This is a genomic window from Actinacidiphila yanglinensis (assembly GCF_900107965.1).
Classification (GTDB): Bacteria; Actinomycetota; Actinomycetes; order Streptomycetales; family Streptomycetaceae; genus Actinacidiphila; species Actinacidiphila yanglinensis.
Genome location: NZ_FNVU01000019.1, coordinates 1 through 55,572, shown reverse-complemented (window position 1 = coordinate 55,572; position 55,572 = coordinate 1). Strand labels below are relative to the sequence as shown.

At 73.1% G+C, this 55,572-nt stretch carries 53 protein-coding genes (1 of these 53 only partly in view); 30 read left to right on the top strand and 23 right to left on the bottom strand.

Annotated features, from left to right (window positions below; all coding sequences use genetic code 11):
* The 6 genes from C4U44_RS31630 to C4U44_RS31605 form a co-directional block, all read right to left on the bottom strand.
* On the bottom strand, nt 1-29 hold the beginning of the coding sequence (locus tag C4U44_RS31630; RefSeq protein WP_103889501.1) for an SRPBCC family protein. The gene continues 544 nt to the left of window position 1, outside the view; 29 of the gene's 573 nt are visible here — the first part of the coding sequence; its start codon is at nt 27-29; its stop codon lies off the left edge, out of view.
* A gap of 65 nt (nt 30-94) precedes the next feature.
* On the bottom strand, nt 95-430 hold the full coding sequence (locus tag C4U44_RS31625) for an ArsR/SmtB family transcription factor (protein WP_103889500.1): 336 nt from the start codon (nt 428-430) through the stop codon (nt 95-97).
* A gap of 69 nt (nt 431-499) precedes the next feature.
* Nucleotides 500-2,068: a hypothetical protein gene (locus C4U44_RS31620; protein WP_103889499.1), complete on the bottom strand. Its 1,569-nt coding sequence runs from the start codon at nt 2,066-2,068 to the stop codon at nt 500-502.
* 586 nt (nt 2,069-2,654) lie between these two features.
* Entirely contained in the window at nt 2,655-3,683 is a 1,029-nt protein-coding gene (locus C4U44_RS31615; protein WP_103889498.1) for a helix-turn-helix transcriptional regulator, read from the bottom strand.
* A 17-nt stretch (nt 3,684-3,700) separates the two neighbouring features.
* The gene (locus C4U44_RS31610; protein ID WP_103889497.1) at nt 3,701-4,156 is read right to left on the bottom strand and encodes a tellurite resistance TerB family protein; all 456 of its coding nucleotides are present in this window, start codon (nt 4,154-4,156) and stop codon (nt 3,701-3,703) included.
* A 264-nt stretch (nt 4,157-4,420) separates the two neighbouring features.
* The gene (locus C4U44_RS31605) at nt 4,421-4,996 is read right to left on the bottom strand and encodes a TerD family protein (RefSeq protein ID WP_103889496.1); all 576 of its coding nucleotides are present in this window, start codon (nt 4,994-4,996) and stop codon (nt 4,421-4,423) included.
* 140 nt (nt 4,997-5,136) lie between these two features.
* On the opposite strand from C4U44_RS31605, the gene arfB reads away from it, so the two are divergent.
* A complete protein-coding gene (arfB, locus tag C4U44_RS31600) occupies nt 5,137-5,562 on the top strand; it encodes an alternative ribosome rescue aminoacyl-tRNA hydrolase ArfB (RefSeq protein WP_103889495.1) in 426 nt (141 codons plus the stop codon).
* Between the two features lie 30 nt (nt 5,563-5,592).
* On the opposite strand, the gene C4U44_RS31595 is transcribed toward arfB, so the two are convergent.
* Nucleotides 5,593-6,105 carry a flavin reductase family protein gene (locus C4U44_RS31595; protein WP_103889494.1) on the bottom strand — a complete coding sequence of 171 codons (513 nt, stop codon included), beginning with the start codon at nt 6,103-6,105 and terminating at the stop codon, nt 5,593-5,595.
* 338 nt (nt 6,106-6,443) lie between these two features.
* Here C4U44_RS31595 and cdgB point away from each other — a divergent pair, with 338 nt between their 5' ends.
* From cdgB to C4U44_RS31575, 4 genes are all read left to right on the top strand, one after another.
* A complete protein-coding gene (gene cdgB / locus C4U44_RS31590; protein WP_103889612.1) occupies nt 6,444-8,102 on the top strand; it encodes a diguanylate cyclase CdgB in 1,659 nt (552 codons plus the stop codon).
* A 692-nt stretch (nt 8,103-8,794) separates the two neighbouring features.
* Complete coding sequence (locus C4U44_RS31585; protein ID WP_103889493.1) at nt 8,795-9,997, top strand: sensor histidine kinase; 1,203 nt, start codon at nt 8,795-8,797, stop codon at nt 9,995-9,997.
* 88 nt (nt 9,998-10,085) lie between these two features.
* A complete protein-coding gene (locus C4U44_RS31580) occupies nt 10,086-10,820 on the top strand; it encodes a response regulator (protein ID WP_103889492.1) in 735 nt (244 codons plus the stop codon).
* Nucleotides 10,821-10,986: 166 nt separating this feature from the next.
* A complete protein-coding gene (locus C4U44_RS31575; RefSeq protein ID WP_103889491.1) occupies nt 10,987-11,964 on the top strand; it encodes a quinone oxidoreductase family protein in 978 nt (325 codons plus the stop codon).
* Nucleotides 11,965-12,025: 61 nt separating this feature from the next.
* On the opposite strand, the gene C4U44_RS31570 is transcribed toward C4U44_RS31575, so the two are convergent.
* Nucleotides 12,026-13,168: a threonine aldolase family protein gene (locus C4U44_RS31570; RefSeq protein WP_103889490.1), complete on the bottom strand. Its 1,143-nt coding sequence runs from the start codon at nt 13,166-13,168 to the stop codon at nt 12,026-12,028.
* Nucleotides 13,169-13,392: 224 nt separating this feature from the next.
* Here C4U44_RS31570 and C4U44_RS31565 point away from each other — a divergent pair, with 224 nt between their 5' ends.
* The 10 genes from C4U44_RS31565 to C4U44_RS31520 all read left to right on the top strand — a co-directional run bounded on the left by C4U44_RS31565 (nt 13,393) and on the right by C4U44_RS31520 (nt 21,482).
* Nucleotides 13,393-14,280 (top strand): Rossmann-like and DUF2520 domain-containing protein, encoded by an 888-nt coding sequence (locus C4U44_RS31565; protein WP_235032489.1) that lies wholly within the window; start codon nt 13,393-13,395, stop codon nt 14,278-14,280.
* A complete protein-coding gene (panC, locus tag C4U44_RS31560; protein WP_103889488.1) occupies nt 14,277-15,146 on the top strand; it encodes a pantoate--beta-alanine ligase in 870 nt (289 codons plus the stop codon). Before C4U44_RS31565 ends, panC begins: the two co-directional genes overlap by 4 nt.
* Complete coding sequence (locus tag C4U44_RS31555) at nt 15,143-17,047, top strand: L-aspartate oxidase (RefSeq protein WP_103889487.1); 1,905 nt, start codon at nt 15,143-15,145, stop codon at nt 17,045-17,047. The genes panC and C4U44_RS31555 overlap by 4 nt, the downstream gene beginning before the upstream one ends.
* 62 nt (nt 17,048-17,109) lie before the next feature.
* Nucleotides 17,110-18,162 (top strand): carboxylating nicotinate-nucleotide diphosphorylase, encoded by a 1,053-nt coding sequence (nadC, locus tag C4U44_RS31550; RefSeq protein ID WP_103889486.1) that lies wholly within the window; start codon nt 17,110-17,112, stop codon nt 18,160-18,162.
* Between the two features lie 6 nt (nt 18,163-18,168).
* Nucleotides 18,169-18,966: a type III pantothenate kinase gene (locus C4U44_RS31545; protein WP_103889485.1), complete on the top strand. Its 798-nt coding sequence runs from the start codon at nt 18,169-18,171 to the stop codon at nt 18,964-18,966.
* A 96-nt stretch (nt 18,967-19,062) separates the two neighbouring features.
* Entirely contained in the window at nt 19,063-19,722 is a 660-nt protein-coding gene (locus tag C4U44_RS31540) for a hypothetical protein (RefSeq protein ID WP_235032488.1), read from the top strand.
* Nucleotides 19,723-19,751: 29 nt separating this feature from the next.
* Nucleotides 19,752-19,937, top strand: a complete 186-nt coding sequence (locus C4U44_RS31535; protein WP_103889483.1) for a hypothetical protein — start codon at nt 19,752-19,754, stop codon at nt 19,935-19,937.
* 162 nt (nt 19,938-20,099) lie between these two features.
* Nucleotides 20,100-20,495 carry a BlaI/MecI/CopY family transcriptional regulator gene (locus C4U44_RS31530; protein ID WP_103889482.1) on the top strand — a complete coding sequence of 132 codons (396 nt, stop codon included), beginning with the start codon at nt 20,100-20,102 and terminating at the stop codon, nt 20,493-20,495.
* A gap of 9 nt (nt 20,496-20,504) precedes the next feature.
* Entirely contained in the window at nt 20,505-21,023 is a 519-nt protein-coding gene (locus tag C4U44_RS31525) for an amino-acid N-acetyltransferase (RefSeq protein WP_103889481.1), read from the top strand.
* A gap of 120 nt (nt 21,024-21,143) precedes the next feature.
* Entirely contained in the window at nt 21,144-21,482 is a 339-nt protein-coding gene (locus tag C4U44_RS31520) for a histone-like nucleoid-structuring protein Lsr2 (protein WP_103889480.1), read from the top strand.
* On the opposite strand, the gene C4U44_RS31515 is transcribed toward C4U44_RS31520, so the two are convergent.
* On the bottom strand, nt 21,413-21,997 hold the full coding sequence (locus C4U44_RS31515; protein ID WP_103889479.1) for an SCO3374 family protein: 585 nt from the start codon (nt 21,995-21,997) through the stop codon (nt 21,413-21,415). The genes C4U44_RS31520 and C4U44_RS31515 overlap by 70 nt on opposite strands.
* Before the next feature lie 452 nt (nt 21,998-22,449).
* Between C4U44_RS31515 and C4U44_RS31505 the strand changes: the two genes are divergently transcribed.
* Nucleotides 22,450-24,969, top strand: coding sequence for an ATP-dependent Clp protease ATP-binding subunit (locus C4U44_RS31505; protein WP_103889478.1), 2,520 nt, complete (start codon nt 22,450-22,452; stop codon nt 24,967-24,969).
* A 326-nt stretch (nt 24,970-25,295) separates the two neighbouring features.
* Here C4U44_RS31505 and C4U44_RS31500 read toward each other — a convergent pair whose 3' ends face one another.
* Entirely contained in the window at nt 25,296-25,643 is a 348-nt protein-coding gene (locus tag C4U44_RS31500) for a trypco2 family protein (RefSeq protein WP_235032487.1), read from the bottom strand.
* A gap of 308 nt (nt 25,644-25,951) precedes the next feature.
* On the opposite strand from C4U44_RS31500, the gene C4U44_RS31495 reads away from it, so the two are divergent.
* Nucleotides 25,952-26,707, top strand: coding sequence for a M23 family metallopeptidase (locus C4U44_RS31495; protein WP_103889477.1), 756 nt, complete (start codon nt 25,952-25,954; stop codon nt 26,705-26,707).
* A 59-nt stretch (nt 26,708-26,766) separates the two neighbouring features.
* Here the strand turns inward: C4U44_RS31495 and C4U44_RS31490 are convergent, their stop codons facing one another.
* Nucleotides 26,767-27,351, bottom strand: coding sequence for a TetR/AcrR family transcriptional regulator (locus tag C4U44_RS31490; protein ID WP_103889476.1), 585 nt, complete (start codon nt 27,349-27,351; stop codon nt 26,767-26,769).
* A 209-nt stretch (nt 27,352-27,560) separates the two neighbouring features.
* Here C4U44_RS31490 and C4U44_RS31485 point away from each other — a divergent pair, with 209 nt between their 5' ends.
* The gene (locus C4U44_RS31485; RefSeq protein ID WP_200823471.1) at nt 27,561-29,138 is read left to right on the top strand and encodes an MDR family MFS transporter; all 1,578 of its coding nucleotides are present in this window, start codon (nt 27,561-27,563) and stop codon (nt 29,136-29,138) included.
* Between the two features lie 73 nt (nt 29,139-29,211).
* On the opposite strand, the gene C4U44_RS31480 is transcribed toward C4U44_RS31485, so the two are convergent.
* The 5 genes from C4U44_RS31480 to C4U44_RS31460 all read right to left on the bottom strand — a co-directional run bounded on the left by C4U44_RS31480 (nt 29,212) and on the right by C4U44_RS31460 (nt 34,178).
* Nucleotides 29,212-30,459: a sensor histidine kinase gene (locus C4U44_RS31480; RefSeq protein WP_103889609.1), complete on the bottom strand. Its 1,248-nt coding sequence runs from the start codon at nt 30,457-30,459 to the stop codon at nt 29,212-29,214.
* Between the two features lie 181 nt (nt 30,460-30,640).
* Complete coding sequence (cseB, locus tag C4U44_RS31475) at nt 30,641-31,324, bottom strand: two-component system response regulator CseB (RefSeq protein WP_103889475.1); 684 nt, start codon at nt 31,322-31,324, stop codon at nt 30,641-30,643.
* A 4-nt stretch (nt 31,325-31,328) separates the two neighbouring features.
* A complete protein-coding gene (locus tag C4U44_RS31470; RefSeq protein WP_103889474.1) occupies nt 31,329-32,138 on the bottom strand; it encodes a hypothetical protein in 810 nt (269 codons plus the stop codon).
* Nucleotides 32,126-32,656, bottom strand: a complete 531-nt coding sequence (locus C4U44_RS31465) for a SigE family RNA polymerase sigma factor (RefSeq protein WP_103889473.1) — start codon at nt 32,654-32,656, stop codon at nt 32,126-32,128. Before C4U44_RS31465 ends, C4U44_RS31470 begins: the two co-directional genes overlap by 13 nt.
* Nucleotides 32,657-33,173: 517 nt before the next feature.
* Nucleotides 33,174-34,178: an HhH-GPD family protein gene (locus C4U44_RS31460; RefSeq protein ID WP_103889472.1), complete on the bottom strand. Its 1,005-nt coding sequence runs from the start codon at nt 34,176-34,178 to the stop codon at nt 33,174-33,176.
* 305 nt (nt 34,179-34,483) lie between these two features.
* On the opposite strand from C4U44_RS31460, the gene C4U44_RS31455 reads away from it, so the two are divergent.
* Entirely contained in the window at nt 34,484-35,254 is a 771-nt protein-coding gene (locus C4U44_RS31455; protein WP_322973709.1) for a hypothetical protein, read from the top strand.
* Nucleotides 35,255-35,289: 35 nt separating this feature from the next.
* Here the strand turns inward: C4U44_RS31455 and disA are convergent, their stop codons facing one another.
* A complete protein-coding gene (gene disA / locus C4U44_RS31450) occupies nt 35,290-36,450 on the bottom strand; it encodes a DNA integrity scanning diadenylate cyclase DisA (RefSeq protein WP_407642918.1) in 1,161 nt (386 codons plus the stop codon).
* A gap of 224 nt (nt 36,451-36,674) precedes the next feature.
* On the bottom strand, nt 36,675-38,051 hold the full coding sequence (gene radA / locus C4U44_RS31445) for a DNA repair protein RadA (RefSeq protein ID WP_103889470.1): 1,377 nt from the start codon (nt 38,049-38,051) through the stop codon (nt 36,675-36,677).
* A gap of 317 nt (nt 38,052-38,368) precedes the next feature.
* Between radA and C4U44_RS31440 the strand changes: the two genes are divergently transcribed.
* A complete protein-coding gene (locus C4U44_RS31440; protein ID WP_235032486.1) occupies nt 38,369-39,898 on the top strand; it encodes a BACON domain-containing protein in 1,530 nt (509 codons plus the stop codon).
* A 68-nt stretch (nt 39,899-39,966) separates the two neighbouring features.
* Here C4U44_RS31440 and C4U44_RS31435 read toward each other — a convergent pair whose 3' ends face one another.
* A complete protein-coding gene (locus C4U44_RS31435; RefSeq protein WP_235032503.1) occupies nt 39,967-40,794 on the bottom strand; it encodes a hypothetical protein in 828 nt (275 codons plus the stop codon).
* A gap of 254 nt (nt 40,795-41,048) precedes the next feature.
* Here C4U44_RS31435 and C4U44_RS31430 point away from each other — a divergent pair, with 254 nt between their 5' ends.
* The 5 genes from C4U44_RS31430 to C4U44_RS31410 all read left to right on the top strand — a co-directional run bounded on the left by C4U44_RS31430 (nt 41,049) and on the right by C4U44_RS31410 (nt 47,227).
* Nucleotides 41,049-42,104, top strand: a complete 1,056-nt coding sequence (locus C4U44_RS31430) for a Ppx/GppA phosphatase family protein (RefSeq protein ID WP_103889468.1) — start codon at nt 41,049-41,051, stop codon at nt 42,102-42,104.
* Nucleotides 42,105-42,359: 255 nt separating this feature from the next.
* Nucleotides 42,360-43,187, top strand: a complete 828-nt coding sequence (locus C4U44_RS31425) for a sugar phosphate isomerase/epimerase family protein (protein ID WP_103889467.1) — start codon at nt 42,360-42,362, stop codon at nt 43,185-43,187.
* Nucleotides 43,184-43,819: a TetR/AcrR family transcriptional regulator gene (locus C4U44_RS31420; RefSeq protein ID WP_103889466.1), complete on the top strand. Its 636-nt coding sequence runs from the start codon at nt 43,184-43,186 to the stop codon at nt 43,817-43,819. Before C4U44_RS31425 ends, C4U44_RS31420 begins: the two co-directional genes overlap by 4 nt.
* Nucleotides 43,820-44,169: 350 nt before the next feature.
* Nucleotides 44,170-46,023: a dihydroxy-acid dehydratase gene (gene ilvD, locus C4U44_RS31415; protein WP_103889465.1), complete on the top strand. Its 1,854-nt coding sequence runs from the start codon at nt 44,170-44,172 to the stop codon at nt 46,021-46,023.
* Between the two features lie 124 nt (nt 46,024-46,147).
* A complete protein-coding gene (locus tag C4U44_RS31410; RefSeq protein WP_103889464.1) occupies nt 46,148-47,227 on the top strand; it encodes a hypothetical protein in 1,080 nt (359 codons plus the stop codon).
* Nucleotides 47,228-47,267: 40 nt separating this feature from the next.
* Here the strand turns inward: C4U44_RS31410 and C4U44_RS31405 are convergent, their stop codons facing one another.
* Entirely contained in the window at nt 47,268-48,143 is an 876-nt protein-coding gene (locus tag C4U44_RS31405; RefSeq protein ID WP_103889463.1) for a glycosyltransferase family 2 protein, read from the bottom strand.
* Between the two features lie 172 nt (nt 48,144-48,315).
* Between C4U44_RS31405 and C4U44_RS31400 the strand changes: the two genes are divergently transcribed.
* Nucleotides 48,316-48,867, top strand: a complete 552-nt coding sequence (locus C4U44_RS31400) for a hypothetical protein (RefSeq protein ID WP_103889462.1) — start codon at nt 48,316-48,318, stop codon at nt 48,865-48,867.
* A 97-nt stretch (nt 48,868-48,964) separates the two neighbouring features.
* Here the strand turns inward: C4U44_RS31400 and C4U44_RS31395 are convergent, their stop codons facing one another.
* A complete protein-coding gene (locus C4U44_RS31395; RefSeq protein WP_103889461.1) occupies nt 48,965-49,651 on the bottom strand; it encodes an SDR family oxidoreductase in 687 nt (228 codons plus the stop codon).
* 81 nt (nt 49,652-49,732) lie between these two features.
* Here C4U44_RS31395 and C4U44_RS31390 point away from each other — a divergent pair, with 81 nt between their 5' ends.
* Entirely contained in the window at nt 49,733-50,305 is a 573-nt protein-coding gene (locus C4U44_RS31390; RefSeq protein WP_235032485.1) for a TetR/AcrR family transcriptional regulator, read from the top strand.
* A 51-nt stretch (nt 50,306-50,356) separates the two neighbouring features.
* On the opposite strand, the gene C4U44_RS31385 is transcribed toward C4U44_RS31390, so the two are convergent.
* Nucleotides 50,357-50,773, bottom strand: coding sequence for a hypothetical protein (locus C4U44_RS31385; RefSeq protein WP_103889460.1), 417 nt, complete (start codon nt 50,771-50,773; stop codon nt 50,357-50,359).
* Between the two features lie 299 nt (nt 50,774-51,072).
* On the opposite strand from C4U44_RS31385, the gene C4U44_RS31380 reads away from it, so the two are divergent.
* From C4U44_RS31380 to proC, 3 genes are all read left to right on the top strand, one after another.
* Complete coding sequence (locus C4U44_RS31380) at nt 51,073-51,876, top strand: ABC transporter ATP-binding protein (protein ID WP_103889459.1); 804 nt, start codon at nt 51,073-51,075, stop codon at nt 51,874-51,876.
* Entirely contained in the window at nt 51,873-52,610 is a 738-nt protein-coding gene (locus C4U44_RS31375) for an ABC transporter permease (protein WP_103889458.1), read from the top strand. Before C4U44_RS31380 ends, C4U44_RS31375 begins: the two co-directional genes overlap by 4 nt.
* A 200-nt stretch (nt 52,611-52,810) precedes the next feature.
* Nucleotides 52,811-53,644, top strand: coding sequence for a pyrroline-5-carboxylate reductase (gene proC, locus C4U44_RS31370; RefSeq protein ID WP_103889457.1), 834 nt, complete (start codon nt 52,811-52,813; stop codon nt 53,642-53,644).
* Nucleotides 53,645-53,716: 72 nt separating this feature from the next.
* Here the strand turns inward: proC and trpS are convergent, their stop codons facing one another.
* Nucleotides 53,717-54,811, bottom strand: a complete 1,095-nt coding sequence (trpS, locus tag C4U44_RS31365) for a tryptophan--tRNA ligase (RefSeq protein WP_103889456.1) — start codon at nt 54,809-54,811, stop codon at nt 53,717-53,719.
* Nucleotides 54,812-55,572: the final 761 nt, after the last annotated feature.

The following is a 55,572-nucleotide window of genomic DNA, read 5'->3' as shown; positions in this document are numbered from 1 at the left end:
AGGTAGCTGCCCGGGTCGATGACGGTCATGTCCGCTCCCTGCCTCTCGGTCGTGGCGGCCGGCCGGGCTTCCCGCGCTCCGGGCCGGCGGGCTCCTAGGGATCCGCCGGGCCGGTACGGGCGGCGGCGGTCTCGTCCAAGCGGCGGCCCAGGGCGTCCAGGCCGCGGTTCCACAGCCGCCGGTACGGAGCCAGCCACGCGTCCAGGTCGGCCATCGGCGCGGGCTCCAGGGCGTACAACCGGCGCTGCGCGTCGGCCTGCACGCGGACCAGCCCGGCCTCGCGCAGCACCCGCAGGTGTTTGGACATGCTGGGCTGGCTCAACCCGCACCGCTCGGCCAGCTCGCCGACGGGCTGCGGGCCGGTCAGCAGCGTGCCGAGTATCGTCCGCCGGTTCTCGTCGGCGAGCGCGCTCCATACGGCGGTGTCCATGGCGTCCAGTATGCGCAGGCGGGAATATAACCGTCAAGGCATACACGCGCGCACCGCCTCGCCGCGGCGCTACGGCGCCGTGCAGTACCCGGTGTCGGTGTGGCCGTTCTTGCCCGGGGTGACCGCCGTGGCGGTCAGCACCCTGCCCTTCCGCGGGAGCCCGCTGCCGGCGACCCGGAGCACGTGGCCGGGCCCGGACCAGTGACGGCCGCTGACCGGGTCCAGCAGGGTGACGGAGGTCGCGGTGGTGGGGCCGACCACGGTCAGCCCGCCCCCGCCCGTGACGCAGCCGACGGTGACCTGGCGGCCGCCGCCACTGGTGTCGCCGAGGTCGCTGTCCGGGCCCAGTTCGGTGTAGGAGTCCTTGTCGACGCCGGCCTCGACCAGCTGGCCCTGCCCGTCCTCCGGACCGTAGATCCCGCCCAGGGGGTAGTCGACGTCCTGCCGGATCACGGCCACCTCGCCGCCGCCGGGGGAGGGGGCGCCACGCCACTCCTGCGTCCAGACCACCCTGGAGGCGGCCGGGCTGAAGTCGTCCGTGCCGGACTCCCCGCACAGCAGCGCTCCGGCCATCCGCCGGATGTACGCCTGGTCGAAGGGCGCGGGCCGGTAGCCGCCGGACTGCTGGGCGTCAGAGGGCGCGTAGTCGACGGCCACGGCGTACGGCCAGCCCGGACGGTAGACGAAGGTGGCCTTGCGGTGCTCGCCACCGGAGTTGTCGTCGGCCTGGATCAGCGCCCCCACGCCGCAGTCGCCCTGCGCGTCGACGATGTTCAGGTCGTCCAGAGCGGTCGAGCGGTACGCGAACTCCGGGACGGGCGCGCTGAGCCCGTCGGTGACCTTGAGCGGCCGCCACCCGACGTCCTTCCCGTCGATGCCCTCGACCTGGACGTTCGTCAGCCACGGCGGGATGGCCAGCGGGAACGGCCTGTCCGACCGCCTGTCCCAGTTGAGCGCGATCGGCGGGCCGGTGATCGGGGCGTCGTCCCAGGGGGCGGGTGCGCGGTACACGGTCTTCCCCGACCCGGCGCCCGGCCCGTCGGCGTACTGCAGCACCTCACCGCCGGTCGACACCAGGGTGACCCGGGACAGGCCCGGCACCGTGCCGGAGAACATGATCTCCCCGGTCGGGGTGTGGTCGTCGTAGTACGGGACGCTGTCGGACCGGGGGACCGTGTTGACGGGGACCACCCAGGACCCGGGGCCGTAGCCGCCGGAGAGCATGATCTCCATGGCCGCGTGGCCCGCACCCCGGTCGCCCGCGCGGTTGCCGAGCGTCGGCCAGCCGGTGCGGGCCGTGCTGTGCGCCTGTTCGGCGCTCACCGTGATCGGCTGCGAGGCGGGCACCTGCGGGGTGTACGTGTGGTCCGGGGGCGCCGCGAACCATCCGCCGGTGAAGCCGGCGGCCAGCACCGCGGCCACCGCCACCGCGCCGCTCCACCGCGGGTGCCGCCGCCACCACGCGGAACCGGGCGTCCGCGTACCGGAGTTCGCCGCATCGGGGTTCGCCGTACCGGAGGCCGCGGAACCGGAGGGTGCCGGTCCCGCCGCGTCCGCCGCCTGTCCCGCGCCGTCCGCCGTGACCGGCGCGTTCGCCCCGGTCGCCGGGTCCGGTGCCTGGTCCGCCGACTCGCTCATCCGCTTCCCCTCCCCCTGGGGCCGCGATGTCGCCGCGGTCTCCAGCGATGAGTGACGACGTCGCCGGGCCCGGTGGTTCCCATTCGCCGCCCGAGCGCGCGCCGGCGGCCGTCGCGTACCGCCGCCGCGGCTTTGGCTGTCCATATTGGTACGTGTCGCTTTTTGGACAAGGGCCGCCGCGGAAGGGCGAATTCCCAGGTGGGCGGCGGGTACAGGACGCACCTCGCGGCGGGTGGCGGGAGAAAGGCGCTAGGCACCGCGCGCGGTGGTCGGATATCTATTTCTCACGGCACTTCGTGGCGTGACTCCCCGTCAATCGGAGTCGCCGAGGCACCCTGCGGGTGCCGCCGGCCCCAGCATCCCCGTATTGCTGTGGCCGGGTGCCGCCGAGGGCACAACCGGTCTGCTCGCCCGGTTGCCCGGGGGGGAATCCTCGGCGGACGCATCGGGGGGCCGACCGGCCCAACGGTCCCCCGCCGCCCGTTCCCGCGCGTCGACCGCGCGGGGACGGGCGGTTGCCGTGACGGGTGCCGGCTTCCGCGGGACACGTACCGGAGTCCGGGCGGCCCGGAGTCCGCGCCGCAGGTCAGTTCGCGGGCACCGCCGGACGGTTGCGGCTCGGCGGCAGCACCCGTGCCAGGTCGCGGTCCTGCGCGAGCTTGAGGCCCGCCTCGAACCGGCTGCTCGCGTGCAGCCGGTCCATCAGCTTGGCGATCGCGCGCTGCACGGTGCGGCGGTGCACGCCCATCTTGCGCGCGATCTGGTCGTCGCTCAGGCCGGTGGCCATCAGCCGGATGATCACCCGCTCCTGCGGGGTGAGTTCGGCCTCGTGGTCCGATGAGGAGACCGCGTCCTCCAGCGGGGTGGCGCGCAGCCAGTAGTCGTCGAAGATCGCCGAGAGCGTCCAGACCAGCTCGATGCTCCGGATCAGCAGCATCGGTTTGCTGGCCGGCTGCACCGGGTCGAGCGGCAGGCAGGCGAGCTCCTCGTCCTGCAGCACGATGTCGCAGGGCGCGTGGTCGATCAGCCGGACGCGCACCCCCAGGTCGGACAGCTCCTGGAGATAGCGGAGGTACTTGGTGGTCTGCAGCGCGGACTCCGGATAGATCGCGCGCACCCGCACCCCCCGCTTGACCATCTGGGCGTCCAGCGCCAACGAGCCCTCCAGCACCTCCATCGCCGGCATCGGTCCCGGGTGGAGCGAGTCGGCGCTGTGCTGGGCGGTGGTGTTCAGCGCGGCGAGCGTCCGGCGCTTGGACGCCGCGCCGCGTACGTACTCCACCTGGACCTTGGAGGCCACCCGCCCCACCGCGGGCCGGTAGACGTAGAGCAGGGCCTGGGTGTTCCGGTGCAGCGCCTCGGCGCGCAGCGCCTGGTCCTTGGTCGCCCCGTGGTAGGCGTCCATGGTGCGCACCAGCGCGGTGTCCGGCTCGACCGGCTCCGTCTGCCCGCCGGAACCGATCTGGACCAGGCCGATCTCGGTCAGCCGCCGCAGCGCCGCCTCGGTCTGCGCCTGGTCGAGGCCGGCGGCACCGCCCACCTCGCGCTGGTCCGCCCCGCCGAGCCGGCGCAGCGCCTGGTACACCGCCAGCGCGTGGTCCTCGCGATCCGACATCTGCCGGCTCCCCTCCGTCAGAGATCGAACTCCGCGGGGTTGAGGCCCACCGCGAAGCACGCTTCGCGCACCACGCCCTGCTCGGACTTGTCGAACACGCCGTCGGCACCGCCGATGACGATACCGATCTGGATGACCGCACGCGCCTCGGTGGGCTTCTTCTGCACCTTGGCGATCTCCTGCAGGACGGCGACCTTGCCGAAGTCGAAGTCCGCCGTCAGCCGGTCGAGGTAGCCGTCGAAACGGGTCTGGAGGTCGGCGGCCGGGAAGTTCTGCAGCACGTCGTTGGTCCCGATCAGGGACGCCACCCGGCGGCGCTCCTCGGGCGCGACGCTGCCGTCGGCCGCGGCCACCAGCGCGCACATCGCCATGCTGGCGTCGCGGAAGGCGCCGCTCTTCAGGTCGTTCTTCTTCGCGGTGAGCTGGGTCTGCATGCCCTGGGCGGATTCCTTGAAGCGGTCCCACAGTGCCATGGCGGTCTCTCCTGAGCGTGTTCGGTACGGGGCCGCGGCGCGGTCGTACGGCTAACCGGTGTTCCGTGCTGAGAACTCACCGGGAGCGTAAAGGAGTTCCCAAGCCGGTGCGCCGATCGGGCGATTGTCCGGCCGGAAGATCCGGGACATACCGGGCTGTTCGCTGCGAGCGAACAGGCGAGAGGCGAACATGCGGACGGCTCCCACCGCACCGGCCGTGCCGGGCAGGGGAGCCGTCCGGGTCCGCCGAGCCGTCCGGCTCGGTCAGAGGTTGACCCCGAAGTCGCTGGCGATGCCGGCCAGGCCGGAGGCGTACCCCTGGCCGACCGCGCGGAACTTCCACTCCGCGCCGTTGCGGTACAGCTCGCCGAAGACCATGGCGGTCTCGGTGGCGGCGTCCTCGCTCAGGTCGTAGCGCGCGATCTCGGCGCCGCCGGCCTGGTTGATGATGCGGATGTACGCGTTGCGGACCTGGCCGAAGTTCTGGCTGCGGGCCTCGGCGTCGTAGATCGAGACCGGGAAGACGACCTTGTCGACGTCGGCCGGCAGGGCCGCGAGGTTCACGTTGATCTGCTCGTCGTCGCCCTCGCCCTGGCCGGTGACGTTGTCACCGGTGTGCACGATGGTCTGGTCCGGGCTCTGCTTGTTGTTGAAGAAGACGAAGTGCCCGTCCGAGTAGACCTTGCCGGTCGGGTTCACGGCGATGGCACTCGCGTCGAGGTCGAAGTCCGTACCGGTGGTGGTGCGGACGTCCCAGCCGAGGCCTACGGTGACGGCCGTCAGACCGGGCGCCTCCTTCGTCAACGAGACGTTGCCGCCCTTGGTCAGGCTTACCGCCATGGGAAGTCCCCTTTGTGTGGTCGTAGGTGTTCCGGACGAAACTACCGTCATCCCTCTGAACGCGAGGAGGGGTTCGTACGGTTCCGTCCCCCGCGGGAAATCCCCGTGACGCCGAGGGGGCGGCGCGAGACCATGGAGTCATGTCAGGGCCACTGCTCATCCGCGGCTCGGTCTCCGTGCCGGAGGCCGAGCTGATGTGGCGTTTCTCGCGGTCGTCAGGGCCCGGCGGCCAGCACGTGAACACCAGCGACAGCCAGGTGGAGTTGCGGTTCGACCTCGCGGCCACCGAGGTGCTGCCGCCGGTGTGGAAGCAGCGGGCGCTGGAGCGGCTGTCGGGGCGCCTGGTGGGCGGGGTGCTGACCGTCCGCGCGTCCGAGCACCGCTCGCAGTGGCGCAACCGCGAGACGGCTTCGGCCCGGCTCGCCGCGCTCCTCGCCGAGGCGACCGCCCCGCCGCCCAAGGCGCGCCGCCCCACCCGCATCCCCCGGGGGATCAACGAGAAGCGGCTGCGCGAGAAGAAGCAGCGCTCGCAGACGAAGAAGGGCCGCGGCGGCGGCTGGGACTGAGCCGAACCGCGCCGCGGCGGCCCGGTCCCGCTATCCCAGGTACCGGTAGCGGCCTCGGAAGTACGTGAGCGGACCGCCCTCGGCGCTCGGGGTGCGGGCGGTGAGGACGCGGCCGACGACCAGGACGTGGTCGCCCGCCAGGACGTGCTGGTCGGTCTCGCACTCGAGTATCGCCAGGGCGCCGCCGAGGATCGGGGCGCCGGAGGCCTCGCCCCGGTAGTAGGACACGTCCTCGAAGAGCAGCCGGTCGCTGATCCGCCCGCGCATCGCGAACCGCCCGGCGATGTGCCGCTGGCTCTCGCTGAGCACCGACACCGCCCACCGCGGCTGCCGGTCGAGCAGGTCCTCCATCCGCGACCCGACCCGCACGCTGGCGAGCACCAGCGGCGGCTCCAGGGACACGGACATGAACGCGGTCGCGGTCATGCCCACGTCCTCGCCGCGCGGCCCGTCCTCGGGGTCGTGCGCGGTGATGAGGACGACGCCGGCGGACAGGCGTGTCATGGCGGCGCGGAAGTCGTCGGTGTTGACGGTCTGACCCATGGTGGTCCCAGGATGCCGTCCAGGCGGAGTCTCAAGCACGTTTCCTTACGTTACGGGCCGGTAGGAACCGCTGGCATCGGGCTTCCGTCCCATCCCCGACGGGCAGTGGGTCCTAGGACCCGGCTTATACGTTCCGTGTTCAACTGCTTACCTGTAGATGTGACTTGAGTCACAAGAGGCGGGAATTGTTGACCCTGTGTACCGACTGCACAGCTCGCTGTGATTCAGTTGCGTTGTAATTGGAAGACTGTGAATTACGACGCGGTCGCTACGGCGGCCGGGGCATGGGAAACCACGCTGGAGTGACCACCGGGATCCGTGGGGAGGGCACCAAGGGCATGGACACCGAGTCGGAGCCGTACGTCCGCCTCGCGACCCTGCGTCAGCTCCACCAGGTGGTCGCGGACCTCAACACCGCCCGGAGTCTCGCCGACGCGCTCCAGACCGTCGCCGACGGCGTGGTCCGCGGCCTGGGGTACGAACTCGCCGCCGTGAACCTGGTCCGGCCCGACGGCGACCTCGTCGTCGCCGCGTTCGCCGGCAGCGCGGCGGGGGAGGCGCTGCTGTCCGGGCGGATCGGCTCGCGCAGCTCCTGGGACCGCCGGCTGGCGATGGGCGAGCAGTGGGGCACCCTGCGCTTCATCCCGCACACCGAGGGCTGGGTCCTCATCGACGACGACGTGCCGCAGTGGCACACCGAGGGCCCGCTGCCGCGCTTCCCGGACGAGTGGCACCCCGGCGACCGGCTCTACGCCCCCATGTACGCCTCCCAGACGGTCGGCAGCGAGCTGATCGGGGTGATATCCGTCGACCGGCCCACCAGCGGCCGCCACCCCGGTCCCTGGGGCTGTGAGGCCCTCCAGATGTACGCCTTCCAGTCCGGCATCGCGATCAGCAACGCGCGGCTGCGTGCGAACATGCAGCGCGCCCTGGTCCGCCTGGAGCGCGACCAGCAGGCGCTGCGGGCCAGCGAGGAGAGCTTCCGGCAGGCCTTCGAGTACGCGCCCAGCGGCATGGCCATCGCCGAGATGGGCGGCGACCAGCACGGCAAGCTGCTGCGGGCCAACGACGCGCTGTGCCGGCTGCTGGGGCGCCAGGCGTCCGTGATGCGGCGCTACTCCTTCTCCGACCTGGTGCACCCCGAGGACGTCGGCCTGCTGCTGCGCACGTCGGCGGAAGGCGGCCGGGCCGAACTCCGTCTCGCCCGCCGTGACGGCAGCTACGTGTGGGTGAGCCTGCGCAACTCCGTCGTCGCCGACACCGCCGACGGGCCGCGCTTCCTGCTCACCCACGTCGAGGACATCGAGGAACGCAAGAGCCGCGAGCTCCAGCTCGCGCACCGCGCCAGCCACGACTCGCTGACCGGCCTGCCCAACAGCGCGGAGCTGCGGTCCCGGCTGTCCGCGCGCCTGTGCTCGCACCCGCAGGAGCGGGATCCGGCCGACACCTCCGGGCTGTCCGCCGAGCCCGAGGGCGCCGACGGCTTCGCCTTCAGCTACGGGTACGGGCCCGACGAGCTGGCCGCGCCCCTCGGCTTCGACTCCCACGTCCACACGGTCGCGCCCGACGAGGGGGACGAGGAGGGGGCCGGCAAGGGGCTCGCGGTGCTCTTCTGCGACCTCGACGGGTTCAAGTCCATCAACGACAGGTTCGGGCACCACACCGGGGATGCCGTTCTCATCGAGGTGGCGCGGCGCCTGACCGGGGCGGTGCGGGACGGGGACACCGTCGCAAGGCTCGGCGGTGACGAGTTCGTCGTCCTCGCGGACGGGCTGGCGCCGGCGGACGCGGCCGATCTCACGGTGCGGCTGCGCAACGCGATCATTCCGCCGATCCGCGTGGACGGGCGCGCGGTGCGGGTCGGCGCGTCCTTCGGTATCGGCTGGGCCGGGTGCGGCATGACCGCGGAGGAGGTTCTTCATTCCGCGGATCAGCGGATGTACGTGGAGAAGCGCTCCCGCTCGACGTCACGCCCCAACCACCGCCGAGCGGGCTGACCCGAGGGCACCCCCGCCCCGGCTCGCCCTGCGTCCCTGGGGTGCCCTACTTCCCCGTGCCGGGGGTGCCCTTGCGGGCTGAGGGTGCTTTGCAGGGGCACGGGGAACTGCGCGGCCAGCCACGGTGGCGTGGTCGGGGGCCTGGGGGCCCAGCCCCTGCGGCGATGTCACCGGACCACCGGCCGGTGGTGGGTTGCCCGCGCCGTTCTCCCCCAGCCTGGCGGCTGGGAGGTGCCCCCACGCGCCCCCTTGGCGGTTGCCGCTTCCCGCAGGGATGCCCCTGCCCCCGTCCGGGGGTGGACGTTTCCCCGTCAGGGTTCCCCTTCCCCCGGGGCCGGGGTGCCCTTGCGGGCTGAGGGTGCTTTGAAGGGGCGCGGGGAACTGCGCGGCCAGCCGCGGTGGCGTGGTCGGGGGCCCGCGGGCCCAGCCCCTGCGGCGATGTCACCGGACCACCGGCCGGTGGTGGGTTGCTCGCGCCGTTCTCCCCCAGCCTGGCGGCTGGGAGCTGCCCCCACGCGCCCGTTGGTGGGTGCCGCTTCCCGCAGGGGTGCCCCTTCCCCCGGGGCCGGGGTGCCCTGCGGGCGGAGGGCACCCGGGGGCGGGGTACCGGACCGGAGGTCCACCTTGGGGAGTAGCGGGGATCGCTCTGGCGGGTGACCCCGTGACGGGATGCCGTGCCTACGCTGGGTTATGTGCAGCGCGTCTACGACTTCTTCCGCCGACACCCGACGTGGGTCGACAGCTTCTGGGCTGTCGTCCTCCTGGTCGCGTGCGCGCTGTGGATCGCCGTGGACGGCAGCGTCTCGACGATGGAGCGCCTCGCCGCGATCCCGCTCTCCATCGCCCTCGCCTTCGTCGTCGCGCTGCGCCGCAGAGCCCCGGAGCGGCTGCTCCTGGTCGCCCTGGCCGTCGGCCTGCTCCAACTCGCGGCGGGCGTCAGGACCAACCCGGGCGACGCCGCCTTCCTGGTGATCATCTACACCTGCGCGTCGAACGGAAAGCGCTGGTCCTCCCGGCTCGCCCTGACCGCCGGCCTGGCCGCCGCCCCGCTGTCGATGCTCCGCTGGCCGCCGCACAGCGAGTATTCGACGATCTGGACCACCCTGCTCCAGACCTTCTTCCTCACCGTGATCTTCGCGCTGTCCTGGGTGGTCGGCGACCGCCTCCGCACCCGGCGGGCGTACTACGCCGAGCTGGAGGAGCGGGCCGCGCGGTTGCACCGGGAGCGGGAGGCCCAGTCGAAGGCCGCGGTGGCCGCCGAGCGGGCCCGTATCGCCCGGGAGCTGCACGACGTGGTGGCGCACAACGTCTCGGTCATGGTCGTCCAGGCCGACGGCGCCGCCTACGTCCTGGACGCCGCGCCCGACCAGGCCAAACAGGCGCTGACCACGATCTCGACCACCGGGCGGCAGGCGCTCGCGGAGATGCGGCGGCTGCTCGGGCTGCTGCGCGCCGGGGACGACGCGGGCGGCGAGTACGTCCCGCAGCCCGGCGTCGACCAGCTCGCCGACCTGATCGACCAGGTGCGCGGGGCCGGCCTGCCGGTGCGCTTCGAGGTGGCGGGGCAGGCCCGGCCGCTGTCCAGCGGAGTGGAGCTGACCGCGTACCGCATCGTGCAGGAGGCGCTGACCAACGTCCGCAAGCACGGCGGCGACGGGGCCAGCGCCAGCGTGCTGCTCGGCTTCGGCGACGCCAAGCTCGACCTGCTCATCGAGGACGACGGGCGCGGAGCGCGGCGCGAGCTGTACGCGCAGGGCGGCCCGGACGGCCTCGGCCACGGGCTGATCGGCATGCGCGAACGCATCGGCATGGTCGGCGGCACCCTGGACGCGGGACCGCGCCCCGGCGGCGGTTTCCGGATCAGCGCGGTGCTGCCGTTGCGCGGCGCCGGTTGACCGTGCCGGACCGCCGCGCCTCTCAGCCCGACCCACCCGTCACACTCGCCCCACACAACGACCCGAACCCCCGAAGGGACCCCGACCGATGGCCATCCGCGTCATGCTCGTCGACGACCAGGTGCTGCTGCGCACCGGCTTCCGGATGGTGCTCGCCGCCCAGCCGGACATGGAGGTCGTGGCCGAGGCGGGCGACGGCGCCGAGGCGATGGAGGTGCTCCGGCACACCCGGGTCGACGTGGTGCTGATGGACGTGCGCATGCCCCGCATGGACGGCGTGGAGGCCACCCGCCGGATCTGCGGCGGCGACCGCCGGGCCGACCGCGGCGCGGCGCGGGACGTCTCCCACGGCGGGCAGGAGGGGCACGACGGCCCCCGCGTGCTGATCCTGACCACCTTCGACCTCGACGAGTACGCCTTCACCGCGCTCAAGGCCGGCGCGAGCGGCTTCATGCTCAAGGACGTGCCGCCGGACGAACTGCTCACCGCGATCCGGGCGGTGCACAGCGGGGACGCGGTGGTCGCCCCGAGCACCACCCGCCGCCTGCTGGACCGTTTCACCCCGATGCTGCCCAGCTCGGCGGAGACCGAGGAGCACACCGGGATCGAGCGGCTCACCGAGCGCGAGCGCGAGGTGCTGCTGCTGGTCGCCCAGGGCCTGTCCAACGGCGAGATCGCCACGAAGCTGGTGCTGTCCGAGGCGACGGTCAAGACACATGTCGGCCGGATTCTCACCAAGCTCGAACTGCGCGACCGGGTACAGGCGGTGGTGCTCGCCTACGAGTCGGGCCTGGTCCGGGCGGGGGGCCGGCCCGCTCAGTGATCTTTCCGGTGAAAGTCGGGAACAACCCGGCTGTGCACGGGAGTTTCCAGGGAAGAATGCAGAGCGGTCAACAGGCACAGCAGCAACACCCGAACCAGGTAAGGACCGACCGCCGGCCGCCCGAAGGACCTCCGCGCGGTGGCCGAGCAGCTAGGGGGAGCACCACATGCGCGCCATCGTCATCAAGGAGTTCGGCGGACCCGAGGCACTGACCCTCGACGAACTCCCCGCCCCACGACCGGGTCCCGGCCAGGTCACCATCGACGTCGCCTACGCCGGCGTCAACTTCGCGGACATCCTGGCCCGTTCCCAGGGCTACCGGGTGGGTGAGCTTCCCTTCCAGCCGGGCCTGGAGGTCTCCGGCCTGATCCGCGAAGTCGGCGAGGACGCAGGGGACTTCACCCCGGGCCAGGAGGTCGCCGCCTTCCTCGACGGCGGTGGGTACGCCGATGTCGTGCTCGCCTCGGCCGCCAGGGTCTTCCCGGTCCCCGGCGGTGTCGACCTGCGCACCGCCGCGACGCTGCCGAGCGTCCTGCCGACCGCGTACGGCCTGCTGTACGAAGTGGCCAGGCTGCGCGAGGGCGACACCGTCCTGGTGCAGGGTGCGGCCGGCGGGGTCGGCACCGTGGCGGGCCAGCTCGCCCGGGCCGGCGGCGCCAGCGCGGTCTTCGGGGTCGTCTCCAGCCTGGACAAGGCGGAGCACGCCCTCAAGTCCGGTTACGACCAGGTCTTCGTCACCGACACCTTCGACCAGGAGGTGCTGGAAGCGACCGGCGGGCGGGGCGTGGACATCGCCCTGGACTCGGTCGGCGGCGAGACGTTCCGCCGCACGAAGGCGGTGGTCGCGCGCTTCGGGCGGCTGATCTCCTTCGGCAACGCGGGCGGCGGCGAGCCGTGGCAGGTCGGCCCCGCGGACGTGTCGCCGACGGCCCTGACGGTGGGCGGCTTCTCCATCCTCGGCCTGGCCGCCGCCGACCCGGCACTGCTGCGCGTGATAGCCGACCGCGCGTTCCACACCGTCACCGAGGGCGGCGTCGAACTCCCGGTCAGCGCGGAGTTCAGCCTGGAGGACGCGGCGCAGGCGCACATCCTGGTCGAGTCGCGGACCAGCACCGGCAAGTTGCTGATCCGCGTGGCCGGGTGATCCGCGGGGGCACCGCGCCGGACCGTACGGACATGGGGGTCGTACGGCCCGGGCGCCGGGCTCAGCCCAGGTAGCCGGCGAACGCGGCCGCGGCCGCCCGGATGTCGGACTCCGTCCATGCGAGGGCGGGCTCGTCCACGGTGACCTCGATCATCGACAGCCCGGGCGGCCCCGGTTCGACGAAGCGGCGCAGGCCGAAGAGGCTGACCCGGTCCTCCTCGGCCAGCCGCAGCCCCGCGGCGTCCAACTCCTCAGCGGGGTACGGCAGCCACAGCTGGAACTGGTGGGTGGACGGCTCCGCCGGGTGCACGCGCGGCACCGCGCCGCCCGCCTCCGCCAGGCCCTCGCGCAGGGCCCGCGCCACCGTCTTGGCGTGCGCGACGTACGCGGGCAACCGGGGCAGTACCTTGTCCAGACCGGCCAGCGCGGACAGCGCCGCCGGGAACTGGCGGAAGACCAGGCCGCCGTAGCGGTGCCGCCACGCTTTGCTCTCCGCCACGAAGTCCGCGGTGCCGGCCAGCGCGGCGCCCGACATCCCGCCGAGCGACTTGTAGAAGCTCACGTAGACGCTGTCGGCGAGTCCCGCGATCTCCGCGAGCGAGCGGCCGAAGTGGGGTGTGCACTCCCAGAGTCGGGCGCCGTCGAAGTGCACCACCGCGTCGCGGTCGCGGGCGGCGGCCACGGTCGCCGTCAGCTCCTCCCAGGACGGCAGCACGAACCCGGCGTCGCGCAGCGGGAGTTCGAGCATCAGGGTGCCGAACGGCTCGTCGAAGTCACGTATCTCGGCCGCGTCCGGCAGCCGTGGGGCCCGGGTCGGGTGCACCGTGCGCAGCCCGCTCACCGTGTGCAGCGCGTCCCGCTCGTGGACCTCCGGGTGGGCGAGCGGGTGCAGGGCGACCGTGGGGTTGCCGGTCCGGCCCGCCCACGCCCGCAGGGCGACCTGCTGGGCCATCGTGCCGGTCGGGAAGAAGGCGGCCGCCTCCGTCCCGAGCAGTTCGGCCACCTTCGACTCGAGCTGTTCCACCACCCCGTTCCCGTACATGTCCGCGGGGGCGTCCAGGTCCACGAGGGTCGCGTCCGCGGTGGCTTCGGCGGTGAGGTGCGTGAGCCAGTCGCGCAGGGTCCGGTCCGAGCCGCTCGTCAGTACCCGGGTGCAGTTGCCTACGGCGGTTTTTCGGCGTGCCCGTGCTTGTTCCTGATCCATTCCCCGATTCTGCGGCAACCCGGCCCCCTGGGGGTGGGTGGGTCGGTGGGTTGTGGGACCACCCGCCGGTGGGTGGCAAGCCACGGCGGACCGCATGGTCCCGTGACGGCAGGCGCACCCACCCCCGGAGGGACGTGCGCGGGGTCACTACGCATCGCGGGGTCGAGCGAAGCGAGTTCGCGTAGGATTGACGAGAAGGGGGTCCCTAGGTTGGGAGGCGTGTGGTGGAGGAGAAGCCGGCGAGGCTTTCCGTGGGCGTCGTGGGCGCCGGGCGGGTCGGCCCGGTGCTGGCCGCCGCGCTGAAGCTGGCCGGGCACCACCCGGTGGCCGTGAGCGCCGTCTCGGACGTGTCCCGCCGCCGCGCGGAGTCGCTGCTGCCCGGTGTCCCGCTGATGGAGCCCGCCGCGGTGCTGGCCCACGCGGACCTGGTGCTGCTGACCGTGCCCGACGACGCCCTGCCCGGGCTCGTCAGCGGCCTGGCCGAGACCGGCGCCGTACGCCCCGGTCAGCTCCTGGTGCACGCGTCGGGGCGGTACGGCACCTCCGTGCTGGATCCCGCGCTGCGGGCCGGGGCGCTGCCGCTGGCGCTGCACCCCGCGATGACCTTCAGCGGCGCCCCCGTCGACGTGCAGCGCCTGGCCGGCTGCTGCTTCGGCGTCACCGCGCCGGGCGAGCTGCGGACGGCCGCGGAGGCGCTGGTCATCGAGATGGGCGGCGAGCCCGAGTGGATCGAGGAGGCCGCCCGCCCGCTCTACCACGCGGCCCTCGCGATCGGCGCCAACCACATGGTCACGCTGGTCGCGCAGGCCATGGACCTGCTGCGGCAGGCGGGCGTGCAGGAACCGGGCCGCATGCTCGGCCCGCTGCTGGGCGCCGCCCTCGACAACGCGCTGCGCTCCGGCGACGCCGCCCTCACCGGCCCGGTGGCCCGGGGTGACGCGGGCACCGTCGCCGCCCACCTGGCCGAACTGCGCAGCCACGCCCCGGACACCGTCGCCTCGTACGTGGCGATGGCCCGCGCGACAGCGGACCGCGCGCTGGCCAACGGAATGCTCAAGGCCGAATACGCGGAGGCGCTGCTCGGCGCCCTCGCCGACGGGGGGACCCGATGACCGCACTCGTCCACCATGCCCGTGACCTGGCCCCCGCCGCGGGTGTGGTCATGACCATGGGAGCGCTCCACGAGGGGCACGCCGCCCTGATCCGCGCCGCCCGCGCGCACGCCGGCAGCGGGTCCGTCACCGTCACCGTCTTCGTCAACCCCCTCCAGTTCGGGCCGACCGAGGATCTGGACCGCTACCCGCGCACCCTGGGCGCCGATGTGAAGCTCGCCGAGGCCGCGGGCGCCGACGTCGTCTTCGCCCCGGACGCCGACGAGGTCTACCCGGGCGGCGCGCCGCAGGTGCGGATCGCGGCCGGCCCGATGGGGGAGCGGTTCGAGGGCGCGTCCCGGCCCGGCCACTTCGACGGGATGCTCACCGTCGTCGCCAAGCTGCTCCACCTCACCGTCGGGCAGGGCCTCGCGCCGGGCAGCCGCACGGCGGCGTTCTTCGGGCAGAAGGACGCCCAGCAACTCGCGCTGGTCCGCCGGATGGTGACCGACCTGAACTTCCCGGTCGACATCGTCGCCGTGCCCACCGTCCGGGAGGACGACGGCGTCGCGCTGTCCAGCCGCAACCGCTACCTGTCCGAGCCCGAGCGGGTCTCGGCGCGGGCGCTGTCGCAGGCGCTGTTCGCCGGCCGCGCGGCAGCCCCGCGCGGCCCGCGGGCCGTGGTGGGCGCCGCCCGCGCGATCCTCGACGCCGCCGCGACGGCCGAACCGCCGGTCGGCCTGGACTACCTCGCGCTGATCGACCCCGCCACCTTCACCGAGGCCGCGCCGGACCACACCGGCCCCGCGGTGCTGGCCGTCGCCGCCAAGCTCGGCAGCACCCGCCTGATCGACAATCTCCCCCTGGAGTTCGGAGCCCCCGAATGACCACCACCCCTGCCGGTTCACCCGGATCCGGCGCCGCCACCGGCATACGCCTGCACGCCCCTGCCCCCGGCTGGGCGATCGACTCCGACGTGGTCGTGGTCGGCTCCGGCGTGGCCGGGCTGACCGTGGCGCTGCGCTGCGCCGCGGCCGGTGCGAAGGTCATCGTGGTGACCAAGGCGCACCTGGACGACGGCTCCACCCGCTGGGCGCAGGGCGGCATCGCGGCCGCCCTCGGCGACGGCGACACCCCGGCCCAGCACCTGGAGGACACACTCGTCGCGGGCGCCGGGCTGTGCGACGAGGACGCGGTCCGTGCCCTGGTGACCGAGGGCCCGGACGCGGTCCGCCGGCTGATCGCGACCGGCGCCCACTTCGACACCGACGCGGCCGGCGCCATCCTGCTCACCCGCGAGGGCGGCCACCACCGCCGCCGGATCGCCCACGCGGGCGGCGACGCGACCGGTGCCGAGGTCTCCCGCGCCCTGATCGCGGCGGTGGTCAGCGCGGCCCCCGCGCACGACGACCAGGGTTCCGCCGCGACCGATGCCCGGGAAGCCGCCGCCCTTCCCCACCCCGAGGGCGAGGGGACCATCGACTTCGTCGAGAACGCCCTCGCGCTCGACCTGCTCACCGACGCCGAGGGCCGCACGGCCGGGGTGACCCTGCACGTGATGGGCGCCGGCGCCCGCGACGGCGTGGGCGCGGTGCGGGCCCGCGCGGTCGTGCTCGCCACCGGCGGGATGGGCCAGGTCTTCTCCGCGACCACCAACCCCGGGGTGTCCACCGGCGACGGCGTGGCGCTGGCGCTGCGGGCCGGGGCCGAGGTCAGCGACCTGGAGTTCGTGCAGTTCCACCCGACCGTGCTCTGGCTGGGCCCGGACGCCGAGGGCCAGCAGCCGCTGGTGTCCGAGGCGGTCCGCGGCGAGGGCGCGCACCTGGTCGACGCCGACGGCGTGCGCTTCATGGTCGGGCAGCACGAACTGGCCGAGCTGGCGCCACGCGACATCGTCGCCAAGGGCATCATGCGCCGCATGCAGGAGACCGGCGCCGCGCACATGTACCTGGACGCCCGCCACTTCGGCGCCCGGATGTGGGCCGAGCGCTTCCCGACCATTCTGGCCGCGTGCCGCGCGCACGGCATCGACCCGGTCACCGAGCCGATCCCGGTCGCGCCCGCCGCGCACTACGCCTCCGGCGGGGTGCGCACCGACCTGCGGGGCCGGACCACCGTGCCGGGCCTGTACGCCTGCGGCGAGGTGGCCTGCACCGGCGTGCACGGCGCGAACCGGCTCGCCTCCAACTCCCTGCTCGAAGGGCTGGTCTTCGCCGAGCGGATCGCCGCGGACGTGACGGCGGGCCGGGAGCCCGCTCCCGGCGAGCCGGTGCCGCCCGCCCCCGCGGGCCGGCCGCTGCTGGCCTCCGAGGCGCGCTACGAGGTGCAGCGGATCATGAGCGCGGGCGCCGGCGTGCTGCGCAGCGCGGAGAGCCTGACGACGGCCGCGGGCGCGCTGGAGCGGCTGCACACCGCGGCCGTGGAGGCGTACGACCGGGACGGCAAGACCGCCGAGCCGTGCGTGGAGACGTGGGAGGCGACCAACCTGGGCCTGGTGGCGCGGGTGCTGGTGGCCGCCGCCCGGCGCCGCGAGGAGACCCGCGGCTGCCACTGGCGCGAGGACCGGCCGGACCGCGACGACCACGCGTGGCAGCGCCACCTGGTGGTCCGGCTCACTCCGCACGGCACCCTGGACGTGCGGACCACCGAGGGACCGGCCCTGCCCGCCACCCGCCCGCAGGCACCGCCGTACGCGGTCACCGCGGGCGCCGGGATCGGGGATGATGGGGCCGTCGCATCGCGGTACTCACCCGCGGAGCCGGTCGCCCAGCGGCACACCACGCCGTAAGAAGCGGCAGTGGACGAGGCAAGCCCAGCACCAGGCAAGCAGCAGCACACGAAGGAGTTTCCGTGACACCCCCCGCCGGACCCGTCGGCCCCGACCGGCCCCAGCCCGTCACCCTCCCGCTGCCGACCTTCGGCCCGCCCGTCGAGTCCGCGGCCGGCACCGGCGGCTGCGGTGACGGCTGCGGCTGCGGCGACGCCCACGACGCGTACGAACTCGACCCGCTGGAGTGCGGTCTCGACCCGGACCTCGCCGCGCTGATCCTCGACGCCGGGCTGGACCCGGTCCAGGTCGAGGACATCGCGCACATGGCGATCGAGGAGGACCTCGACCAGGGCGTGGACGTCACGACGCTGGCGACCGTGCCGGAGGAGGCGTTCTCCACCGGGGACTTCACCGCCCGCGAGGCCGGCACCGTGGCGGGGCTGCGGGTGGCCGAGGCGGTGCTCTCGGTGGTGTGCACCGACGAGTTCGAGGTGGAGCGGCACGTCGAGGACGGCGACCGGGTCGCCGCCGGGCAGAAGCTGCTGACGGTCCGCACCCGCACCCGCGACCTGCTCACCGCCGAGCGCAGCGCGCTGAACCTGCTGTGCCGGCTGTCCGGCATCGCGACCGCCACCCGCGCCTGGGCCGACGCCCTGGAGGGCACCCGGACCCAGGTGCGCGACACCCGCAAGACCACGCCGGGCCTGCGCGCGCTGGAGAAGTACGCGGTGCGCTGCGGCGGGGGCACCAACCACCGGATGTCGCTGTCGGACGCGGCCCTGGTCAAGGACAACCACGTGGTCGCCGCGGGCGGCGTGGCGGCGGCCTTCAACCGGGTGCGCGAGGAGTTCCCCGACGTGCCCATCGAGGTCGAGGTGGACACCCTGCACCAGGTGCGCGAGGTGATCGAGGCCGGCGCGGACCTGATCCTGCTGGACAACTTCACGCCCGCCGAGACCGCCGAGGCGGTCGCCGTCGTCGGCGGCCGGGCGCTGCTGGAGTCCTCCGGCCGACTCACGGTGGGCAACGCGCGCGCGTACGCCGACACGGGGGTCAACTTCCTGGCGGTCGGGGCGCTCACCCACTCCTCCCCGATCCTCGACATCGGCCTCGACCTGCGAGCGGAAGCGTAGAGCCGGATGCTGCTCACCATCGACGTCGGCAACACCCACACCGTGCTCGGGCTCTTCGACGGCGAGGAGATCGTCGAGCACTGGCGGATCTCCACCGATCCGCGGCGCACTGCCGACGAGCTGGCGGTCCTGCTCCAGGGCCTGATGGGCATGCATCCGCTGCTCGGCGACCTCGGTGACGGCATCGACGGCATCGCGATCTGCTCCACGGTGCCGTCGGTCCTGCACGAGCTGCGCGAGGTGACCCGTCGGTACTACGGCGACGTGCCCGCGATCCTCGTGGAGCCCGGCGTCAAGACCGGCGTGCCGATCCTGGTCGACCACCCCAAGGAGGTCGGCTCCGACCGGATCATCAACTCGCTCGCCGCCGTCCACCTCTACGGCGGCCCGTGCATCGTGGTGGACTTCGGCACCGCCACCACCTTCGACGCCGTCTCCGCGCGCGGCGAGTACGTGGGCGGCGCGATCGCTCCCGGCATCGAGATCTCCGTCGACGCGCTCGGCATGCGCGGCGCGCAGCTGCGCAAGATCGAGCTGGCCCGGCCGCGCAGCGTCATCGGCAAGAACACCATCGAGGCCATGCAGTCCGGCATCCTCTACGGCTTCGCGGGGCAGGCCGACGGGATCGCCGAGCGGATGGCCCGCGAACTGGCCGACGACCCCGACGACGTGACCGTGATCGCCACCGGCGGCCTCGCCCCCCTCGTCCTGGGCGAGGCGTCCCTCATCGACGCCCACGAGCCGTGGCTCACCCTCATCGGGCTGCGCCTGGTCTACGCACGCAACGCCCCGTCGACCGCCTGACGCCGCTTCCCCGCGAGTCGCGCGGCGATACGTGAGGTTTGTCCGTTTAACGATTAATGTCCATGCATGCCAACGCCACATGGAAACCGAGGGGGAATGGCGTTCAGCGCGGACGAGGTGCGCGTGCTGCGGCGCGCGCTCACGGAGGTGCTGGGCCCGCACAGGAAGGCCGGGGTGCCCACCTTGGTGGTCGCACCACGCCCCGCGGAGTACGTACAGGACTGCCTGCGGCTCGCGAACGGCCTGGAGGACGCGGTACAGGAGGCGGGCCGGATGCGCTCCTTCCTGCTGGCCGAGCTGTACCGCTACCGCGAGGCGCTGCCCGGCGCGGCGACCGGATATCTGGACCGCCTCACCGCCGCGCTCGCCGGCGGCTACCTGCCCGGTCCCGACGACCTCGCCGCCCTGCGCCGGCTGCGCGCCCTGCCCAGCGGAACCCCGGAGCACCACCGCCGCACCGCCCTGCTGCGCCGCTGCGAAACCCTCGCGGAGAACGACGTACGCCAGCGTCTGGAGGCCCACATGCCCGCCCCGCGCCGCCTGCTGACCCTGCCCCTGCCGGCCACCGCCCTCGCGGTCGCGGCCGGCGACGCCGACAAGCCGAAGCCCCGGCCGGTGCCGGCCGCCAAGCCCAAGCCGGGTACTCCGCCGCCGCCCGCGGAGCCCCGCGACCCGGGCCGCCGCACCCCCACTCCCGCCGAGATCTGGCCGCCGAACCGCCGGGACCGCAAACCGGACGAGGCCCGCTCCGCCTAGCCGGAAAGGGGGTGGCTACGCTGGGCGGCATGGACTACATCTCGGCCATCGTGCCGCCGCTGGTGATGGCGGTGCTCTTCACGTTCCTGATCGTCACCATCGTCAAGAACCAGGGCGGCGCCAACAAGGCCAAGGAGGACGCGGCCGTGGACGCCGCCTTCGCCGCGGCCGAGGCCGCCCGGGCCGCCCGGGCCGCCACCCCCGAAGAGCACTGACCGGTCGGGTGCGCCGCGGCCCGGCGCACCCGGCCCCCTGCTCGCTTTCCCCCGCTCTTCCCCCACCGCTCCGCCGCCCCCGCCGCCGTGCGGACGTCGCGAGGAGTCCGCGAAGAGTGGTAATTACGACATTCGTCGCGTTCCGCCCGTATTATTTCCGGTGTGCCCCGACCACTCGGAGATCTCGAAGACGCCGTGATGACCCGGGTGTGGGAGTGGAACCGCGCGGTCACGGTTCGTGAGGTTCTGGAGGACCTCTCACGGGACCGTTCCATCGCCTACACGACGGTGATGACCGTAATGGACAACCTTCGCCAGAAGGGCTGGCTGCGCCGCGAGGCGGAAGGCCGCGCATATCGCTATGAGGCGGTATCGACGCGGGCCGCATACTCGGCCGCACTGATGAACGAAGCCTGGGCGGCGAGCGACAACCCCGCCGAGGCGCTCGTCCACTTCTTCGGCATGATGTCCCCGGAACAGCGCGAAGCCGTACGGGACGCATTGCGCATCATCCAGTCCGTCGACCCCTCCGGTCCGACGGATCACGAAGGACGATAGCGTCCGGGCATGCCCCTGATGTCGAATGACGTGACCATCCGCCGCGCCCGTACCGGCGATGTCCCCGCTCTGCGGCTCCTGCTGGACTCCTATGCCAGGGACGGCATCCTCCTGGACAAGGCCACCGTGACCCTTTATGAGGACATCCAGGAGTTCTGGGTCGCCGAACGCGACGAGGACGCGGATGTGGTCGCCTGCGGCGCGCTGCACGTCATGTGGGAGGACCTGGCCGAGGTCAGGACGCTCGCCGTGCACCGTTCACTGCGCGGGGCCGGCGTCGGGCACCAGTTGCTGGCGAAGTTGCTGCACACCGCGGGCTGGCTCGGCGTCAGGCGTATTTTCTGCCTCACCTTCGAAGTCGACTTCTTCGCCCGGCACGGGTTCGTGGAGATCGGCGAGACCCCGGTGGACGGCGATGTCTTCGGCGAGCTGCTGCGTTCCAATGACGAGGGCGTCGCCGAGTTCCTCGACCTGGAGCGCGTGAAACCCAACACCTTGGGTAACAGTCGGATGCTGCTGCAACTTTGAGGACCGGTATGTCCGGATCGCGCGGGCATCGGGGGTGCCACTTCGCGCAAGGGGTTTGTGTTTTCCGGTGAAAGGCGCTTTGCTTTTACCGTTAATCCGTTTTCGATGAAAGGGAAGCCGGTGGCACAGAAGGTTCAGGTCCTTCTTGTGGACGACCTCGACGGTGGCGAGGCCGACGAGACCGTGACGTTCGCACTCGACGGAGTGACGTACGAGATCGACCTCACGACGGAGAATGCCGACAAGCTGCGCGGGCTGCTCAACCCGTACACGGACAGTGGCCGCCGCACCGGTGGTCGTGCCGGACGCGGGCGCACCAAGGCCGTGCGGGCTGCCGGCGGCTCCGGTCAGGACACCGCCAAGATCCGCGCGTGGGCCAAGGAGAAGGGCTACGAGGTCAACGACCGCGGCCGTGTCCCCGCGACCATCCGCGAGGCGTACGAGAAGGCCCACGGCTGATCGGGGCAGCGCGCCCGCAGCGTGACGCGGTGGCAGGCGGTCGCCAGTGCCGCCACCAGCGTGGTGAGGCCCACGGTGCCCTGGGGCCCGTCGGTCTCCGGCGTGATGCGCAGCGCGGGCACGGTCGACTCCACGTCGATCCCCGGCCGAGGGGGCCGCAGCCACACCGGTGCGGATCGGTCGTACGCGGCCTCCCTGCGGCCCCACTCGGGGTGCGCGGGGGCCCGCAGGCTCTGCCCGGTGCCCAGCGCGGCGAGGTCCAGCCCGATCCCGTCCCACTCCAGCCACTCCAGCAGCCCGGGCAGCTCCTCCGCCGTCCCGGCGGCGACCAGCAGCCGGACGCGGTGACCGTCCAGCGCGACCGGCCCGAGCTGCCCCGGGCGGCAGAAGCGGCTCAGCATCGCGAAGCCCGCCTCCGCCGGCACATCGAGCGCGTCGAACCGCACCCCCGTGACCAGTGCCGGGGGCGGACCGCCGGCCAGCGGCCACTCCAGCTCGTGCTCGTACCAGCCCATGCCGTGTCAACGCCGGCGCCGTATCGTGGTTACGTGCCGTCCGGTGGCACGTACGCGCGGTGATCAGGGCGGGGGCGGTTCCGGACCGGCCGGCGGGGCGGAAGCGCCGGGACGACGCGCGCGGGTGTTCGCCCGTAGCGCACAGCCGGGTGCCCGCATCGGGTGGATTAACGGCCACCGAGGGTAAGAAGTACCTAGTGAGAAGGGCTGGTGTTCGAGCAGGCGGGGCGGGCGTTCGCCACGGGCGTACTGATTAAGGGGGCATTCGCCTGGCCTGCGGGAACATCGTCTCGCACCATCGAGGTTGTGGGAGTGACGTCAGCCGGTTGCGCGGCTTTCCTCGCGAGAGCGGGGGTGATTCGTGAGCGGCGCCGCTGTGCGGGACTAGCATGCGGAAGGACAGGGAGGGGACCGACCCCTCACTGCCCGACCGCTCTGAGGAGCGATTAACGATGTTCGAGAGGTTCACCGACCGCGCGCGGCGGGTTGTCGTCCTGGCTCAGGAAGAAGCCCGGATGCTCAACCACAACTACATCGGCACCGAGCACATCCTCCTGGGCCTGATCCACGAGGGTGAGGGTGTCGCCGCTAAGGCCCTGGAGAGCCTCGGGATTTCTCTTGAGGCGGTCCGCCAGCAGGTGGAGGAGATCATCGGTCAGGGGCAGCAGGCCCCGTCCGGCCACATCCCCTTCACTCCTCGTGCCAAGAAGGTGCTGGAGCTGTCGCTCCGCGAGGCCCTTCAGCTCGGCCACAACTACATCGGCACCGAGCACATCCTGCTCGGCCTGATCCGCGAGGGCGAGGGCGTGGCCGCCCAGGTCCTGGTGAAGCTGGGTGCCGACCTCAACCGGGTCAGGCAGCAGGTCATCCAGCTGCTGTCCGGTTACTCCGGCAGCAAGGAGTCGGCCACGGCCGGCGGGCCCGCCGAGGGCACCCCCTCGACCTCGCTCGTCCTGGACCAGTTCGGCCGCAACCTCACGCAGGCCGCTCGTGAGACCAAGCTCGACCCGGTGATCGGGCGCGAGAAGGAGATCGAGCGGGTCATGCAGGTGCTGTCCCGCCGGACCAAGAACAACCCGGTGCTCATCGGCGAGCCCGGTGTCGGCAAGACCGCCGTCGTGGAGGGTCTGGCCCAGGCGATCGTCAAGGGCGAGGTGCCCGAGACGCTGAAGGACAAGCAGCTCTACACGCTGGACCTCGGCGCCCTGGTGGCCGGCTCGCGGTACCGCGGTGACTTCGAGGAGCGCCTGAAGAAGGTGCTCAAGGAGATCCGCACCCGCGGCGACATCATCCTGTTCATCGACGAGCTGCACACGCTGGTGGGCGCCGGCGCGGCCGAGGGCGCGATCGACGCGGCCTCGATCCTGAAGCCGATGCTGGCCCGCGGCGAGCTGCAGACCATCGGTGCCACCACGCTGGACGAGTACCGCAAGTACCTGGAGAAGGACGCCGCCCTCGAGCGCCGCTTCCAGCCCATCCAGGTCGCGGAGCCGTCGCTGCCGCACACCATCGAGATCCTCAAGGGCCTGCGGGACCGGTACGAAGCCCACCACCGCGTCTCCATCACCGACGAGGCCCTGGTGCAGGCGGCCACGCTGGCCGACCGCTACATCTCGGACCGGTTCCTGCCGGACAAGGCGATCGACCTGATCGACGAGGCGGGCTCGCGGATGCGCATCCGCCGGATGACCGCGCCGCCGGACCTGCGCGAGTTCGACGAGAAGATCGCCGAGGTGCGCCGGGAGAAGGAGTCCGCGATCGACTCGCAGGACTTCGAGAAGGCCGCGTCCCTGCGGGACAACGAGAAGCAGCTCCTCGCCGCGAAGTCCAAGCGCGAGAAGGAGTGGAAGGCCGGCGACATGGACGTCGTCGCGGAGGTCGACGGCGAGCTGATCGCCGAGGTCCTGGCCACCGCCACCGGCATCCCGGTCTTCAAGCTGACCGAGGAGGAGTCCACCCGGCTGCTGCACATGGAGGACGAGCTCCACAAGCGGATCATCGGGCAGGTGGACGCGGTCAAGGCGCTGTCGAAGGCGATCCGCCGTACCCGTGCCGGCCTGAAGGACCCCAAGCGTCCCGGTGGCTCGTTCATCTTCGCCGGCCCGTCCGGCGTCGGTAAGACCGAGCTGTCCAAGGCGCTGGCGGAGTTCCTCTTCGGCGACGAGGACGCGCTGATCTCGCTCGACATGTCCGAGTTCAGCGAGAAGCACACCGTCTCGCGGCTGTTCGGCTCCCCGCCCGGCTACGTCGGGTACGAGGAGGGCGGCCAGCTCACCGAGAAGGTGCGGCGCAAGCCGTTCTCGGTCGTGCTCTTCGACGAGGTCGAGAAGGCCCACCCGGACATCTTCAACAGCCTGTTGCAGATCCTGGAGGACGGTCGGCTGACCGACTCCCAGGGCCGCGTGGTGGACTTCAAGAACACCGTCATCATCATGACCACCAACCTCGGTACCCGGGACATCTCCAAGGGCTTCAACCTGGGCTTCGCCGCCCAGGGCGACACCAAGTCCGGGTACGAGCGGATGAAGAACAAGGTCAGCGACGAGCTCAAGCAGCACTTCCGCCCCGAGTTCCTCAACCGTGTGGACGACGTGATCGTCTTCCCGCAGCTCAGCCAGGAGGACATCCTCCAGATCGTCGACCTGATGATCGGCGCGGTGGACGAGCGGCTGCGCGACCGCGACATGGGGATCGAGCTGAGCATGGAGGCGAAGGAACTCCTCTCCAAGCACGGCTACGACCCGGTGATGGGCGCGCGCCCGCTGCGCCGCACCATCCAGCGCGAGATCGAGGACTCGCTCTCCGAGAAGATCCTCTTCGGCGAGCTGCGCCCGGGCCACATCGTCGTCGTGGACGTCGAGGGCGAGGGCGAGAACGCGAAGTTCACCTTCCGCGGCGAGGAGAAGGTCACCGTGGCCGACGCCCCGCCCGTGGAGGCGGCCGGCGGCGCGCCGAACCTCTCCAAGGAGTAGCGCTGCGCTCGGCCTGAGCGGAGCCCACCCGGCCCCGGCCCCCGTAAGGGGAGCCGGGGCCGGGTCTTTTCGTGCGCGAGGTCATGTCCGGCGGCGGGGGCGAATGTCGACGGTGACGCGGGACGCGAGGGCATCGGCGTTCTGGACATCCGCGGCCTGCCTGCCACTGGTCACCGGTTCGGTGAGGCGAGTGAGTGCCGCGAATGGGGCCGGATCGAGCGACCGGATCGGCTGGTGCACGCTGCCAGGCGACTCAAGCCGCAGGGCGGGGCCCGGCGGCAGGGGAGGGGGAGGAAGGCTGCGGGGAGGCGGCGGGCACGGCGCGGTCAGCCCTCGTAGCGCACGCTCGAGTCATCTCCGCGGGGGGCGCCGATCAGGAGGTGGCCACCGGTCGCGGTCCTGGGCTGAAGGGTCAGGGAGACGGTGTGGGTCGTGCTGGTGGCGCGGGAGGCCTCCGCGCCGGCCTCGACGACCCACGCCTTGACGCCGCCGCGGCCGGTCCTGGTGCGCTGCAACTCCACGGTGAACTCCATGTGGATCTCGCCGACCTCGAAGCGGACCTCGGCGCCGGTGCCGCGTACCGCGCCCTCCATGAGCCCGGCCCGGACCGCCTCGACGGCGTCGGCCAGTTCCATGCCGGTCACTGCCTGCACGGGTTCGTCCTGTGCGGTCATGGTTCCGCCCCCCTTTTCGGCCCGGGCCGGCGGGCCCGGGAAGCACTCGCAGAAAGCCGTCCCCACGGTAGTGCCGGTGAGGTGTCCCACGTGACGTGGACCACTTACTAACGGAAATAGTGGGCGGCCCGCGGGGGTGGGCGCCCGGGTATGCAGGTTCGGGCAATTCGGACAGAACATACTTTTCCACCTACGAATGATCGTAGTAACGGGGGTCCTTGTCAGCGTCCGGAATGTCGGGTTACCAAGGATTCGCGACGAACCGCTGCCGGATTCGCCGCTCCCCCATCCAGTGAGGTCATTTCTTCATGCGCAAGAACTCCACGACGCAGAACCGCACCCCGAAGACCGTCACCCGCGGCCGGGTCGCCGTAGTGGGCGCCGGTCTGGTGGCGGCGCTCGCCCTGGGCTCTACGGCGGCGTTCGCCGCCACGTCGCACTCCTCCTCCCAGGACGCCGCGGGCTTCATGTCGGCCCGGACGGTCGCCAGCGTCTCCGACGCCGTGCACGCGCAGGCGGTCGGCCAGCAGACCGCCGCGGCCAAGGCCGAGGCGAAGGCCGCGGCCGACGCGAAGGCCAAGGCGGCCAAGGCGAAGGCCGAGGCGGCCGCGAAGAAGAAGGCGAAGGCCAAGGCCGCCGCCCACCGCAAGGCGCTCCACGCGTCGTGGGTCACCCCCACCACCGGCTACAAGCTGGGCGCGGGATACGCGCAGGCCGGCCCGCACTGGATCCACAAGCACTCCGGCCAGGACTTCGTCGTCAACAGCGGCACCACCGTCCGCGCCGCGCACGGCGGCACCGTCGTGACGGCCGGCTGGGGTGGCGCCTACGGCAACAACATCGTGATCAAGAACGGCTCGCACCTGTACACGCAGTACGGGCACCTGTCGCACATAGGCGTGCACGTCGGCGAGCACGTGAACACCGCCGAGAAGATCGGCCTGTCCGGCTCCACCGGCAACTCGACCGGCCCGCACCTGCACTTCGAGGTCCGGACCACGCCGTACTACGGCTCCTCGGTCGAGCCGCTGCACTTCCTGCGCGCCCACGGCGTCAACCCGTAAGGCGGCGACGACACCCGATCAAGGGACCCGGCCATCGGGTCCCGCCCCGGCGGCCGGCCTCAGTTCGTGACGAGGTCGGCGTCCGCCTGGGCGAGCAGGTCCAGGGCGACCTCGAGGACGGCTGCGCGCTTCTCCTCGGGGTCGCCCTCGACGTTCTGGGTGGCGTGCATGCCCGCGTGCATCGCGAAGAGCGCGGTCAGCGAGCGCACCTGCGCGGTCATCGAGGAGTCCGGTTCCTTCAGCAGCTCGCTGAGCGCGGTGATCCGCTCCCGGAAGGACTCGCCGATGGCCAGGTCGCGCACCGTGGCCTGGTTCTCCTGGAAGAACCGGAACAGGTCGGTGGCGCCCCACAGCGCGTCGCTGTACCGGCGCAGCACCTCCTGCTTGGTGGCCAGCGTGCGCGGCTGGCCCTGGGCCCAGGCGATCAGCTCGTCGACCGGGGCCGAGAGGTCCTCGGAGATGCTGAGGAGCAGGTCCTCCTTGGTCTTGAAGTGGTAGTACAGCGCGGCCTTGGTGACATCGAGGCGTTCGGCGATCTCGCGCAGCGACGTCTTCTCGTACCCCTGCTCCGCGAAGAGCTTGAGTGCGACGTCCTGGATGCGGCTGCGCGTGTCGCTGCGCCGTGCGTGGTGCGGTGTGGCCATGGCGGGTCGCTCTCCTGCTGCACTACGCGTGACCTCGGGTGGGCCACGGCGTGACGGGCGTACTCAAAGTACGGCCCCACCACGACTTTACGCACTTACTTGACGCCCGGCTAGTTACGGCCCTACCTTCCCTTCAGGACAACTAGCCGGGCGGCAAGTAAGCTCCTGCGAGCCGTGCCGCCCCTCCTTCGGGGGAAGGACCGCCAGCCATGGCACAGACCGGGACGGCCCGCAGCGAGACACCTCCCGCTGCCGCGGAACCGCGCCAGCGCAGCGTGCGGGTGGTGATGGCCGGCCTGCTGCTGGCCATGCTGCTGGCGATGCTCGACAACATGATCGTGGGCACCGCGATGCCCACCATCGTCGGCGAGCTGGGCGGCCTGAACCACCTGTCGTGGGTGGTCACCGCCTACACCCTGGCCACCGCCGCCTCCACCCCCATCTGGGGCAAGCTCGGCGACATGTACGGCCGCAAGGGAGTCTTCCTCACCTCGATCGTGCTGTTCCTGGCCGGCTCGGCGCTGTCCGGCATGTCCCGGTCGATGGACCAGCTCATCACCTTCCGGGCCGTACAGGGCCTGGGCGCCGGCGGCCTGATGGTCGGCGTGATGGCGATCATCGGCGAGCTGATCCCGCCCCGCGAGCGCGGCAAGTACCAGGGCATGATCGCCGGCGTGATGGCCGTGGCCATGATCGGCGGCCCGCTGGTCGGCGGGACGATCACCGACAACTGGGGCTGGCGCTGGAGCTTCTACATCAACCTGCCGATCGGCGCGGTCGCGCTGGCGGTGATCACGGTCGTGCTGCACCTGCCGAAGAAGAAGCCCGACGGGGCGACCCGGATCGACTACTACGGCGCGGGGCTGCTCACCGTCGCCATCACCTCGCTGGTGCTGCTCACCACCTGGGGCGGCACGCAGTACGCCTGGGGCTCCGTGCAGATCATCGGCCTGCTGCTGCTCGGCCTGGCCGCGCTGGCCGGCTTCGTGCTCGTCGAGACCCGCGTCGCCGAGCCGGTGCTGCCGCTGCGCATCTTCCGCAGCCGGAACTTCTCGCTGATCTCGGTGGTCGGCTTCCTGGTCGGCTTCACCATGTTCGGCGCGATCACCTTCCTGCCGCTGTACCAGCAGAGCGTGCAGGGTGCCTCCGCGACCAACTCCGGGCTGCTCCTGCTGCCGATGCTCCTCGCGATGATGATCGTGTCGATGGTCGCGGGGCGCCTCACCACCAGCACCGGCCGCTACAAGGTCTTCCCGATCGTCGGCGGGGTGCTGATCACCATCGGGCTCTTCCTGCTGTCGATGATGGACGTGCACACCTCCCGCACCACCTCCGGCCTCTACATGGCCGTGCTCGGCGCCGGGATGGGCTTCATCATGCAGATCACCATGCTGGTCGCGCAGAACAGCGTGGAGATGCGGGACATCGGTGTCGGCTCCTCCTCCGCGACGCTCTTCCGCACGATCGGCGGGTCCTTCGGGGTCTCCCTCTTCGGCGCCCTCTTCTCGCACCGCGTGCAGCACGAGATGGCCGCACGCCTCGGCGCGAAGGGCTCCGCCGCGATCGGCACCGGCGCCCAGCTCGACCCGAAGACGATCGCGCACCTGCCGGCGCCGGTGAAGGACGCGTACTTCCACGCGGTGGCCGCCGGTACCCACCAGGTCTTCCTCTGGGGCGCCGCGGTCAGCATCCTCGGCTTCCTCGCGGCCCTCTTCGTCATCGAAACGCCCCTCCGCGGCGCAACCCCCGAGCCCGAGGACGCCACCCCCCTCCCCGAATCCATCTGACCGCCCCCACCCGCCCCGAAAGGCCCCCGCACAGCCTTGGTCCCTCACCCGGAGAACCGGGCACCCGGGCGGGTCAGCGCGGCAACAGGAGCTGAGCGATCGCCCCGCCCCCGTCAGCCGTAGCCGCGTTGCGGAACGTGAGGCGTGCGCCGAGCACGCGGGTCTGGCCCACCGCGATGGTGAGACCCAGCCCGTGCCCGCCGCCGGAACGGTCCGTGCGGCCGGTCCGGAACCGGCTGGGCCCCTCCCGGAGGATGTCCGCCGGGAACCCCGGACCGTGGTCGCGGACCCGTACGAACGCGCCGTCGACCAGTACCTCGACCTCGGGGGCGCCGTGCCGCAGCGCGTTCGCCAGCAGATTCCCGAGCACCCGCTCCAGCCGGCGCGGGTCGGTCTGGATGACGGCGTCCTCGGCGACGAGCACCCTGGCGCCGGGCGCGAGCACGGGCACCCGGCGGCGGACGAACTCGCCGAGCGCGATCTCCTGGAGTTCGGGATGCTCGGCCGCGCCGTCCAGCCGGGCCACTTCGAGCACGTCCTCGACCAGGGTGCGCAGCGCGTGCACGCGGTCCCGGACGAGTTCGGCGGGGCGGCCGGGCGGCAGCAGTTCCGCGGCGGTGACCAGACCGGTGACCGGCGTCCGCAGTTCGTGGGCGATGTCCGCGGTGACCCGGCGCTCCGCCTCCAGCCTGAGCTGGAGCGCGTCGGCCATGCCGTCGACCGCGCGGGCGAGTTCGTCGGTCTCGTCGCGGACCCGGCGCCCGCCGATCGCCTCGCGCACCCGCACCTGGGTGTCACCGTCGGCGACCTTGCGCGCCGCCACGGCCGCCTGGCGCAGCCGGCGCGACATCCGGCCGCCGATCAGCACGCCGATCGCGGTGCCGCCGACCACCACCGCGAGGGAACCGGCGATCAGCGCCTGGTCGAGGTCGACCAGCACCGAATAGCGGTCGCTGAACGCGCTCTTGAGCGACATCACATGGTGCCCGCCGGCGGGTGTCTCGGCCCAGACCGTGGGCGCGCCACGGTGGTCGTCGTCGACGTACGTGGCGCGCTGCCCCTTGGCGGCGTAGCTCTTGAGCGCCGGGGGCAGGCCGGGGTCGTCGAGCCGGGCGTAGAACACCAGCCGGCCGGTGGTCTCGTAGATCCGCAGCGCCGACTGGATGCGCTCGTCCTGCACGTCCCGGGTGGAGTTGATCATGCTGACCCGGGCGGCGTTGTGCACGACGAGGCTGAGCGCGAGGACGACGAGGGCGGAGACCGCGGCGATGGCCGCGCTGATCTTCCAGCGCAGACCGCGGCGCAGGAGCAGCCGGCGCAGCAGCGGGTGGCGCAGGAGGGTGCGGCGGGCCCGCCGCACCGGGCGGGCGCACAGGCGGCTCAGCCCGGCGGGGACGAGGACGCGGCGCACCGGCGGGCGGGCCGTGCGGACCGGGGCGCTCCTCGGCGGTTCGCCGGCCGCTTCGTCGCCACGGACCCGGACCGGCTCGCGCGCGGACACCTCAGGCCCTCAGCTTGTAGCCGAAGCCGCGGACGGTCTCCAGCCGGTCCTGGCCGATCTTCGTCCGCAGCCGCTGCACGTGGACGTCCACGACGCGGGTGTCGCCGCCCCAGGCGTAGTCCCAGACCCTGGCGAGCAGCCGGTCGCGGGACAGTACGGTGCCGGGGGCCGCGGCGAACTCCAGCAGCAGCCGCATCTCCGTCGGGGTCAGCGCCAGCCGCCGGCCGTCCCGGGTGACCTCCATGCCCTCGGGGTCGATCGCGATGTCGCCGAAGGACAACACGGCGCCGCCGTCGTCCTTCTCGCGGGGGGAGGCGGTGCGGAAGCGGCGCAGCACCGCGCGGATCCGGGCGACCAGCACCGCGCCGTCGAAGGGCTTGGTGACGTAGTCGTCGGCCCCCGCCTCCAGGCCGAGCACGACGTCGATCGCGTCGGCCCGGGCCGAGACCATGATCACCGGCACGGTGGACTCGTCGCGGATGCGGCGGCACAGGCTCACCCCGTCCAGGCCCGGCACCATCACGTCGAGCAGGGCGAGGTCCGGCTGCCGGGAGCGGAAGGAGTCCAGCCCGGAGACGCCGTCGGGGGCGGCGGTGACCTGGAAGCCGTCGCGCTCCAGGGCGAGCGTCGTCGCCTCGCGGATGACGTCGTCGTCCTCGACGAAGAGCACGTGGGTGGCGGCCATGCGCCTATCGTCCTCCACCCGCGGCACCGCCCGACGCGGTGGCCGTCGGGGAGGGGGCGTGCGGGGTGGTCGCGGGGGTCTTCGGGGGTTCGGCCGGGGACGTGGCCGGGTCGGAGCCGGGCGCGTTCGTCGGCAGCTCGGGGTCGAGCAGCTCGGACTTCGGCAGGGGCGCGGGCTCGGTGGAGGTCGGCTCGGGCCGCGCGGTCGGCTGCTTCGCGCCGAAGTCGAAGTAGGAACGGGCGACCTGGAGGAAGTGGGCGCCGCGCCACGCGTAGGTGACCGACTCCTCGCCGGCCGGGTAGGCCACCGCGTCGTCGGTCCGGTAGACCTCGTGGACGACCTGGAGCCGGCCGTCGATCACGCTGCCGTAGACCGGGGAGCGCTCGTCGGCGAACACGCACCGGTACTTGCTGCCGGTCATCCGGTAGACGTAGGAGGCGATGCCGATGCCGTCGCCGCAGGTGGTGACGTTGACCACCAGGTCCGGGCCGTCGCCCGAGGTGAGGTCGCCCGAGTCGGTGTCCAGCGGGTAGGTCGCGTCCGGCTCGTCGGCCCGCGCGGACGCGGCGGACCCCGCCGTGGAGCAGGGCTCGAGGTCCTCGCGCACGTCGGGGCTGACGCTGGTGTCCCGGCGCACCATCCCGGCGAGCGCCGCCGGGTCGGCGGCGAGCGCGGGGGCCGAGGTGGCGGGCGCCTTGACCGTCGCGGTCGGCGCCGGGCCCTCCCGGCGCGCCCCGGTCACCGTCGTACCGCAGCCCGCTGCCGCGACACAGGCGAAGGCACCCGCGGCGGCGGTCAGCGCTATGCGGCGCACCGGCCCTCCCCTCGCGTGTACCCGTACCTGCCGTGCTCCAGCTCGTGCCGCAGCCGGGCCAGCGCCCGGTGCAGCGTGCTCTTCACCGTACCCGCCGACATTCCCAGCGCACGGGCCGTCTCCTCGGTGCTGAGCTGGCCGTAGTGCCGCATGATCACCACCTGGCGCTGCTGCGGTGCCAGCACCCGCATCACGTCCCGCAGCATCTCCCGGTCGGCGCGCTGCTCGGCGCCGTCGTCGACGCTCGCCTCCGGCAGGTCGCCGGTCGGCACCTCCTCCAGCCGGCGGCTGCGCCACCACTCGGTGCGGGTGTTGATCATCACCCGTCGCATGTAGGCGTCCGCGAGCCGCTTGTCGGCGATGCCCTCCCAGCGCGGATACGTGCGCACCAGCGCGGTCTGCACCAGGTCCTGGGCGTCGACCAGTTCCGGCACCAGCCGGCGGGCGCTGCGCAACAGGGCGTCCTGCCGGGTCCGCACGTACTCCTCGAACTCCAGAACCCCGCTGCTCGCCGCCATCTGTGCCGCCTCCACCCCGCCGATACCGCGCTACCGGTCCACGGCCGACGAGAACGCCTCCCGCCGCCTGATCCGACGCTACGAAGCGGATGTTGGGCTTTGACGACCACCACCGCACGGCGAACGCACAGCAACCCATCGGTTGTGTAACAGCGCCCGGCGCGGGCGCGGGAGCCAGCCGCGACGGATAGGCGTCCCGGCGGTCAACGTCCAGGCAGACAGGGGCGTCAGGGCGGTGCCCCCGCGTCTGCCGCGGCGTTGGCTTCGGCTGCGGCGAGAGCCGGAATTCGCTCGCGGGTTCGGGTGGACGACGCTGGCGTGCCCGAGGTGACACCAGGGTGCGGGCTGTGGCAGAGCGGCCCATCGCGCCGGCCGTGCGGAGGTACCCCCGCGCGGCCGGTTGAGGGGGAGCGGCGGGATCTGCCGTGACACCCTCCGGGGGTTCGAATCCCTCCGGCCCGCACCTGTCCCCCCGTGCCCGTCCCGGCCCTGTTCCGCTCCGCCCGGGAGGCGGGCGTCAGGCCGGGAGCCGGAAGCTGTCGTCGGGCAGCTGCTCGACCAGACCGTCCGTGATCAGGCCGTCGAGGGCGCGGCTGCGTTGCTCGTCCTCGGCCCATGCCGTGTCCAGGACCGCGCGCGCCACGGGGGTGTGGCTGGCCCGGAGGATGGCCAGCAGCCGGCCGCGGACCTGGCGATCGGTGCCCGCGTACGTCTGGCCGCGGCGCGGCGGGCCTTGGTGCGCGGGTGAACCGGCCAGCCGCCAGGCGCAGCGCGCGGCCAGCGGGCAGCTCCCGCACTGCGGGGAGCGCGCGGTGCACACCAGGGCGCCCAACTCCATGGTGGCGGCGGCCCATCGCGCGGCGGTGTCCTCGTCGCCGGGCAGCAGCGCGAGGGCGACCCGGCGTTCGGCGGCGGTCGTGGCGTTCGGCGGGTACTCCACCCCCGTGACCAGTCGCGCGAAGACCCGCCGGACGTTCGTGTCCAGCACGATGTGCCGCCGGCCGTAGGCGAACGACACGACCGCTGCCGCGGTGTACTCCCCGATACCCGGAAGGGCCAGCAACTCGGTGTGCTCCCGGGGTACTTCGCCGCCGTGCTGCTGCGCTATGGCGGTGGCCGCGGCGTGCAGCCGCAACGCGCGCCGCGGATAGCCGAGCCGGCCCCATGCCCGCACCGCCTCACCCGGGGACTCCTTGGCGAGGTCGGCCGGCCGCGGCCAGCGCTCCAGCCACTCGGCGTGCACCGGCAGCACCCGGTTGACGGGGGTCTGCTGCAGCATGAACTCGCTCACCATGACCGACCAGGCACCCGCGTCCGGGCGCCGCCAGGGCAGGTCCCGCGCATGTTCGTCGAACCAGTCGATCACCGCCCCGTGCAGCGCGCCCGTGGCGGGCAGCGTGACGGGCGCGGGTGCCGAGGGCGCGCGCCGGGAGATGTCGCCGGGGGCCGCGGAGGCCGTGTCCGCGACCGTCGCGGCGGATGACGGCGCGGACAGCTGGGTGGGGGGAAGGTGAGTGCTCATCGCACGACGAGTCTGGCATACGCCAGAGACATTGACACGGAGGGCGACGGAGTGCCCACGATCGCGTGACGACCGTGTCGCGAAGCGCGGGAATACGGCGAGTTGGGGGCGGAACGGGGTCAACCCGCGGGCTACGTAAACGTGATGATCGGCAAAGAGCGGACGTCTGGCGGCGGGTGGTGCGACGCCGCGGCACCGATCTCCCCTAGAGTGCGTCTGTGGGCTCTGTGCGCAATCCCGTCGGACCTCTGCCATCGTCTATCTACTGGCGGCGGCGCGTAGTTGTGCTCTGCCTGCTCGCGCTGGTGGCCGCACTCGTGCTGTGGGCGGTCACCTCCCGCGGTGGCGGCGGGGGCCACGGGTCGAGTGCTCCCACGAGCTCGCACACCCCCGCGGCGACGATCACGCCCGGTCCCACCCCCTCGGGCCCGCACAACGGCGGGGAGCCCGGCGGCCGGGACACCGCACCGAGCGACTCCTCCGGCGCGACGAACGGCGGCAGCGGCAACGGCGGTACCGGTGGCGGCTCTTCGAGCGGCGACGACACCGGCGGCGCGGGCTCCGGCGGAGGGTCGACCGCGGGCTCGGACACCGCCGGTTCGGGCGGCGGAAGTGCGGGTGGCGGCACCGGCGGGGCGCCCGCTCCCGGCCAGCAGGTCCCGGTCGGCTCCACGCTCGCGACCTGCGCGCCCGGTGCGGTCTCGCTCTCACTCAGCAGCGTGCACAACTCCTACCAGCCCGGCCAGGACCCGGAGTTCCGGCTGGTCGCCGCCAACTCCAGCGCGGTCAGCTGCAAGATCGACGTCGGGCCGAAGAGCGCGGTGTTCACCGTCACGGGAGCGCCGGGCGGCAGCCACGTGTGGGCATCCGACGACTGCCCGACCACCGGGTCGCACCTGCTCCAGGTACCCGCGCGCTCCTCGATGTCGTACACGCTGCGCTGGAACGGCAGGAACAGCTCGCCGCAGTGCGCGAAGCCGAAGGGCGAGCAGTCCGCACCCGGCACCTACCTGGTGCAGCTCCGCAAGTCCGGGTACGGCACGCAGCAGGCGTCCTTCCAGCTCTCGGACGACTGAGGGCCCCGGCCGGGCGGGCCGGGCCCGCCGCCCGGCTAGACGTACCGTTCGAGGATCGAGGACTCGGCCAGCCGGGACAGTCCCTCGCGGACCGAGCGGGCGCGGGCCTCGCCGACGCCCTCGACCGCCTGAAGGTCGTCCACGCTGGCGGCGAGCAGCTTCTGCAGGCCGCCGAAATGCTCGACCAGCCGCTCGATGACGGTGTTCGGCAGTCGCGGCACCTTCGCCAGCAGCCGGTAACCACGCGGCGAGACCGCGGAGTCGAGCGACTCGGGCGAGCCGGTGTACCCCAGCGCACGGGCCACCGTGGTGAGTTCGATCAGTTCGTTCTGCGGGAGCGCGTCCAGCTCGGCCATCGCCTCGACCACGGTACGGCTGCGCTTGGCGGTCGGCTCGGGGACGTAGTCGTGCGCGACGAGCTCCCGCTCGGGCTCCACGCCGGCGATCAACTCGTCGAGCTGGAGTGCGAGGAGGCGGCCGTCGGTGCCCAACTCGACGACGTACTCGGCGATTTCGGTGGCGATGCGGCGGACCATCTCCAACCGCTGGGCGACGGCGGTGACATCGCGCACCGTCACCAGGTCCTCGATCTCCAGCGCGGACAGGGTGCCGGCCACCTCGTCGAGCCGGAGCTTGTAGCGCTCCAGGGTGGCCAGCGCCTGGTTGGCGCGGGACAGGATCGCCGCGGAGTCCTCCAGCACGCGCCGCTGCCCGTCGACGTACAGCGCGATCAGCCGCATCGACTGGCTGACCGAGACCACCGGGAAGTTGACCTGCCGGCTGACCCGGTCGGCGGTGCGGTGCCGGGTGCCGGTCTCCTCCGTCGGGATGGTCGGGTCCGGTACCAGCTGCACGCCGGCCCGCAGGATCTTGGTGATGTCCTTGTCGAGGATCAGCGCGCCGTCGAGCTTGCACAGCTCGCGGAGCCGCGTCGCGGTGAACTCCACGTCCAGCACGAAGCCGCCCGTGCAGAGCGATTCGACGGTCTTGTCCATGCCCAGCACGATCAGGCCGCCGGTGTTGCCCCGGACGATCCGCTCCAGGCCGTCGCGCAGGCCGGTGCCCGGGGCGACCGCGCTCAGCGAGGCGCGCATCAGGCCGCCGTCGCTGCCGATGCCGGTGCCGGCGCGCCCGGAGGAGTCGCCCGCTGCCCTACGAGCCGGGGCGGTGCCCCCTGCCCGGTCGTTGGCTGCCACTGTGCTCCTCACGGTCGCTGCGTTTGGGCAAAGTTTACGACTCCCTGCGGGGGGCTCGGGCGGACCGGCGCGGGTGGGGTGGGGGTGGGGGTCCGCGGACCTTGCGGTTCCCTCCGGGGATGCGCCCCGTGCGGTGGTTTTTTGGCTTTCGCCCGGTGGTGGGTTGCTCGCGCAGTTCTCCCCCAGCCGACCACCGGGGGATGGTCCCGGGACGGACAGGACGGTCAGGCCCGGCGCGGCAATGCGCGAAGCGCGTCGGTGACGTCGGCCACCTCGGTGACCCTCATCCCCGAAGGGACCTTCCCCGGGTCCGGGGGGACGAGAGCGTGCGTGAAGCCGAGCCGGTGCGCCTCGGAGAGCCGCCGCTGGACCCCGGTGACGCGCCGCACCTCCCCGGCGAGCCCGACCTCCCCGATGGCCACGAGATTCTTCGGCAGGGGCGTGTCGATCGCCGCACTCGCCAGCGCCAGCGCGACCGCGAGATCCGCGGCGGGCTCGGTGAGCTTCACCCCGCCGACCGTCGCGGTGTAGATGTCCTGCTTGCCGATGGACTTGATCCGGCCGCGCTGCTCCAGGACCGCCAGCATCATGGACACCCGGGAGTTCTCCAGGCCTGAGGTGGTGCGGCGCGGCGACGGGATCTGGGTGTCGACGGTGAGCGCCTGGACCTCGGCGACCAGGGGCCGCCGCCCTTCGAGGGTGACCGTCAGGCAGGTGCCGGGCACGGGCTCGTCACGGCGGGTGAGGAAGAGCCCGGACGGGTCCGCGAGGCCGGTGATCCCCTCGTCGTGGAGCTCGAAGCAGCCGACCTCCTCGGTGGCGCCGTAGCGGTTCTTCACCCCGCGGATCAGTCGCAGCCGGGCGTGCCGGTCGCCCTCGAAGCTGAGCACGACGTCGACCAGGTGCTCCAGCAGCCGCGGCCCGGCGATCGCGCCGTCCTTGGTGACGTGGCCGACCAGCAGGGTCGACATGCCGCGCTCCTTGGACGCGCGGATGAGCGCGCCGGCGACCTCGCGGACCTGGGCCATGCCGCCGGGCGCGCCGTCGATCTCCGGTGAGGCGACGGTCTGCACGGAGTCCAGGACGAGCAGCGACGGCTTGACGTCGTCGAGGTGGCCGAGGACCGCGGACAGGTCGGTCTCGGCGGCGAGGTAGAGGTGGTCGGCGAGCGCGCCGATCCGGTCGGCGCGCAACCGCACCTGGGAGGCGGACTCCTCACCGGTGACGTAGAGCGTCGGGTTCTGCGGCCCCGATGCCTTCGCCGCGACGTCGAGCAGCAGCGTGGACTTGCCGACGCCGGGCTCGCCGGCCAGCAGGACGACGGCGCCGGGCACCAGGCCGCCGCCGAGCACCCGGTCCAGCTCGGGCACGCCGGTGGAGCGGGCGGTGGCCTGCGTGCCGTCGACCTGGGCGATCGGGCGCGCGGCGGTCGTCACCCGGCCGGGGGCGGTGGTGCGGACGGCGGGCGCGCCGCCGAACTCCTCGACGGTGCCCCATGCCTGGCACTCACCGCAGCGGCCGAGCCACTTCACGGTGGTCCAGCCGCACTCGGTGCAGCGGTAGGAGGGGCGGTCCTTCGTGGCGGGCTTGCGGGTGGCCATGCGGTTCACCGTAGCGGGCGGGGGCGACAACCGCGTTCACTCGTACGTGTGGCCGCCCTGTCCCCTTTTTGTGGCGGATCATTACCCATATGGGTTAAAGAACGCGGGGAGTGCTGAAGCGGGAGGTGTCGCGGGCCTACCGTCACTCGGTGATGAGCAGGCAGGGAACCCCCAATCCGACGCAGAGCACCGGAGCCCACCGCAAACACCGCGCTCCGGCCGGACGGCCGTATGCCGACGCCGAGCCGGCGCGGGCCGGCCGGGGGCAGGGCGGCCGGCGTGAGGCCGGTGCCGGGCGACCCCAGGGCACGCTGCCCATGCAGCCACCGGCGCACTACGAGCCGTATCTCGACGGCCTGTTCACCTACTGCCTGTCCATCCTGTGCGAGCACGACGCGGCGGCCGGCGCACTCGGCGAGGTGCTGGCGCTCGCCGAGCGGCAGCGGGTGAGGCTGCGCGACCCGGGACTGCGCAGGCCCTGGCTGTACGCGCTCGCCCGGTGGGTGTGCCTGCGCCGGCTCGCGGCGGGCCGGCCGGCCGCCCCGCGTACGTCGGACCAGGTGGCCGAGCAGCGCCGGGCCCAACTCGCCTCGCTGGCCTGGCCGGAGGCGGCCGGCACCAGCCCCGAGCAGCGCGAGGCACTGGAGTTGGCGGTGCGCCACCAGCTCGCGCCGCGCGAGGTCGCCCTCGTGGTCGGGCTCGAGGCGGACGCGGCCAGGAGCCGGCTGGCCCGGGCCGCCTGCGAGGTGGAGCGGACCCGTACGGCGGTCGCGGTGGTCGACACCGGGCGCTGCCCCGAGGTGGCGCAACTGGCCGGGGACAAGCAGATCGTGCTCGGCTCCGCGCTGCGCGCCGAGCTGGTCCGGCACGTGGACGACTGCCCGGTGTGCCGGCGGGCCGCCGAGCGGGTCGTCGCGGACGGGCCCTGGCCGGGCGCCGCCGACGCCGCCGCGGTGCTGCCGCTGGTGGAGGCGCCGCGGTCGGCGGCGTACGCGGCGCTGCTGCACGCCATGGACGCCGGGTTCGGGCGGGCCCGGGAGTCCACACCGCGCTTCGATCGGCGCGGCTTCCCGGTCGACCTCGGGGACCGGGCGGCCCGACGCGCGGTGCTGCGGCACCGCGCGGTGACGACGACGGTGGTGGCGGCGGTGGTCGCCGCGCCCGTGCTCGCGGTCTGGGCCGCGTACCAGGCGACCCCGCTCGGCGAGGGCTCCCACGACGGTCGGCGCACGTCGTCGTCCGACGGGATCGACGGGATGCCCTACGAGAAGGCGGGCCACGCCGGCCCCTCGCCCAAGGGGCAGGCCGTGCCGAGCGGTTCGGGGGCGCCGTCGCCCTCGGTCGCGTCGCAGGACGCCACCGTGGCGGTCAGCGGGGGCACGGCGCCGCCGGCGTCCTCCGTGTCCAAGGGCGCGGGGTGGCTGCAGGTGACGGCGCGGCCGGGGCGCGGGCGTACGTACATCACGCTCACCGCGGGGGGCGCGGCGCCGGTGAAGTGGGCGGCCGCGACCTCCGCGTACTGGCTGGAGTTCTCCGCGCGTTCGGGCACCCTGTCGCCCGGGGAAACGGTCACCCTGGTGATCCGGGTGGACCGCTCGATGGAACCCTCGGGGACGTGGTCGGCGCAGATCCGCTTCACCCCGGGCGACGCGACGGTCACCCTGCGCGGGTCGTCCCGGCGGTCCGTGCCGCCGCCCGTCTCGTCCTCGCCCACCGACGGGACCACCCCGCCCACCACTCCGCCGACCTCGCCCACCACCCCGCCGCCGAGCAGCTCTCCCCCCACGCAGTCCCCGACGCCCACGGACAGCCCGACGCCCTCCGCGTCCTCGACCCCCTCGGGGTGATCCGCCCTCCCCGGGCCGGCGATCCGCGGGTACGGGGGGGCGCGGGCGCTGCCCGGAGGAGCGCGCGGCTACGCCCCCGGGGGCACCGGGTCGGCCGGATGCGGGGCCACCAGCGGGAGCTGTGAGGCCAGCCGCCTCTCGCACAGCGCGGCCAGCTCCGCGTATCCGGCCTCGCCCATCAGCTCCGTGAGCTCGGGCCGGTAGGAGACGTAGACCGGGTCACCCGTGCCATGCGCGGAGGTCGCCGAGGTGCACCACCAGTGCAGGTCGTGGCCCCCGGGCCCCCACCCGCGCCGGTCGTACTCGCCGATCGACACGATCAGCACCCGGCTGTCGTCGGGCCGGTCGACCCAGTCGAAGGTGCGGCGGATGGGCAGCTGCCAGCACACGTCCGGCTTGGTCTCCAGCGGTTCGCGCCCCTCGCGCAGCGCCAGCGCGTGCAGCGCGCAGCCCTGGCCACCGGAGAAGCCGGGCCGGTTGGAGAAGATGCAGGCGCCGTCCACGACGCGGGTCTGCCGCTCGCCGTCCTCGTTCTCCTCGGCCCAGAACCCGTCGGAGCCGGTGCCGATGGTGTGGAACTGCCAGTCGTCGGCGGTGAGCCTGGCCACATGCCCGGCGACGCGCTTCTCGTCGTCGTCGTCCGAGAAGTGGGCGCCCAGCGAGCAGCACCCGTCGGCGGCGCGGCCGGCCACGATGCCCTGGCACCCGCTGCCGAAGACACACGCCCAGCGCGAGGTGAGCCAGGTCAGGTCGCACCGGAAGACCTGCTCCTCGTCGGCGGGGTCGACGAACTCCACCCATGCCCGGGGGAAGTCCAGCCCCGCCTCGTCGGGAACGGCGCCCTTGGTCGGCGCGGTCGTCCCGGTGCTCTTCTTCGCGCCCTTGCGGGCCTTCACCTTCGCCACGGGCCCAAGCGTAAGACCGTAATGGGCCGAATCGGGTCACGCGGGTCCGCGCGCACCGGCGCGACCCCCGAACCCGCCCCCATACCCCGCCCCCGCACACGCCCCCGGACCCGCCCGCCGGGACCCCCCGCGCCCTTCCCCGGCGCGCCCCTCCGCGCGTTCCCGCCGGAACCTGAGCGGACGCGCCGCGGTGCGCCCTCCGCGGCCCGCACCGCGGGGGAGCGGTGCTGGCTACAGTTCTGCCCATGCGACTGGGAGTGCTCGACGTGGGTTCCAACACCGTTCACCTGTTGGTGGTGGACGCGCACCCGGGCGCGCGCCCGCTTCCGGCGTACTCGCACAAGGCCGAACTGCGGCTGGCCGAGCTTCTCGACGTCAACGGCGCCATCGGCGCCAGCGGCGTGGACCAGCTGGTCGGCACCGTCCAGGACGCGATGCGGGTGGCGGAGGACAAGGGCGTCGAGGACGTCCTGCCGTTCGCGACCTCCGCGATCCGCGAGGCGGCCAACGGCGAGGAGGTGCTGGACCGGGTCGAGCGCGAGACCGGCGTGCGGCTGACCGTGCTGTCGGGCGCCGACGAGGCCCGGCTCACGTTCCTCGCGGTCCGCCGCTGGTTCGGCTGGTCCGCGGGCCGGCTGCTGGTGCTGGACATCGGCGGCGGCTCGCTGGAGGTCGCGCTCGGCATGGACGAGTACCCGGACGCCGCCGTCTCCCTGCCGCTCGGCGCCGGCCGGCTGACCGGGACCTGGCTGCCCGGCGACCCGCCCGACGCCGCCGACGTCCGCGCGCTGCGCAAGCACGCCCGGGCCGAGATAGCACGCACGGTGCCGGACTTCGCCCGACTCGGCCGCGCCGACCACGCCGTCGGCACCTCCAAGACGTTCCGGCAGCTCGCCCGGATCGGCGGCGCCGCCCGCAGCGGGGACGGCCTGTACGTGCAGCGCACGCTGCGGCGCTCGGTGCTGGAGGAGTGGGTGCCGCGGCTGGCCGGGATGACCGCGGCCCGGCGCGCGGCGCTGCCCGGTGTCTCCGAGGCCCGCGCCCGGCAGCTGCTGGCCGGTGCGCTGGTCGCCGAGGGCGCGATGGACCTGTTCGAGGTCGACGAGCTGGAGATCTGCCCCTGGGCCCTGCGCGAGGGGGTGATCCTGCGCAAGCTGGACGTGATGGCCGGCGAGGTGGCCGAGGCCGCGCGGAACCAGGCGGGCGGGATCGGGAGCGGCGCCGCGGCGGGACCGGGTGCGTCCGCCGCCCCGGCGCCGGAGGGCTTCCCCTCCTCGTCGGTGGCCCGCCGTCCCGCCTGAGCCGGCGCCCCTCCGGCCGCCGGCGGGCGCGCTCGTGCGGGTGATCGCGGGTGATCGTGACGCGGTGGGTACGGGCCCGGCCCGGCGCCGCGTACGGGCCCGCCACCCGGCCGATCCGCGCGCGGTGCCGCGGGCGGCGGTGACGTCCCGCTCGCCGGCCGCCGTACGCTGGCCCCTGTGCCTGAACCCGCGGACCGTCCCGAGGCGTGCGACGCCGGCCGGGACCCCGCGTCCGCGATGTCCGATATCTCGGGTATGCGCAGTGTGTCCGGTGTGAAGGTCGCGCTGTCCACCGCGTCGGTGTACCCGGAGTCCACCGCGACCGCCTTCGAGGTCGCCGCGCGGCTCGGCTACGACGGCGTCGAGGTCATGGTGTGGACCGACCCGGTCAGCCAGGACGTCGAGGCGCTGCGCCGCCTGTCGGACTACCACCAGGTGCCGATCCTGGCGGTGCACGCCCCCTGCCTGCTGATCACGCAGCGGGTGTGGTCCACCGACCCCTGGACCAAGCTCCAGCGGGCCCGCGCCGCGGCGCAACGGCTCGGGGCCTCCACGGTCGTGGTGCACCCGCCCTTCCGCTGGCAGCGCGGATACGCCCGCGACTTCGTGCGCGGGGTGTGGCGGATGGCCGACGAGACGGACGTGCGGTTCGCGGTCGAGAACATGTACCCCTGGCGGTACCGCGACCGCGAGATGCTGGCGTACGCCCCCGACTGGGACGTCACCAAGGAGGACTACCGGCACTTCACGGTCGACCTCTCGCACGCGGCCACGTCGCGCAGCGCGGCGCTGGAGATGGCGGCGCGGATGGGCGACCGGCTGGCCCACGTGCACATGGCCGACGGCAACGGCTCGGCGAAGGACGAGCACCTCGTGCCCGGACGCGGCTCCCAGCCCTGCGCGGAGCTGCTCGGCGCGCTGGCGGCGGGCGGCTTCGGCGGGCACGTGGTGATCGAGGTCAACACCCGCCGGGCGATGTCCTCGGCCGAGCGCGAGGAGGACCTCGCGGAAGCGCTGGCCTTCACCCGGCTACACCTGGCCGCCCCCGCGCACCGCCTCGGCGCCCGCGCGGGCCACCGATGACCCCATCGGCCGCGTCCGGCGCCGCCGGCCCCCGCCGCCGCGGGCGCCCGGCCGGCCCGCGGTCCGGCGAGGCGCGCGACCGCATCCTCGCCGCCGCGCGCGCGGAGTTCGCCGCGCGCGGCTACGACAGCACCTCGGTGCGCTCGATCGGCAAGGCGGCCGGGGTGGACGCGGCGCTGGTCCACCACTACTTCGGCACGAAGGAACAGGTCTTCGCCGCCGCGATCGAGCTGAGCTTCGCGCCCACCCGGGAGCTTCCGGACGCGCTGGCCGGCGGCGGTGCGGGCACGCGGGGGGAGCAGGTCGTCCGCTTCTTCCTGCGGATCTGGGAGGACCCCGACGCCCGCGGGCCGCTGCTCGCGATCGTCCGCTCGGCGGTGAGCAACGAGACGGCCGCGGGGGTCCTCCGGCACATGGTCGGTCGTACGGTGATCGCCCGGGTGGCCGGCGAGCTCGACGCACCGGACGCCGAGTTCCGCGTCCAGCTGGCCGCCGCACAGCTCGTCGGCATGGTGATGCTGCGCTACGTCCTCCAGGTCGAGCCACTGGCGTCCGCGAACACGGAAACCCTCGTCCGCAACCTCGCCCCGACCGTCCAGCGCTATCTCACCGATCCCGGGGTGGGCCCCTGACCCTCCGGGGTGCCCCTGTCGGCCGGTTGAGGGACCACCTGCCGGTGGGGGGTTCGCCGCGCAGTTCCCCGCGCCCCTGTGTATGTGCGGCTCCTCCGCGAAAGAGGGCAACCACTCAGGGGCGCGTGGGGGCGCCCCCACGCCACAGCCGGACCGCAAGGTCCCGCAACCCACAGGACGGGGCACCCCAGAGGGTCAGGGGTGCCGTACCACACTGCGGACCTCGTGTCCGAATTCTGAGCGGCAGGCGTACCCTCGACGTTCAGGCAGTCGCGAGTCCCGGCAGCGCAGACTCGTACGAGCGAAGTGGGCCCCGGCGGCGAGCCCGGGCCCAAGAAGGAGGGGAAACCGTGCCCGAGCTGAGGTCACGTACGGTCACCCACGGCCGCAACATGGCAGGCGCCCGCGCTCTGATGCGCGCCTCCGGCGTCGCCAACTCCGACATCGGCAAGCCGATCGTCGCGGTCGCCAACAGCTTCACCGAGTTCGTACCGGGTCACACCCACCTCCAGCCGGTCGGCCGGATCGTCTCGGAGGCGATCCTCGCGGCGGGCGCGGTGCCGCGGGAGTTCAACACGATCGCCGTGGACGACGGCATCGCCATGGGCCACGGCGGCATGCTCTACTCGCTGCCCTCCCGCGACCTGATCGCGGACTCCGTGGAGTACATGGTCGAGGCGCACTGCGCGGACGCGCTGATCTGCATCTCCAACTGCGACAAGATCACCCCCGGCATGCTGATGGCCGCGCTGCGCCTCAACATCCCCACGGTGTTCGTCTCCGGCGGCCCGATGGAGGCCGGCCGGGCCACCCTCGTGGACGGCACGGTCCGCAAGCTCGACCTGATCAACGCGATCTCCGACGCGGTCAACGAGAATGTCTCCGACGAGGACATCCTCCGCATCGAGGAGAACGCCTGCCCCACCTGCGGCTCGTGTTCCGGCATGTTCACCGCCAACTCGATGAACTGCCTCACCGAGGCGATCGGCCTGTCCCTGCCCGGCAACGGCTCGGTGCTCGCCACCCACACCGCCCGCCGCGCCCTGTACGAGAAGGCCGGCACCACCGTGGTGGAACTGGCCAAGCGGTACTACGAGCAGGACGACGCGTCGGTGCTGCCGCGCTCCATCGCCACGCCCGCCGCGTTCGAGAACGCGATGGCGCTGGACATCTCGATGGGCGGCTCCACCAACACGATCCTGCACCTGCTGGCCGCGGCCCAGGAGGCCGAGGTCCCCTACGGGCTCAGCGAGATGGACGAGATCTCCCGCCGGGTGCCGTGCCTGGCCAAGGTCGCGCCCAACGTCGCACCCGGCGGCACGTACTACATGGAGGACGTGCACCGGGCCGGCGGCATCCCCGCCATCCTCGGCGAGCTCTACCGCGGCGGCCTGCTCAACGAGGACGTGCACACCGTGCACTCGCCCTCGATCAAGCAGTGGCTGGACACCTGGGACGTGCGCGGCGGCTCCCCGTCGCCCGAGGCGGTCGAGCTGTGGCACGCGGCCCCCGGCTGCGTGCGCTCCGCCGAGGCGTTCTCCCAGTCCGAGCGGTGGGACACCCTCGACACCGACGCGGCCGGCGGGTGCATCCGCGACGTCGGCCACGCCTACTCCCAGGACGGCGGCCTCGCGGTGCTGCGCGGCAACCTCGCCGTGGACGGCGCCGTGGTGAAGACCGCGGGCGTCGACGAGTCGATCTGGACCTTCGAGGGCCCCGCGGTCGTCTGCGAGTCGCAGGAGGAGGCCGTCGAGAAGATCCTCGCCAAGCAGGTCACCCCCGGCGACGTGGTGGTCATCCGCTACGAGGGCCCGCGCGGCGGCCCGGGCATGCAGGAGATGCTCTACCCGACGTCCTTCCTCAAGGGCCGCGGCCTGGGCAAGTCCTGCGCGCTGGTCACCGACGGCCGCTTCTCCGGCGGCACTTCGGGCCTGTCCATCGGCCACGCCTCGCCCGAGGCGGCATCCGGCGGCACCATCGCGCTGGTCGAGGACGGCGACCGGATCAGGATCGACATCCCGAACCGCACGATGGAACTGCTCGTGTCCGAGGAGGAGTTGGCCACCCGCCGGGAGGCCCTGAACGGCGTGTACGCGCCGCGCGCGCGGACCCGGCACGTCTCCACCGCGCTGCGCGCGTACGCGGCGATGGCCACCAGCGCGGACAAGGGCGCGGTGCGCGACATCAGCCTGCTGGAGCGCTGAGTCCCGCCCCTCCCCGACGCCACCACGCGGCCGCCCTCCGTTCAGGAGGGCGGCCGCAGCAGTTCCGCCACCACGGGGATCGGCGACCCGCGGCAGGGGGTACACCTCGGGTGGGAGGGACGTCATGGAGTTCACCATCGGCAGGAGGCTGCGGCGGCGCGGGCGGGGCTTCCTGGCGTCGGGCGTGGCGGGGATGCTGGCCATCGGGGGCTGGCTGGCGGCCGACGGCATGCCCGACGACCACACCGAGCCCTTCCTCGGCCTCGCCTTCTTCGCGCTGTGCGGATCGCTGGGCGGGCGCGAACTCCAGCGCGCCCGCCGCCCGTTCCGGCTGTGCATCGACGCCTTCGGGCTGACCACGCACGACATGGAGCTGAGCTGGGAGCAGATCGACACCGTCGCGCTGCGCTACCCGCCGGACCTCGGCGACGGCGAGGGCACCCCGTCCAAACCGCTGCTGGTGATGCGGCCGGCCGCGGGCACCGCGGTGCCGCGCACCCCCGACCGCAGGTTCCTGGGCCACTCGCCCCGCTACACCCTGGTCAACACCGAGGACCTGGACCAGAGCGTCGCTGAACTCGGCGCCGTCCTGGCCGCGTTCGCGGGCGCGCACTTCGAGACCGCGCCCCGCGCGGTGCGCGCGCCGGTCCCGGTCACCGTGGCCGGCCCGGAGTCGCGCGTCCCCGGGGGCGAGCGGGTCTTCCTCGACCGCGGGCGGTACCGCCCTTGGACGCTGGTGTGGGTCGTCGCGGCCCTGGGGTGCAGCGCGCCGGTGGTCGTGGTCCTCGCCGGCGTGGGGCGGCGCGACTGCGTGGCCTGCTTCGCGGTGTGCTTCGTCGCGGCGCTCGCCACCTGGTGGGCGGCCGGGCACTGCGCCAGGCGCTGGCACCGGCCGCTGCGGCTGCGGGTCGGCCCGGCCGGTCTCGGCATGCGCGACTACGGGGGCGCCGAACTCCTGCTGCCCTGGGCCGAGATCGCCGCGGTCACCGTCGGCCCGCTGCCGGACTCCGCCGGCCCGACCCGCTGGCTCGTCGTGTGGCCGCTGCCCGGCAGCGCGCTGGCGTCCTCCCGTACCCACGTCTTCGACGGCCACCAGGCGTACGCCCTGGTGCGCCTCGACCGGTTGCCCGGTGGCGAGGCGGCCGTCGCGCCGGTGGTGCGGTCGTACGCCGGCGAGCGCTTCAGCGGCGCCCGGCAGGAGTGACGCGCGGAGGGGACGCCGGGACGTTGGCCGGGACGGCCGGTCAGATCAGCGGCGGCCGGCCGAGCCTGGTCATCCGCCACGCGGTGGACCACCGCATCGGCCGGCGTGGCGGGCAGGGGGTGCGCACGCCCTCCGCGAAGCCGGCGAACCACGCCTTCAGCCCGGCTCCGGACCGGGTGCGGGCCACGGTCAGCGCGGTCCACACCCCCAGGTACGCGGGCACCAGCAGCACCGGCAGGCGGCGCTTGGCCAGCCAGACCCGGTTGCGGGCGAGGTTGCGGTAGTAGACGGCGTGCCGGGTCGGCGAGGTCCAGGGGTGCCGCAGCACCAACTCCGGTGCGTACCGCACGTTCCAGCGGGCGTCCAGGGCCCGCCAGGCCAGGTCGGTCTCCTCGTGGGCGTAGAAGAACTCGTCCGGCCAGCCGCCGATCTCGTCGAGCATCCTCATCGACAGGCCGTGCCCGCCGCCCAGGAAGGTGGTCACCAGCCCGCCGCGCATCGGATCGGACGCGCGCAGCCGGGGCACGTGCCGGCGCGCGGTGCGCCCGCGCTCGTCCGCGATCCTGAACCCCACCACGCCGAGCCGGTCGTCCGCCTCGTACAGCGAGCACAGCCGGGTGAAGACGTCCGTGTCCACCAGCAGCCCGTCGTCGTCGAGATCGACCACGACGTCCACGTCGCCGAACTCGCGTAGTGCTTCGATCGCCACGTTGCGGCCGCCGGGAATCCCGAGGTTCTCGCTCAGCTCGACCGTGGCGACCTCCTTCGGCAGATCCGGCAGCGGTGAACCGTTCCCCACCACCACGATCCGGGTCGCCGGAGTGTCCTGCACGGCCACGGAGTCCAGCAGCGCGAGGAGTTCCGCAGGTCGGGTGCCCATCGTCAGGATGGCAACACCTACACGAGGGTGGCGCACGGGTGAACTCTCCGTTCCTCGGGTCCGACCCGGAGATGCTAACGCCACGACCTACGTTTCCCGGCCACGCATCCACGTCCTTTAACGGCTCTGGGGGTACTCCTGACACGCGCGCCCCCGCACCGGGGTGCCTCGGGCGAGGTCAGCGGGCCGATCCCGCATAATCAGGGGGATGAGCGAGTCCCACGCACCCGGCCCCGACCGGGACATCCCCGCAGGGGAGCCGCAGCCGGAGCCGATCCGGTTCTTCGGCACGTCCTGGGTGCGCCACGACGGCGGATACGCGCTGCGCCGGGCGGGCGTGGCGGCCGGGGCGCTGGCCGGCGCGGTGGTCGGCGCGCTGGTGCTCGTCTTCGGCTTCCAGGGCCTGACGACCGCGGACGTCGGCGTGTTCGTCAACGTCCTGGCGATCGCCGGTTTCGCCGTGTGCAGCGTGCTGATGTTCGCCCGCACCTGGCGGGGCTACGCGGGGCGCCGCGGCCCGGCCGCGGAGGGCGCCGGCGCCGACTCCGGCACCTCGATGCAGGGCCTGTACGTGATCGGCTTCGTGGGCGCGCTGCTGGCCTACTTCGTGCGGAGCCTGTACGAGGCACCGGGGGAGAAGCTGCTCCGCGCGGAGTACGAGCAGGCGCGCGAGCGGTACGAGCGCCGGCGGGCGCAGCGCACCGGCAACCCGGCCGGTCGCGGGGCGGGGAGCGGTACGCCCCGGCGCCGCCGCCGCTGAGCGCGTCCCGCGGCCGCTCCCCGAACCACCCCCTCGCTTCCTGCTCCCCCCGCTGTCTCCCCGCCCACCCGGACCGGGTGTCGTCGTGCCGGCGCGGTCACGCCACCGTGAACCCGCCGTCCACCGGGAGGATCGAGCCGGTCACGTAGTCCGCGCCGATGACGTAGCGGATCGCACCGGCGACGTCCTCGGCCGTGCCGACCCGCCCGGTCGGCAGGGACTGCGCGGCGGCGGCGAACTGGGCCGCGCGCTTCTCCTCGGGCATGAAGGCCCACCAGTCGGTGGCGATGACGCCCGGCGAGACCGCGTTGACCCGGACCGGGGCGAGGTCCGCGGCGAGCGGGGAGACGATCCGCTCGATGGCGCCGTTGACCGCCGCGAGGCCGACCAGGCCCGGCAGCCCGGAGCGGGCGGACGCCGCCGAGACCATCGTCACCGTGCCGGTGACCTGGGCGTGCTGCACCGCGAACAGGTACGCGAAGAGCTTGCCCTCGAACGCGGCGCGTATGTCGGTGAGTTTTGTGTCCTTGACCGGGCCGAGGCCGACGGCGCCCGAGCTGAAGGCGAGCACCAGGTGCTCGAAGCCGCCGGTCCGCTCGAAGAACGCGGCGACCGCGTCCTCGTCCGTCCCGTCGAGGCGTTCGGCGGTCAGTCCCTCGGCGGCCGCCGCGGCCAGCCGCTCCTCGTTCCGGCCGGTGACGACCACCTCGGCGCCGTCCGCCCGCAGCGCGCGGGCCGTGGCGAGTCCGATGCCTGCGGTGCCACCCATGATCACAACGCGCATGTCAGCGCTCTCCCTTTGTTTCGGAACGTGTCGTCTCGTTTTTATATCGAGACATGCCGTCTTGTAAAGTAGGGTGAGCGCATGACGGGTGACCGGCGGCCGGGGCGGCCACGTAGTGAGGCCGCGCGCCAGGCGATCCTGGCCGCGACCATGAGCGAGTTGAGGGAGCGCGGGTACGCCGCGCTGACCGTCGACGGCATCGCCGCGCGCGCGGGCGTCGGCAAGCAGACGATCTACCGCTGGTGGTCGTCGAAGGCGGACGTCGCGCTGACCGCGCTGCTCGACCTGTCGGAGACGACGATCGCGGTGCCGGACGAGGGCTCGCTGCCCGCCGACCTGATGGGCTTCCTCGCCGAGACCTTCCGGCAGCGCGGGCAGCGGCCGGTCCTGGTCGGCCTGATGGCGCAGGCGCTGCTCGACCCGGTCTTCGCGGCGGCCTTCCGGGAGAACTTCCTCTTCCGGCGGCGGGCCGTGCTCCGGGAGATCCTCGACCGGGCGGTGGTCCGGGGCGAGATCGCGCCGGACCTCGACCCGGAACTGCTGATCGACGTGGTCTACGGGGTGCTGTGGTACCGGCTGCTCGTCGACCACGCGCCCCTGGACGACGAGGCCGGCCGCCGGCTCGCCGACCTGGTGCTGCGGGCGGTCCGCTGAGGCGCGCGGCGCCCGCCCGTCATCGGAAGCCGCCCGGGGAACGGGCGGCGGCTACGCCCGTGAGCGGCTGAACGTCCCGGCCACGCCGACCACCGCCGCCACCACGGCGCCGTGCCACAGCCCGGTCCACACCGAACCGAAGAAGCCCTGGCTGGTGAGCGCCTGGCGCACCACGAGGTCGGTCAGGAACATCATCCCGGCCGGCACGGTGGCGACCTGCCACGGGTGCGAGCGCGCCCAGCGCCTGATGCGCCGGTCGCGTCCCGCGCCGCGCGAGGAGTAGCCGAGCACGGCGCCCGCCCCGCCCACGCAGAAGAAGAGCAGCGCGGCCACCGACAGCGCGCTGCTGAGGATGCCGAGCCCGAAGTGCCCGCCCACGAGGTGCAGGGCGAGCGAGACCCCGCCGCCGAGCGCGCCGACGACGGCGGCGGGCCGCCAGGGTCCGAGGGTCGCCGAAGCCACGGCCAAGTGCCGCTTCTCCGCGCCCGATACAGCGATTTCACGGGATGAACGACTCATACCGCAACGGTCCCTCGCGCCGCCCCCGCGCGCCATAGGGGATGACCCTGACCCGCCCCGGACAGGTCCCCGGTGCGGATCGCCCCGGGCGCGGCCCGCCCCTGACGCCCCGACGGGCGCGGCCCCGGCCGCCCTGCCCGTACCCGCACGTACGCGGCCCCCGTGCCCGGGCCACGCCCCGCGCTTCCCCCCGCACCCGTACCCCGAACTCCTTGACGCAGAGCGGGAAGCGGGTGTTTATTCATCACATGATGAATAAACATGGCCCCGCGATCGAGGCAACCGCCCTCAGCGTGCGACGCGGCAGCCGCACCGTCCTGGACGACCTGCGCTTCGCCGTCCCGCCCGGCCGCATCACCGGACTGCTCGGCCCGAGCGGCTGCGGCAAGTCCACCCTGATGCGGGCGATCGTCGGCTCCCAGGCCAGGGTCGCCGGCACCCTCGACGTCCTCGGCCGCCCCGCCGGCCACCGCGACCTGCGCGCACGCGTCGGCTACGTCACGCAGGCCCCCTCCGTCTACACCGACCTCACCGCCCGCCAGAACCTCGACTACTACGCCGCCGTCCTCGGCATCCCCCGCCGCGAGCGCGCCACCCACGTCCAGGAGGCGCTGCACGACGTCGACCTCACCGGCCACGCCGACGCCCTGGCCGGGAACCTCTCCGGCGGCCAGCGCGGCCGCGTCTCGCTGGCCGTCGCGCTGCTCGGCGCCCCCGAACTCCTCGTGCTCGACGAGCCGACCGTCGGGCTCGATCCCGTCCTGCGCCGCGACCTGTGGCAGCTCTTCCACCGCCTCGCCGCCGACCGTGGCACCACCCTGCTCGTCTCCTCCCACGTCATGGACGAGGCCGAGCGCTGCCACCGGCTCCTGCTGCTCCGCGAGGGCAGGCTGCTCGCCGACGACACCCCCGAGGCACTGCGCGAGCGCACCGGCGCCACCACCGTCGAGGACGCCTTCCTCCACCTCGTGGACGAGGCCGACCGGGGCGCCGCCGCGCACGCCCCCGCCGGATCGCCCGCCCCGCCCACGGTCCGGAAGGCCGCGTCGTGAACACCACCCGCACCCTCGCCACCGCCCGCCGCGTCCTGCGCCAGCTCGGCCACGACCCGCGCACCATCGCCCTGATGCTCGTCGTGCCCTGCGTGCTGCTGACCCTGCTCAAGTACGTCTTCGACGACGCCCTGCGCACCTTCGACTCCGCGGGCGCCGCCCTGCTCGGCATCTTCCCGCTCGTCACGATGTTCCTGGTCACGTCCATCGCCACGCTGCGCGAACGCACCTCCGGCACGCTGGAACGCCTGCTGTCCATGCCGCTGGGCAAGGCCGACCTGCTCGCCGGCTACGCCCTCGCGTTCGGTGCCGTCGCCGTCGTGCAGGCCGCGCTCGCCACCGGCCTGACCGTCCTCGCGCTCGGCCTCGACGTCAGCGGCTCCTCCTGGCTGCTGCTCCTGGTCGCCCTCGCCGACGCGTTCCTCGGCATCGCGCTCGGGCTGTTCGTCAGCGCCTTCGCGGCAAGCGAGTTCCAGGCGGTGCAGTTCATGCCCGCCGTGCTCCTCCCGCAGATCCTGCTGTGCGGCCTGTTCGTCCCCCGCGGCGCCATGCAGCCCGCCCTCACCGGCCTGTCCGACGTGCTGCCCATGTCGTACGCCGTGGACGGGATGTCCGAAGTCGTCCACCACGCAGGCGTCACCGGGGACTTCGTCCGCGACCTCGCCGTCGTCGCCGGCTGTGCCCTGCTCGCCCTCGCGCTCGGCGCCGCCACCCTCCGCCGCCGCACCGCGTGAGGGCGTCCGCGCCGCGTACGACCCGCCGACCGGGACCGCGAGCGCGAGCGGGACGGGACGACGGCGCGCGGGCCCGGCCGCCCGGAGTACCGACTGCCCTTGGTCCCGACTGCCCGAGGAATGGACGTTGCCGCCGTCGCCCCCTCGCCCCTGCCACGATGGCCGGACAGGCAGACCCGTACGGCTTGAGGTGAAGCGCCATGACCGCCACGACCCCCACCACCGGCACGACGCAGACGGTCGCCGTCCTCGGCACCGGGAAGATCGGCGAGGCACTGCTCTCCGGGATGATCAGGGCCGGCTGGGCACCCGACGACCTGCTCGTCACGGCCCGCCGCCCCGAACGCGCCGAGGAACTGCACGCTCGCTACGGCGTCCGGGCCGTCGACAACGCGTACGCCGCCAAGGCCGCCGACATCCTCATCCTCGCGGTCAAACCCCAGGACATGGCCGCCCTGCTCGCCGAACTCGCCCCGCACACCGGCGCCGACAAGCTCGTCATCAGCGCCGCCGCGGGCATTCCCGCCGCCTTCGTCGAGGAACGCCTCGCCGAAGGCATCGCGGTCGTCCGGGTCATGCCCAACACCCCCGTCCTCGTGGACGAGGGCATGTCCGTGATCTCCGCCGGCCGGCACGCGGGCGAGGACCACCTCGCACGCACCGAGGCCATCTTCCAGCCGGTCGGCAAGACCCTGCGCGTGCCCGAGAAGCAGCAGGACGCGGCCACCGCGCTCTCCGGCTCCGGCCCGGCCTACTTCTACTACCTCGTCGAAGCCATGACCGACGCCGGAATCCTGCTGGGCCTGCCCCGCGCGCAGGCCCACGACCTCATCGTCCAGTCCGCGATCGGCGCGGCGGTCATGCTGCGCGACAGCGGCGAACACCCGGTCAAGCTCCGCGAAGCCGTCACCTCCCCGGCCGGCACCACCATCAGCGCCATCCGCGAGCTGGAGAACCACGGCGTCCGCGCGGCCCTGATCGCCGCGCTGGAGGCCGCCCGCGACCGCAGCCGCGAGCTGGCCACCGGCGCGTAGCCGGCCGCGTTCGCGTGCCGGGCCACCTCCACGGGTGACCCGGCACACCCTGCGACCCGTGTCGCCGGCGCCTCACACGGGCCGGAGCAGGCCGATCGCCTCGTAGGCCGCGTCCACCGTCGGCCGGCCCAGCGCCCGCGCCCGCTCCGCACCCTCCCGCAGCACCCCGTCGACGTACGACGGATCCGCGCTGATCTCCGCGTGCCGCGCCTGCAGCGGACGCAGCAGCTCGACGACCGCGTCGGCCGTGTCCGCCTTCAGCGACCCGATCCCGTCGTACCGCTCCGCCAGCACGGCGGGCTCCTCACCGGTGCACGAGGACAGGATCTCCAGCAGGTTCGCCACCCCCGGCCGTTCCTCGCGGTCGTACGACACCCCCGGCTCGCTGTCGGTCACCGCCCGCCGCACCTTCTTCGCGACCACCGCCGGCTCGTCCAGGAGGTAGACGATCCCGGACGTCGCGGCATGGGACTTGCCCATCTTCACCGAGGGGTCCTGGAGGTCCATCACGCGCGCCGCCACCTCCGGGACGGTCGCCTTGGGGACGACGAAGGTGTGTCCGTAGCGCTGGTTGAACCGGACCGCGAGATCCCGGGTCAGCTCCACGTGCTGCCGCTGGTCCTCGCCCACCGGCACCTCGGTCGCGCCGTACACGAGGATGTCGGCCGCCATCAGCGCCGGATACGTCAGCAGGGACAGCCGCACGCTCTGCCCGGAGTCCCGGGCCCGGACCGACTTCTCCTTGTACTGGATCATCCGCCGCATCTCGCCGTCGGCGGCCACGCACTCCAGCAGGAACATCAGCCGGGTGTGCTCGTCCACATGGCTCTGGGCGAACACCGTGCACACGGCGGGGTCCAGCCCCGCGGCGAGCAGCAGCCCCGCCGTCTGCCGGCTCAGCCGCCGCACCCGCGCCGGGTCGTGCTCGACGGTCAGCGCGTGCAGATCCACCACGCAGAACAGCGACTCCGCCCGGTGCTGGTCCGTCACGACCCACCGGCGCATCGCGCCCAGGTAGTTCCCCAGGGTCAGATGACCGGTGGGTTTGATCCCGCTGAAGATACGGGCGCCCCGCGCCCGCGCCGGCCGCTCGGTTCTCGCGTCCGCGGCCCGCGTCGCGTCGTGCGACCCCGGTGTTCCCTGCGTTTCCTGCGTCGTCGCCGTCATCGCCGTCGTCTCCCGTGTCCGTGTGACAGATCGGAGACCGCCGCCCGGTGCGGCCGAGGGCACAACGCGAACGGCCGCCGAAGCGGCGGCCGTTGGATGCATACGTCAGTCCTGGGCCGCCCTAGGCGGCCCACCACTGGGTGCTGTGCGTATGCGAGGTCATGCCCACCAGACTAGCGCCCACCCACCCCTCGCCCACCAGACTTGACACGCCGTGGGTGCATGCGTAGTGTCCTCCGGGTTGCCTGTCGTGAGCGCCAGCCTCGGCTGGTCCCCGGGCAACCATTCCGTAGTAACCATTCGAGCCGACCGCGGCGTGCCGTGTTCGTCTTCTTGTGCGCTTTCGGAATGCCCGGTGGAACGCGAAGCGGCCGATTTGAATCGGCCGATGAACGTCCGCTAAAGTCTCACTCGTCGGAACGGCCGAAGGGCCGGAAAGACAAGCCCCGCTGACTGGGGGTCAGGCACTGGAAAGCGTCTGATAGAGTCGGAACACAACGAAGGGAAAGCCCGGAGGGGCCCGGAAGGGCAGCCGATGGCAGCTTCCGTTTCTTGAGAACTCAACAGCGTGCCAAAAGTCAACGCCAGATATGTTGATACCCCGTCCGGATCGGTTTTCCGATCGGGATGTGGTTCCTTTGAAAAAGTCCTTTCCTGCCCGTTGGGGTGGGGGAGGCGACACAGCGAGGACGCTGTGCACCCGGGGATTATTCCTCCTCGTGGTGCCGCTCTTGCGTGTGTTTTCTTTCGAGAAAGCATTC

Excerpts from the sequence above, each read along its gene's own strand:
- C4U44_RS31625 (WP_103889500.1), bottom strand. The coding sequence starts at position 430 with ATGGACACCGCCGTATGGAGCGCGCTCGCCGACGAGAACCGGCGGACG.
- C4U44_RS31620 (WP_103889499.1), bottom strand. The coding sequence starts at position 2,068 with ATGAGCGAGTCGGCGGACCAGGCACCGGACCCGGCGACCGGGGCGAAC.
- C4U44_RS31615 (WP_103889498.1), bottom strand. The coding sequence starts at position 3,683 with ATGTCGGATCGCGAGGACCACGCGCTGGCGGTGTACCAGGCGCTGCGC.
- C4U44_RS31610 (WP_103889497.1), bottom strand. The coding sequence starts at position 4,156 with ATGGCACTGTGGGACCGCTTCAAGGAATCCGCCCAGGGCATGCAGACC.
- C4U44_RS31605 (WP_103889496.1), bottom strand. The coding sequence starts at position 4,996 with ATGGCGGTAAGCCTGACCAAGGGCGGCAACGTCTCGTTGACGAAGGAG.
- arfB (WP_103889495.1), top strand. The coding sequence starts at position 5,137 with ATGTCAGGGCCACTGCTCATCCGCGGCTCGGTCTCCGTGCCGGAGGCC.
- C4U44_RS31595 (WP_103889494.1), bottom strand. The coding sequence starts at position 6,105 with ATGGGTCAGACCGTCAACACCGACGACTTCCGCGCCGCCATGACACGC.
- cdgB (WP_103889612.1), top strand. The coding sequence starts at position 6,444 with ATGGACACCGAGTCGGAGCCGTACGTCCGCCTCGCGACCCTGCGTCAG.
- C4U44_RS31580 (WP_103889492.1), top strand. The coding sequence starts at position 10,086 with ATGGCCATCCGCGTCATGCTCGTCGACGACCAGGTGCTGCTGCGCACC.
- C4U44_RS31575 (WP_103889491.1), top strand. The coding sequence starts at position 10,987 with ATGCGCGCCATCGTCATCAAGGAGTTCGGCGGACCCGAGGCACTGACC.
- C4U44_RS31570 (WP_103889490.1), bottom strand. The coding sequence starts at position 13,168 with ATGGATCAGGAACAAGCACGGGCACGCCGAAAAACCGCCGTAGGCAAC.
- panC (WP_103889488.1), top strand. The coding sequence starts at position 14,277 with ATGACCGCACTCGTCCACCATGCCCGTGACCTGGCCCCCGCCGCGGGT.
- C4U44_RS31555 (WP_103889487.1), top strand. The coding sequence starts at position 15,143 with ATGACCACCACCCCTGCCGGTTCACCCGGATCCGGCGCCGCCACCGGC.
- C4U44_RS31545 (WP_103889485.1), top strand. The coding sequence starts at position 18,169 with ATGCTGCTCACCATCGACGTCGGCAACACCCACACCGTGCTCGGGCTC.
- C4U44_RS31540 (WP_235032488.1), top strand. The coding sequence starts at position 19,063 with ATGGCGTTCAGCGCGGACGAGGTGCGCGTGCTGCGGCGCGCGCTCACG.
- C4U44_RS31535 (WP_103889483.1), top strand. The coding sequence starts at position 19,752 with ATGGACTACATCTCGGCCATCGTGCCGCCGCTGGTGATGGCGGTGCTC.
- C4U44_RS31525 (WP_103889481.1), top strand. The coding sequence starts at position 20,505 with ATGCCCCTGATGTCGAATGACGTGACCATCCGCCGCGCCCGTACCGGC.
- C4U44_RS31515 (WP_103889479.1), bottom strand. The coding sequence starts at position 21,997 with ATGGGCTGGTACGAGCACGAGCTGGAGTGGCCGCTGGCCGGCGGTCCG.
- C4U44_RS31505 (WP_103889478.1), top strand. The coding sequence starts at position 22,450 with ATGTTCGAGAGGTTCACCGACCGCGCGCGGCGGGTTGTCGTCCTGGCT.
- C4U44_RS31500 (WP_235032487.1), bottom strand. The coding sequence starts at position 25,643 with ATGACCGCACAGGACGAACCCGTGCAGGCAGTGACCGGCATGGAACTG.
- C4U44_RS31495 (WP_103889477.1), top strand. The coding sequence starts at position 25,952 with ATGCGCAAGAACTCCACGACGCAGAACCGCACCCCGAAGACCGTCACC.
- C4U44_RS31490 (WP_103889476.1), bottom strand. The coding sequence starts at position 27,351 with ATGGCCACACCGCACCACGCACGGCGCAGCGACACGCGCAGCCGCATC.
- C4U44_RS31485 (WP_200823471.1), top strand. The coding sequence starts at position 27,561 with ATGGCACAGACCGGGACGGCCCGCAGCGAGACACCTCCCGCTGCCGCG.
- cseB (WP_103889475.1), bottom strand. The coding sequence starts at position 31,324 with ATGGCCGCCACCCACGTGCTCTTCGTCGAGGACGACGACGTCATCCGC.
- C4U44_RS31465 (WP_103889473.1), bottom strand. The coding sequence starts at position 32,656 with ATGGCGGCGAGCAGCGGGGTTCTGGAGTTCGAGGAGTACGTGCGGACC.
- C4U44_RS31460 (WP_103889472.1), bottom strand. The coding sequence starts at position 34,178 with ATGAGCACTCACCTTCCCCCCACCCAGCTGTCCGCGCCGTCATCCGCC.
- radA (WP_103889470.1), bottom strand. The coding sequence starts at position 38,051 with ATGGCCACCCGCAAGCCCGCCACGAAGGACCGCCCCTCCTACCGCTGC.
- C4U44_RS31440 (WP_235032486.1), top strand. The coding sequence starts at position 38,369 with ATGCAGCCACCGGCGCACTACGAGCCGTATCTCGACGGCCTGTTCACC.
- C4U44_RS31430 (WP_103889468.1), top strand. The coding sequence starts at position 41,049 with ATGCGACTGGGAGTGCTCGACGTGGGTTCCAACACCGTTCACCTGTTG.
- C4U44_RS31425 (WP_103889467.1), top strand. The coding sequence starts at position 42,360 with ATGCGCAGTGTGTCCGGTGTGAAGGTCGCGCTGTCCACCGCGTCGGTG.
- C4U44_RS31420 (WP_103889466.1), top strand. The coding sequence starts at position 43,184 with ATGACCCCATCGGCCGCGTCCGGCGCCGCCGGCCCCCGCCGCCGCGGG.
- C4U44_RS31410 (WP_103889464.1), top strand. The coding sequence starts at position 46,148 with ATGGAGTTCACCATCGGCAGGAGGCTGCGGCGGCGCGGGCGGGGCTTC.
- C4U44_RS31400 (WP_103889462.1), top strand. The coding sequence starts at position 48,316 with ATGAGCGAGTCCCACGCACCCGGCCCCGACCGGGACATCCCCGCAGGG.
- C4U44_RS31395 (WP_103889461.1), bottom strand. The coding sequence starts at position 49,651 with ATGCGCGTTGTGATCATGGGTGGCACCGCAGGCATCGGACTCGCCACG.
- C4U44_RS31390 (WP_235032485.1), top strand. The coding sequence starts at position 49,733 with ATGACGGGTGACCGGCGGCCGGGGCGGCCACGTAGTGAGGCCGCGCGC.
- C4U44_RS31380 (WP_103889459.1), top strand. The coding sequence starts at position 51,073 with ATGATGAATAAACATGGCCCCGCGATCGAGGCAACCGCCCTCAGCGTG.
- proC (WP_103889457.1), top strand. The coding sequence starts at position 52,811 with ATGACCGCCACGACCCCCACCACCGGCACGACGCAGACGGTCGCCGTC.
- trpS (WP_103889456.1), bottom strand. The coding sequence starts at position 54,811 with ATGACGGCGACGACGCAGGAAACGCAGGGAACACCGGGGTCGCACGAC.